Origin of the sequence: Rhizobium mulingense (genome assembly GCF_029194105.1) — a bacterium.
Taxonomy (GTDB): Bacteria; Pseudomonadota; Alphaproteobacteria; order Rhizobiales; family Rhizobiaceae; genus Rhizobium; species Rhizobium mulingense.
Genome location: NZ_JARFVE010000019.1, coordinates 1 through 43,560, shown reverse-complemented (window position 1 = coordinate 43,560; position 43,560 = coordinate 1). Strand labels below are relative to the sequence as shown.

42 protein-coding genes, 1 tRNA gene and 1 pseudogene are annotated in these 43,560 nt (G+C 61.5%); 24 read left to right on the top strand and 20 right to left on the bottom strand.

The genetic code is table 11. From position 1 onward, the window contains the following. From PYR71_RS28760 to PYR71_RS28740, 5 genes and pseudogenes are all read right to left on the bottom strand, one after another. Positions 1–77, bottom strand: a pseudogene (locus PYR71_RS28760) (electron transfer flavoprotein subunit beta/FixA family protein); the annotation flags it as partial. A 185-nt stretch (positions 78–262) separates the two neighbouring features. Further along, the gene (locus PYR71_RS28755; protein ID WP_275621708.1) at positions 263–1,051 is read right to left on the bottom strand and encodes a rhomboid family intramembrane serine protease; all 789 of its coding nucleotides are present in this window, start codon (positions 1,049–1,051) and stop codon (positions 263–265) included. A 32-nt stretch (positions 1,052–1,083) separates the two neighbouring features. Next, positions 1,084–1,662, bottom strand: coding sequence for a cob(I)yrinic acid a,c-diamide adenosyltransferase (locus tag PYR71_RS28750; protein WP_275621707.1), 579 nt, complete (start codon positions 1,660–1,662; stop codon positions 1,084–1,086). 413 nt (positions 1,663–2,075) lie between these two features. Then, the gene (locus PYR71_RS28745; protein ID WP_064686421.1) at positions 2,076–2,279 is read right to left on the bottom strand and encodes a twin transmembrane helix small protein; all 204 of its coding nucleotides are present in this window, start codon (positions 2,277–2,279) and stop codon (positions 2,076–2,078) included. A gap of 18 nt (positions 2,280–2,297) precedes the next feature. Beyond that, positions 2,298–3,131, bottom strand: a complete 834-nt coding sequence (locus PYR71_RS28740) for an SDR family oxidoreductase (protein WP_275621706.1) — start codon at positions 3,129–3,131, stop codon at positions 2,298–2,300. A gap of 76 nt (positions 3,132–3,207) precedes the next feature. On the opposite strand from PYR71_RS28740, the gene PYR71_RS28735 reads away from it, so the two are divergent. After that, positions 3,208–4,131 (top strand): YihY/virulence factor BrkB family protein, encoded by a 924-nt coding sequence (locus tag PYR71_RS28735; protein WP_183917109.1) that lies wholly within the window; start codon positions 3,208–3,210, stop codon positions 4,129–4,131. On the opposite strand, the gene gluQRS is transcribed toward PYR71_RS28735, so the two are convergent. Then, the gene (gluQRS, locus tag PYR71_RS28730; RefSeq protein ID WP_275621705.1) at positions 4,096–4,977 is read right to left on the bottom strand and encodes a tRNA glutamyl-Q(34) synthetase GluQRS; all 882 of its coding nucleotides are present in this window, start codon (positions 4,975–4,977) and stop codon (positions 4,096–4,098) included. The genes PYR71_RS28735 and gluQRS overlap by 36 nt on opposite strands. Before the next feature lie 47 nt (positions 4,978–5,024). On the opposite strand from gluQRS, the gene PYR71_RS28725 reads away from it, so the two are divergent. Both PYR71_RS28725 and PYR71_RS28720 read left to right on the top strand, forming a co-directional pair. Continuing rightward, positions 5,025–5,669 carry a DNA-3-methyladenine glycosylase family protein gene (locus tag PYR71_RS28725; RefSeq protein ID WP_323115758.1) on the top strand — a complete coding sequence of 215 codons (645 nt, stop codon included), beginning with the start codon at positions 5,025–5,027 and terminating at the stop codon, positions 5,667–5,669. Between the two features lie 111 nt (positions 5,670–5,780). Then, on the top strand, positions 5,781–6,338 hold the full coding sequence (locus tag PYR71_RS28720) for an HNH endonuclease (RefSeq protein WP_010031546.1): 558 nt from the start codon (positions 5,781–5,783) through the stop codon (positions 6,336–6,338). A gap of 111 nt (positions 6,339–6,449) precedes the next feature. On the opposite strand, the gene PYR71_RS28715 is transcribed toward PYR71_RS28720, so the two are convergent. Next, entirely contained in the window at positions 6,450–6,965 is a 516-nt protein-coding gene (locus PYR71_RS28715; protein ID WP_275621703.1) for a disulfide bond formation protein B, read from the bottom strand. Positions 6,966–7,091: 126 nt separating this feature from the next. Further along, a complete protein-coding gene (locus PYR71_RS28710; RefSeq protein WP_275621702.1) occupies positions 7,092–7,682 on the bottom strand; it encodes a YqaA family protein in 591 nt (196 codons plus the stop codon). 196 nt (positions 7,683–7,878) lie between these two features. On the opposite strand from PYR71_RS28710, the gene PYR71_RS28705 reads away from it, so the two are divergent. Next, complete coding sequence (locus PYR71_RS28705; protein WP_183917100.1) at positions 7,879–8,169, top strand: hypothetical protein; 291 nt, start codon at positions 7,879–7,881, stop codon at positions 8,167–8,169. Positions 8,170–8,227: 58 nt separating this feature from the next. On the opposite strand, the gene PYR71_RS28700 is transcribed toward PYR71_RS28705, so the two are convergent. After that, the gene (locus tag PYR71_RS28700; RefSeq protein ID WP_275621701.1) at positions 8,228–9,976 is read right to left on the bottom strand and encodes a cation:proton antiporter domain-containing protein; all 1,749 of its coding nucleotides are present in this window, start codon (positions 9,974–9,976) and stop codon (positions 8,228–8,230) included. 212 nt (positions 9,977–10,188) lie between these two features. On the opposite strand from PYR71_RS28700, the gene PYR71_RS28695 reads away from it, so the two are divergent. Both PYR71_RS28695 and PYR71_RS28690 read left to right on the top strand, forming a co-directional pair. Then, on the top strand, positions 10,189–10,473 hold the full coding sequence (locus PYR71_RS28695; protein ID WP_183917096.1) for a hypothetical protein: 285 nt from the start codon (positions 10,189–10,191) through the stop codon (positions 10,471–10,473). A 169-nt stretch (positions 10,474–10,642) separates the two neighbouring features. After that, positions 10,643–10,930, top strand: a complete 288-nt coding sequence (locus PYR71_RS28690) for a hypothetical protein (RefSeq protein ID WP_003589997.1) — start codon at positions 10,643–10,645, stop codon at positions 10,928–10,930. A gap of 172 nt (positions 10,931–11,102) precedes the next feature. On the opposite strand, the gene PYR71_RS28685 is transcribed toward PYR71_RS28690, so the two are convergent. Together PYR71_RS28685 and PYR71_RS28680 are read right to left on the bottom strand one after the other, a co-directional pair. Beyond that, a tRNA-Leu gene (locus PYR71_RS28685) sits at positions 11,103–11,187 on the bottom strand. A 126-nt stretch (positions 11,188–11,313) separates the two neighbouring features. Continuing rightward, entirely contained in the window at positions 11,314–12,609 is a 1,296-nt protein-coding gene (locus PYR71_RS28680) for an MFS transporter (RefSeq protein ID WP_183917094.1), read from the bottom strand. Positions 12,610–12,737: 128 nt separating this feature from the next. On the opposite strand from PYR71_RS28680, the gene PYR71_RS28675 reads away from it, so the two are divergent. After that, the gene (locus tag PYR71_RS28675) at positions 12,738–13,316 is read left to right on the top strand and encodes a TetR/AcrR family transcriptional regulator (RefSeq protein ID WP_010032760.1); all 579 of its coding nucleotides are present in this window, start codon (positions 12,738–12,740) and stop codon (positions 13,314–13,316) included. A 2-nt stretch (positions 13,317–13,318) separates the two neighbouring features. Here the strand turns inward: PYR71_RS28675 and PYR71_RS28670 are convergent, their stop codons facing one another. Together PYR71_RS28670 and PYR71_RS28665 are read right to left on the bottom strand one after the other, a co-directional pair. Continuing rightward, complete coding sequence (locus PYR71_RS28670; protein WP_275621700.1) at positions 13,319–14,116, bottom strand: class I SAM-dependent methyltransferase; 798 nt, start codon at positions 14,114–14,116, stop codon at positions 13,319–13,321. A 130-nt stretch (positions 14,117–14,246) separates the two neighbouring features. Beyond that, positions 14,247–15,227: an aldo/keto reductase gene (locus PYR71_RS28665; protein WP_275621699.1), complete on the bottom strand. Its 981-nt coding sequence runs from the start codon at positions 15,225–15,227 to the stop codon at positions 14,247–14,249. A gap of 200 nt (positions 15,228–15,427) precedes the next feature. On the opposite strand from PYR71_RS28665, the gene PYR71_RS28660 reads away from it, so the two are divergent. Continuing rightward, positions 15,428–17,056 (top strand): AMP-binding protein, encoded by a 1,629-nt coding sequence (locus PYR71_RS28660; RefSeq protein ID WP_275621698.1) that lies wholly within the window; start codon positions 15,428–15,430, stop codon positions 17,054–17,056. Here PYR71_RS28660 and PYR71_RS28655 read toward each other — a convergent pair. The 3 genes from PYR71_RS28655 to secA all read right to left on the bottom strand — a co-directional run bounded on the left by PYR71_RS28655 (position 17,053) and on the right by secA (position 22,639). After that, on the bottom strand, positions 17,053–18,330 hold the full coding sequence (locus PYR71_RS28655; protein WP_275621697.1) for a GNAT family N-acetyltransferase: 1,278 nt from the start codon (positions 18,328–18,330) through the stop codon (positions 17,053–17,055). The genes PYR71_RS28660 and PYR71_RS28655 overlap by 4 nt on opposite strands. Further along, positions 18,331–19,746: a lipopolysaccharide biosynthesis protein gene (locus tag PYR71_RS28650; protein WP_275621696.1), complete on the bottom strand. Its 1,416-nt coding sequence runs from the start codon at positions 19,744–19,746 to the stop codon at positions 18,331–18,333. It abuts the gene before it with no gap. A 178-nt stretch (positions 19,747–19,924) separates the two neighbouring features. Beyond that, complete coding sequence (gene secA / locus PYR71_RS28645) at positions 19,925–22,639, bottom strand: preprotein translocase subunit SecA (RefSeq protein ID WP_275621695.1); 2,715 nt, start codon at positions 22,637–22,639, stop codon at positions 19,925–19,927. A 246-nt stretch (positions 22,640–22,885) separates the two neighbouring features. Here secA and PYR71_RS28640 point away from each other — a divergent pair, with 246 nt between their 5' ends. From PYR71_RS28640 to PYR71_RS28615, 6 genes are all read left to right on the top strand, one after another. Then, positions 22,886–23,767, top strand: coding sequence for a peptidylprolyl isomerase (locus PYR71_RS28640; protein WP_275621694.1), 882 nt, complete (start codon positions 22,886–22,888; stop codon positions 23,765–23,767). Between the two features lie 113 nt (positions 23,768–23,880). After that, a complete protein-coding gene (gene argJ, locus PYR71_RS28635) occupies positions 23,881–25,122 on the top strand; it encodes a bifunctional glutamate N-acetyltransferase/amino-acid acetyltransferase ArgJ (RefSeq protein WP_275621709.1) in 1,242 nt (413 codons plus the stop codon). Beyond that, the gene (locus PYR71_RS28630) at positions 25,103–25,909 is read left to right on the top strand and encodes a GNAT family N-acetyltransferase (protein WP_275621693.1); all 807 of its coding nucleotides are present in this window, start codon (positions 25,103–25,105) and stop codon (positions 25,907–25,909) included. Before argJ ends, PYR71_RS28630 begins: the two co-directional genes overlap by 20 nt. After that, positions 25,906–26,319, top strand: coding sequence for an 8-oxo-dGTP diphosphatase MutT (mutT, locus tag PYR71_RS28625; protein WP_183917073.1), 414 nt, complete (start codon positions 25,906–25,908; stop codon positions 26,317–26,319). Before PYR71_RS28630 ends, mutT begins: the two co-directional genes overlap by 4 nt. Before the next feature lie 230 nt (positions 26,320–26,549). Further along, positions 26,550–26,867: a hypothetical protein gene (locus tag PYR71_RS28620; protein WP_275621692.1), complete on the top strand. Its 318-nt coding sequence runs from the start codon at positions 26,550–26,552 to the stop codon at positions 26,865–26,867. A 62-nt stretch (positions 26,868–26,929) separates the two neighbouring features. Further along, on the top strand, positions 26,930–27,097 hold the full coding sequence (locus tag PYR71_RS28615) for a Flp family type IVb pilin (protein WP_183917069.1): 168 nt from the start codon (positions 26,930–26,932) through the stop codon (positions 27,095–27,097). Positions 27,098–27,173: 76 nt separating this feature from the next. Here PYR71_RS28615 and PYR71_RS28610 read toward each other — a convergent pair whose 3' ends face one another. Next, positions 27,174–28,058, bottom strand: a complete 885-nt coding sequence (locus PYR71_RS28610; protein WP_183917688.1) for a methyltransferase domain-containing protein — start codon at positions 28,056–28,058, stop codon at positions 27,174–27,176. A gap of 77 nt (positions 28,059–28,135) precedes the next feature. Between PYR71_RS28610 and PYR71_RS28605 the strand changes: the two genes are divergently transcribed. From PYR71_RS28605 to PYR71_RS28590, 4 genes are read left to right on the top strand one after another with little or no spacing between them, the layout of a single operon-like run. Continuing rightward, positions 28,136–28,912 (top strand): ComF family protein, encoded by a 777-nt coding sequence (locus PYR71_RS28605; RefSeq protein WP_275621691.1) that lies wholly within the window; start codon positions 28,136–28,138, stop codon positions 28,910–28,912. A gap of 31 nt (positions 28,913–28,943) precedes the next feature. Then, on the top strand, positions 28,944–29,201 hold the full coding sequence (grxC, locus tag PYR71_RS28600) for a glutaredoxin 3 (protein WP_010002303.1): 258 nt from the start codon (positions 28,944–28,946) through the stop codon (positions 29,199–29,201). A 10-nt stretch (positions 29,202–29,211) separates the two neighbouring features. Beyond that, positions 29,212–30,069 (top strand): carbon-nitrogen hydrolase family protein, encoded by an 858-nt coding sequence (locus PYR71_RS28595; RefSeq protein WP_275621690.1) that lies wholly within the window; start codon positions 29,212–29,214, stop codon positions 30,067–30,069. Beyond that, positions 30,066–30,494, top strand: coding sequence for a DUF1178 family protein (locus tag PYR71_RS28590; protein WP_183917063.1), 429 nt, complete (start codon positions 30,066–30,068; stop codon positions 30,492–30,494). The genes PYR71_RS28595 and PYR71_RS28590 overlap by 4 nt, the downstream gene beginning before the upstream one ends. Positions 30,495–30,548: 54 nt before the next feature. Here the strand turns inward: PYR71_RS28590 and ubiG are convergent, their stop codons facing one another. Beyond that, positions 30,549–31,295 (bottom strand): bifunctional 2-polyprenyl-6-hydroxyphenol methylase/3-demethylubiquinol 3-O-methyltransferase UbiG, encoded by a 747-nt coding sequence (ubiG, locus tag PYR71_RS28585; RefSeq protein WP_183917061.1) that lies wholly within the window; start codon positions 31,293–31,295, stop codon positions 30,549–30,551. Between the two features lie 295 nt (positions 31,296–31,590). Here ubiG and PYR71_RS28580 point away from each other — a divergent pair, with 295 nt between their 5' ends. The 6 genes from PYR71_RS28580 to clpB all read left to right on the top strand — a co-directional run bounded on the left by PYR71_RS28580 (position 31,591) and on the right by clpB (position 41,094). After that, positions 31,591–32,865 carry an aspartate kinase gene (locus tag PYR71_RS28580; RefSeq protein WP_064686444.1) on the top strand — a complete coding sequence of 425 codons (1,275 nt, stop codon included), beginning with the start codon at positions 31,591–31,593 and terminating at the stop codon, positions 32,863–32,865. An 89-nt stretch (positions 32,866–32,954) separates the two neighbouring features. Further along, positions 32,955–35,222 (top strand): phosphoenolpyruvate--protein phosphotransferase, encoded by a 2,268-nt coding sequence (gene ptsP / locus PYR71_RS28575; RefSeq protein WP_275621689.1) that lies wholly within the window; start codon positions 32,955–32,957, stop codon positions 35,220–35,222. A gap of 28 nt (positions 35,223–35,250) precedes the next feature. Then, positions 35,251–36,330, top strand: coding sequence for a peptide chain release factor 1 (gene prfA / locus PYR71_RS28570; protein WP_275621688.1), 1,080 nt, complete (start codon positions 35,251–35,253; stop codon positions 36,328–36,330). Next, on the top strand, positions 36,327–37,187 hold the full coding sequence (prmC, locus tag PYR71_RS28565; RefSeq protein WP_275621687.1) for a peptide chain release factor N(5)-glutamine methyltransferase: 861 nt from the start codon (positions 36,327–36,329) through the stop codon (positions 37,185–37,187). Before prfA ends, prmC begins: the two co-directional genes overlap by 4 nt. A 342-nt stretch (positions 37,188–37,529) precedes the next feature. Beyond that, positions 37,530–38,240 (top strand): DUF4167 domain-containing protein, encoded by a 711-nt coding sequence (locus tag PYR71_RS28560; RefSeq protein ID WP_275621686.1) that lies wholly within the window; start codon positions 37,530–37,532, stop codon positions 38,238–38,240. Positions 38,241–38,493: 253 nt separating this feature from the next. Continuing rightward, entirely contained in the window at positions 38,494–41,094 is a 2,601-nt protein-coding gene (gene clpB, locus PYR71_RS28555) for an ATP-dependent chaperone ClpB (protein WP_275621685.1), read from the top strand. Between the two features lie 97 nt (positions 41,095–41,191). Here the strand turns inward: clpB and PYR71_RS28550 are convergent, their stop codons facing one another. Beyond that, positions 41,192–43,132: a M23 family metallopeptidase gene (locus tag PYR71_RS28550; protein ID WP_183917050.1), complete on the bottom strand. Its 1,941-nt coding sequence runs from the start codon at positions 43,130–43,132 to the stop codon at positions 41,192–41,194. Between the two features lie 230 nt (positions 43,133–43,362). After that, positions 43,363–43,560, bottom strand: a 198-nt coding sequence (locus PYR71_RS28545) for a hypothetical protein (RefSeq protein ID WP_275621684.1), incomplete at its 5' end; no start/stop codon positions are given.

Here is a 43,560-nt window from a genome sequence, read left to right as displayed (position 1 = left end):
ACACCCGTGCCATCCGGCTTCACCCGGATCTTCACGTTGTAGTCGACAACCCGTTTGACGGGCACGAGAATCTTCATGGGGTCTCCTTCAAGAAAAACTGGCTTCAGCGAGGCTTTTAAGGAAAATGCGCGCTCGAGCGCCGCTTCGATTGTCGAATGGCGACATGGATACGCGTTTTTCCCCCAAATACAACGCTTGCATGACGCAGGCAGGGGATTGCGTCGGCAATATATGGACGTTGACGTACACGTCAATATGTCTGTTAGCCTCGGCCACGGCCCCAAGGTAGACGCTCGATCCGTCCATCCGCGCCGGCGGCAACGGCCGTACCGACGCCGGCTTCGTTCCTCACGGCGCGCGGCGTCACTATTTCCCGATCGAAGAGCGGTACGCCGCGACGACGCAGCACCAGGATCAAAACAGCCCCGGCAAGAATGCCGCCGACATGGGCGCCCCAGGAGACGTCGCCATCGGGCGCCACCGCCAGCATGAAGAACTGCTGGCCGATCCACAAAAGCAGAGGCACGAAGGCCGGCAGGGGCAAGGGCACGCGGAAGAACACCAGCACCCAGACCTTGACACGCGGATGCAGCATGACATAGGCGGCAACGACCCCGGAGATCGCCCCCGAGGCGCCGACCAGCGGCGCTTCCGGCATTGTCGTCAGCAAACCGTGGCAAAGCGCGCCGGCGGCCGCGCAGAGGAGGTAGAAAAGCAGGAAGCGCATATGCCCCACCGCATCCTCGACATTGTCGCCGAAGACCCATAGGAAGACCATGTTGGAGGCCAGATGCCAGAAGCCCGAATGGACGAAGGCGTAGCTGAGATAGGTCAGCGGCTCCGGCACAATGTCCAATCCCTCAGCCAACTGCGCCTGCCCGAAGGCGATTGCCGGGATGAAGCCGAGGCCGACGGTTGTTGCCTGCGCAGCCTGTTCGCTCTCCAGGCTGATAAAGAGCCAGACCGCGACATTCAACGCGATCAAGGCCAACGTCACCCACTGAACCTTGATGTGTTTCAGCGTATTGGCGTCATGAAATGGTATGAACATAAAGGCCCCCGGCAATCGTGATCGCGGCAAGCCTATCTGTTTTTTCCCGGAACCCAAAGCACATCCGCACGACCTCGGTCATTTGCATGGCGGGCGGCGACGAAGAGGAAATCTGAAAGCCGATTGATATATTTCATCGCGGCCCCGCCGACGATTTCGCCCTCCATGCGCCCCAGCGTCACCATCAGTCGTTCGGCCCGGCGGGCCACCGTGCGGGCCAGATGCAGATGCGCGGCGGCCGGGCCGCCGCCCGGCAGAATGAAGGAGCTCAGCGGACTGAGGTCGGCGTTCAGCCGATCGATATCGCGCTCGATGCGCTCGACTTGCGTCTCGACAATCCGCAGCGGCTCATAGGCCGGTGGTTCGCCGGTGTCGGGCGTGGCAAGATCGGCGCCGAGGTCGAAGAGATCGTTCTGAATCGACATCAGCATGGTGTCGAGGTCGGCCAACTCTGTCGTGTAAAGCCGCGCCAGGCCGATCGCGGAATTGGCCTCGTCGATCGTGCCATACGCTTCGACGCGCAGATCGTCCTTCCGGCGGCGCGGGCCGGAAGCCAGCCCTGTCGTGCCATCGTCGCCGGTCTTTGTGTAAATCTTGTTGAGTTTCACCATGCTGCACCGCGTGTTGGGGGGAGGGCTGTCACGTCCGCCCATTTTGCCTCATCAAGTCGGTCCAGCCCGGCGCCGACATTATTGGTTGCGCTGGCGGACAGCGTCCCTGACACGGGTGTATACGCTGTGAGTGGTTCTTCGACTCACCCCACCCTCCGTCTTGCTGGGGCTTGACCCGAGCATCCACTCCGCATCCATCAGCAGCTACGGGGATGGATCCTCGGGTCAAGCCCGAGGATGACGGCGGGTGGGATTGGGCTTCTGCGCCCAAGTCCTTAGGCGCGGGAGAACGTCGGATTTTGTTAATCACCGCGCGGACGCGCGGTGGCTGGATTCCTGTGACGAGCACAGGAATGAGGGAGTTCGATGAGGCGATAGTACCCATATTTACCCCTCTATCGTTAGGTCATCCCTCAGGTCGGGCGGCCGCCGCCGGTGATCCAGAGCGTCAGCATGATCAGGATGACGGCGACAGCCTGCAGCAGGACGCGAAGCTGCATCAGCTTGTTGGAAAGGTTGGCGTCGCCGCCCTTCATCATGTTGAAGAGGCCGCGGATCAGCACAAGGGCGACGACGCCCATGACGATGACCGCGAGGATATAGGTGATTGTGGACATGGCATTCAGCTTTCTCAGTCAGTCCGTCCAGCGCATCAGGCGGTAGAAGAGGTCCGCCGGAAGCAGCCGCTTCAGGAACATGCCCTGTTTAGCCGGAGTCGTTACGGGATAATGTGGCCTTGGATTTTTTGAGTTCAATGCGTGTTTCAATACCGAATAGACAGCCTCGGGGCCAAGTTTATGACGATTGACCGGCCCCGAACCGTCGAGCCTCGCCAACTGCCTGATATAATTGGCCGCGTGCGGCGAGTTCTCGACGTCGATGTTTTCCTTGATCTTTGCGAGCGCATTGGCAGTGAAACGCGTGGCGATCGGTCCGGGCTCGATCAGGCTCACATGGATGCCGCTGCCGTGCAGCTCCATGCGCAGGGTGATGCTGAGGCCCTCGAGCGCGAATTTGGAGGCGGTGTAGGCGCCGCGATAGCGATAGGGGACGACGCCGAGAATGGACGAACATTGGACGATCCGGCCCTGCCCATGTTTGCGCATCGCCGGGATGACCTGCCGCGTCAATTCGTGCCAGCCGAAGAAATTCGCTTCGAACTGGGCGCGCAGCGCTGCCGTCGAAAGATCCTCAACGGCGCCCGGTTGGCCGTAGGCACCGTTGTTGAAGAGCGCGTCGATACGGCCGTCGCTGCGTTTCAAGACGGTGTCGACCAGCTCGGAAATCGTCTCGATCCTGGCGTAGTCCATCAACAAGGCTTCAATGCCGTCGGCTTCCAGACCCGTCAGATCATCCGTTTTGCGCACCGTCGCAAAGACGCGCCAGCCATCGGCTTTCAGCGCCCGGGCGCAATGCGCGCCAATGCCGGAGGAGCAGCCGGTGACGACGATTGTGCGCTCTCCCGCCATGGAATGATTCCTGTACAAAATGAGACTCGTTTCCCATATTCGGCCAGAGGATACAACGTGGAAAGCCGGAGACGGAATGCGGAAGGTGCTGCGCACGATCTACGACGTGGTCTATGACGCGATCTGTCACATGGTCGAGGATGACGGATTTGCGATGGCAAGCCACGTGGCGCTGTCGAGCCTGCTTGCGGTTTTCCCTTTCCTGATCTTCGGTACTGCGCTTGCAAGCTTCCTCGGCGCCGATCAGTTTTCCTCGACCGCCATCCATCTGATCTTCGACACCTGGCCCGAAGCGATCGCCAAGCCGCTGGCCGACCAGGTGCTGCAGGTCCTGACCATTCAGCGCGGCGGGCTGCTGACGATCTCGGTGCTGGCGGCCGCCTATTTCGCTTCGAACGGCGTCGAAGCGCTGCGTATTTCGCTCAATCGTGCCTACCGCGTGCAGGAAAGCCGGCCGTGGTATTTCACCCGCCTGGCCAGCCTCGGCTACGTGCTGATCGCGGTCATCATCTTCGCGGCGATCAGTATCCTGCTGGTGGCGGTACCACTGGCGCTCGACTATGCCCGGAAATGGTTGCCGCTGTTTGCCGATACGCTCGACATCGTCTTCAGCTGGCGCATTTACGGCACACTTGTCGTGCTGACCGTCGGCCTGCTGGTCATGCATCTCTGGCTGCCGGCCGGCAAGCGGCGGGTGTTCGACGTTATTCCGGGGGTCTTGCTGACGCTGTTGCTCTGGCTCGCCGGCGCGTTGATCTTTGCCTATTATCTCGCCACCTTCGCCAATTATACGGCGACCTATGCCGGTCTCGCCTCGGTGATGATCGTCCTGATCTTCCTCTACATGGTCGGCGTCATTTTCATCGTCGGAGCGGAGATCAACGCGGCGCTCATCAAGTTCCGCGTCTTCCGGATGTTCTCGCATACGCTTTCGATCGTCGGCAGAGAGCGTGTCGAACGGCCATCAGAGCCCGACAAGGCGGCGAATGTCGGTCCCTGACATGCCTCGGGCACGCAATTCGGCGAGCCCGCTGTCACCTTCGCTTTTCGAAAGCTTGCGGCCATCGGCGTCGAGAATGAGACGGTGATGGTGGTAGAGGGGCTGCGGCAGGCCGAGCAGAACCTGCAGCAGCCGGTGCACCGATGTGGCGTCGAAAAGGTCGAGACCGCGCACGACATGGGTGACGCCCTGCAGGGCGTCGTCGACGACCACCGACAGATGGTAGCTCGAAGGAGCATCCGAGCGCGACAGGATGACATCTCCCCAGACGCCAGGTTCGGCGGCGATCTCGCCTGTCCTGCCGTCGCCGGTTTCCGTCCAGAACAGCAGTTCGCCGATCAGGTCGAGTGCCTTGCGCATGTCGAGCCGCCAGGCATGTTTTTTCCCGGAGGAAAGGATCTCCCGCCATTCGGTTTCGGGCCGCTCGCGATCAATCGGCGGATAATGCGGCGTGCCATCGGGATCGCGCGGCCAGGATTGGCCCGCTGCCTCATAGACGGCGACACGCGCCTTCACTTCGCCGCGCGTCAGAAAAGCCGGATAGACCAGGCCACGTTCGATCAGTGCATGCAGCGCCGCCTGGTACTCCGGAAAATGCTCCGACTGGCGCCGCACCGGACTTTCCCAGTCGATCTCAAGCCAGTCGAGGTCTCTCAGGATGCCGGCCTCGAATTCGGCGGTGCAGCGGGCCTGGTCGATATCCTCGATGCGCAGCAGCAGGCGGCCATGCAATGCTTCGGCCATGTCGCGGTTCAAAAAGGCCGAAAGGGCATGGCCGAGATGCAGCGATCCGTTGGGGCTCGGCGCAAAACGAAAGACAGGTTTTTGACGCTCGCTCGTGGTCATGCTTTCTTCTGCCACGGATTTTGGTTTTGAACCACTGGGAGGACGCGGTGCAGATCATCCGCAACGACGATGACGTCAGGCTGGGGCTCGAAGCGCTGCTTCGCCTCGATCCGCGCCTTGCACCGATCGCCGCGGATGTAGGTCCCCTTCCGCTGCGGCTGCGCGAAGCCGGTTTTGCCGGCCTTGCCCATATCATCGTATCGCAAATGGTTTCGCGCGCCAGCGCCGAGGCGATCTGGCGGCGCATGCTGCCGGCGGATGGCCCGCTGACGGCGGACGCTTACCTGCTGCTTCACCCCGAGGCATGGCGAGAATTCGGCCTGTCGCGCGCCAAGGCCGATACGCTGACGCGGATCGCTGAAGCGGTTGCCTCCGGCCGCCTCGATCTTTCCGGGCTCTGCCTGAAGCCGCCGGGCGAAGCGCTCGGCGAACTGACGGGGCTGAAGGGCGTCGGCCCCTGGACGGCGGAGGTCTATCTGATGTTCTGCGGCGGCCATGCCGATGTCTTTCCGGCCGGCGATGTCGCGTTGCAGAATGCCGTCGGAGCCGCGCTCGGACTTGCGGCGCGGCCGCAAGCGAAGGCGCTTGCCAAGGTTTCGCAGGTCTGGTCGCCGTGGCGCTCGGTGGCAGCCCGGCTTTTCTGGGCTTACTACGCCACGAAAATGCGACGTGACATGGTGCCGGTCGGCTGATCGGCAACACTCTTTAAATTGCCTTTATCCTCTGAATTTATTGGACTTCACAATCCTGTAACAACCGGCCTAATATACAGGTGCAGATGCCGAATCGATCAGGAGAGTCCCTTGACGATTGCAGTCTCCCCGCAGGCCCTGCCAGCGCTCGTCCTGAACGCTGACTACCGGCCGCTGAGTTATTACCCCTTGTCGCTGTGGTCCTGGCAGGACGCGATCAAGGCGGTATTTCTCGACCGTGTGAACATCATCGCAGAGTATGAACATTCGGTTTCCTCGCCGAGTTTTTCGATGCGGCTTCCGAGTGTCGTATGCCTTAAGACCTATGTGCAGCCATCGCGCAATCCAGCCTTCACCCGGTTCAACGTCTTCCTGCGCGATCGGTTCGAGTGCCAATATTGCGGCTCGCATGACGACCTGACCTTCGACCACGTCATTCCGCGCGCCCACGGAGGCGAGACGACCTGGGAGAATGTCGTGGCGGCCTGCTCGCCCTGCAATCTGCGCAAGGGCAGCAAGCTTCCGAAGCAGGCAGGCATGTTCCCCGCGCAGAAGCCCTACCAGCCGACGGTGCAGGACCTGCACAATAACGGCCGGCTGTTTCCGCCGAACTATCTGCATGACAGCTGGCTCGATTATCTCTACTGGGATACCGAACTGCAGCCCTGATCGCAGCCGTCTGCAGCGCGTCGCATCGACCGTGGTCAGCAAGCCGCGCTTTGGCTCTTTGCTTCCGCGTCGTTGTCAGCGGCCCCCCGGCCACGTCCGCAGCGACTTGTCTCAGGCGGCCTTGCGCACGCCGACGAAGGCGAAGGCCGCAAGCAGGATCCCCGCAATCACGTTCCAGCCGGCGAAAGACAGGCCGAGCACCCGGAGCGCCGCATCGGTGCAGGATGGACCCTTGATCGTATTGAGTTCGCCGAGCAGATCGCCGGCATTGGTCGTCATGCTGCTTGCGGTGGTCGAGCAGGTGGCGGGGCCGGGCCAGAAATGCCATTCGACGCCGGCGTGATAGACGCCCATGCCTGCGGTGACCACCATCAGGATGCCGGCTGCGAGAATCATTGCGCGGGAAATCCAGTTCGGCAGACCCGCGAGCTCGCAGATCGCAGCGAGAATGGCGATCGGAATCGCGTAGTAATAGGGCTGGCGCTGCAGCAGGCACAGTGCGCAGGGAATATAGCCGCCGATATACTGGAAGCCGATAGCGGCGCCGACCACCGCCGCCATGCCGATGGCGAGCAGTATGGAATAGATGAAGCCGGGACGGGCTAGGGGTGAGGCGGTGGCAGTCATGGCGGAGCTCCGCGAGAGTTTGGCTTGAAGCAATTCCAGCAAAAGTGTGAAGCGGTTTTGCGTCCGGAATTGCGTAAAATTAAAAGAGATAGAGCATCTTCGTTATTCGAAGAAAAAGGAAATGCTCTAGTGAGCGAAAGAGCGGTAGCCGAAATATAGCACGATTGCCGCAGTGGCACCGATGCCGACGAGCTGGCCGAGGCGCTTCTCGATGAATTCACGGATCGGCTCGCCGTAGCGGCGCAGCAGCCAGGCGAGGAAGAGGAAACGGGCGCCGCGGGCAATAATCGCCGAAACAATGAAAAGGCCCAGATTGACGTGAATGACGCCGGACAGGATGGTGACGATCTTGATCGGCGGCAGATGCGCAAGGCCCGACGTGACGAGCAGCAGCAGGATCCACTCATAGGTGACATAGGCCTTCATCTGCTCGAAGGCATCGAGTTTGCCGTAGAATTCGAGAACTGGCCGCGCCACCGTCTCATAGGCGTAAAAGCCGAGCGCCCAGCCGGCGATGCCGCCGAGCACGGAGGCGACAGTCGCAATCAGCGCATAGCGATAGGAGCGTTCCGGTTTGGCGAGCGCCATCGGCAGGAAAAGCACATCGGCGGGGACGAGAAAGACGGAGCTTTCGACGAAGGCGATGACGGCAAGCCAGACTTCAGCCGATTTGCGCGCGGCCAGAGACATGGTCCAGTCGTAAAGTCTGCGGAGCATTCCGTTCCCTTCCTGTTGCGGTGCAAAAGAGCTTTAGGGGCCGTGCGCGGCCCTGTAAATGCTTGGCCGTGTCCTTCGTGCCACCCGCCGCCTAAAAATTTCGTGATGCGGACATTGATGCCGCTCCCAAGATTTCATGAGATGGCGAATCGGCCATTGTGAGGCAGGCTGGTTTGAGGGCGACGTGCAGGGTGTCATGAGAATGTTCAAAGTGATCGAGGGCGGCCGCGCTCAGGCCGTGGAACTGGATGACGGGCTCGGAGCGGGACGGGGACCGAACAGGGACGATGTGCGTCGAGAAGCTGCCCGGAGGCTGAACGAAAGCGGTTATCATCTGTCCCGCGTTCGGGAATTCGCGACCGGCGTGCCGATGCTGGCGTCTCTGAAATACTTGTCGCTGCAGATCGATTTCGCGGCCGAGACACTGTCGCGGCTCGATCCAATCCCGGAGGATTTCCGTTCCGACGGCTATTGGCCGGCAGGCTGACAGCATCGCACAACGGGTTTGCAGGTGGTCTGGCCCCTGAACTCCGGGTGTCTGCGCGTCAGGACAGATCCATCGACTTTTCCCATTGCTGACGCAGCACGTTCATTTCCGTGCGCTTCTGGGCCATTTCGCTGACGATCGCCCGCAGGTTGGGATGGTGCGACATGAACATGTTGAAGTCGCGTCGCTCAAGGACTTCGAACTGGCAGAAGTCGACGGCGATGACATCGGCCGTTCGCCGTCCGCCGCTCAACAGCGCCATCTCGCCGAAGAAGGCACCCGGTTCGAGGCGGATCGCGCCGCTGGCGAGCCGCACTTCCACGGCACCCGAGGAGATGAAATACATGCTGTCGCCGCGGTCGCCGCGGCGGATGACGCGTTCGCCGGGCGGGGCTGACTTTGCCTTGAAGAGCAACAGCAACTCCTCCTGTGCGTCCTCGCCGACCTGGGAAAACAGCGGGAAGGTTTCGATCAGCTGCTGCATCTTCAACTGGTGCTGACGTTCGCGCTCCTCACCGAGCGCCCTGATCTTTTCCAGTTCCTTGCCGAGTGTCTTCTGCCTCTTCCTGCCGTAGCTTTCGAAGAGTGGGGGCCATTTCGAATGGATATATTTTTTCAGGCCCTCGCTGGCAAAGATCACGATCGGATTGAGGGTAATCGACAGGATCGCGGCGGCAAGGATCAAATCCTGGCCCTCATGCGGCAGCAGCCCGAGCGAGACTCCGAGGCCGGCAAGAATGAAGGAAAATTCGCCGATCTGGGCGAGGCCGCCGGCCAGCGTCAGCCCTATGCCGATCGGATAGCGCAGCAGCATGACTATCATGAAGGTGATGAGGGCCTTGCCGAGAATGACGAGCGCCAAGGCACCGATCACGGCGAGCGGCTGGCGCACCAGGATCGAGGGATCGAAGAGCATGCCGACGGAGACAAAGAACAGCACGGAGAAGGCATTCTGCAACGGCAGCGAATCGGCGGCCGCCCTGTGGCTGAGCTGGGATTCGCTCATGACGACGCCGGCGAAGAAGGCGCCGAGCGCAAAAGAGACGCCGAAGATCGCCGCCGAGCCGAAAGCAATGCCGAGCGCGATTGCCAGCACGGTCAGCGTGAAGAGTTCGCGTGAGCCTGTGCGGGCGATCATCGTCAGCAGCCAGGGCACGATACGAGGGCCGAGAAAGATCGCCATGGCGGTGAAGGCCGCCACCTTCAACAGGGTCAGCCCGATTGTCAGCGCCAGCGGCAGTTCACCGAGGCCGTGATTGGTCGTATCGACCGAGTGGCCGCCGAGAAGCTCGGCCAGCGCCGGCAGCATCACCAGCGCCAGCACCATCACCAGATCCTCGACGATCAGCCAGCCGACTGCGACGCGCCCGCTCGGCGCGTTGACGAGATTGCGCTCCTCCAGCGCTTTCAGAAGAACCACGGTACTCGCAACCGACAGGCTGAGGCCGAAGACCAGGCCGGCGCCAAGGCTCCAGCCCCAGAGTTTGCAGAGACCAATACCCAGAAGGGTGGCGAGGATGATGCGCCCGATCGCGCCGGGCACGGCGAGCCCGCGCACGGCGAGCAGATCGGAGGCGGAAAAATGCAGGCCGACGCCAAACATCAGGAGGATGACGCCCATTTCGGCAAGCTGGCCGGCAAGCGCGGTGTCTGCAACGAAGCCGGGCGTGAACGGCCCCATCAGGATGCCGGCGAGGAGATAGCCGACGAGCGGTGGCAGCCGGAGCCGGTCAGCGCAATAACCGAGGATCGCCGCGAAAACGAAACTGACGGCGACCGTTGCGATAAGCCCTACTTCCTGATGCACGTCCGACCCTTCCTGTGATGGCGGCGGCCACTCTGTACGAAGTACACGCAAAATTAAACAGTTGATTTGGCGGGTGGCGGCCCTTGTTCTCAATGCTTGCGATCAGGTGTGGAACTGGTCTGCTGTCGTTTGCGGCGGGCCCGGGCGATCGGCGATGTTGGAACCAGTTGCGTCTTGTCTCGTTGCCCCTTCATCAAGAATGGAGAAACGACATGCGGAAAATCATCCTGAATTGTACTGTAGCGGCCCTTGCCGCCTGCTCGTTTGCAGCGCCTGTTCTCGCCGACAGCGTATACGTGAGGGAACGTACCTATGATGACGGTTATCGTCATGAACGGGTCAGACCCGGCATCACCATCAGCGAGCGTGGCGTCACTTTCGGTGCGGTGCGCGAACGTGAGCACCGCCGCTATCGCGACAATGGCTGCGAAACCAGAAGTGTCACCCGCCAGACCGATGACGGCGAAGTGACCAAAACCGTCCGGCGTTGCAATTAACCGGAAATCCGCGACAATGACTTGAAACCCGGTTCAAAGAGCCGGGTTTTCGCCTTTCGTGGCGCGCATACTCTCAATGCAGTGGTGAAACTCGTCCGTCGGTGTTATGAGCACGCCTTTGGTACAAGCGCACTCCCAGCGCAAACAACTCCTGCCCAGGATCTTTAGTATGATTGAGCTTACGCCGTCCCAGATCGCCGCACTGAAACTGGCCAGGGATGGAGACCTTTACCCTCAACCTGCCAATAAATGGACGCATCAGAACGCGACGGTAACTTACGCGAAAAACGACCGTTGGAAAGAGCGGCCTCAGAAAATCAAATCGGTTACCGCCAAGACGCTGGGCGAGCTCAAGGAACCGGGTTTCCTCGAGCGGCGGCACCTGGATGACGATGTCTCGAAAGACGTCTACGGCATCACCATGGCCGGCAAGATGTGGCTGCTGAAAAACAAGTAGTTTTATTCGGATAGGAGTTCGTTTGATGCTCCCGCGTCAGCTCTTTGAAGCATGGGCTACGCGGCGCATCGTAATGATGGTGCTGCCAACCGGAGCGCTATCGAACCAGTCCGCCTTCGTTCCTGATGGAACTGCCGCGCGACAGCCGAGCCGAAGCTCACAGAGCGGAGGCTGGTGCCCCATGCCGGGGTCGAACCAGCACTTCTTTCGAAACTCGATTTTGAGTCGAGCGCGTCTACCAATTCCGCCAATGGGGCAACGGATACCGACGAGGCGGGTGTCTAACATGTGTGCGCCTGCGCATGCAAGACGGACGAACGAAGTTATCGCGGCAATCCGGTGGAGAGACCCGGCCTTGTTTCGAGGCCGGGTCCTCTCCGAGATCAGTGGGCCGCGGCAGGGGCGGCACTCGGCAGGCCTGACTTCTTCAGCGTGATCGCCAGGATCGAGGCCAGCAGGCAGAAGGCGCCGGCGACGAAGAAGGCGGGCAGATAGCTCGACAGTTCCGTGCGCGAGAGGCCGGCGCCATAGGCGGCGGTGGCGGCGCCCAGCTGATGGCCAGCAAAGACCCAGCCGAAGACGAGGCCGGCCTTTTCACGGCCGAAGCGGTCGGCGGCGATCTTGACGGTCGGCGGCACGGTGGCGATCCAGTCGAGGCCATAGAAGATGGCAAAGATCGAAAGGCCGTAGAAGCTGAAATCGCTGAAGGGCAGATAGAGTAGCGACAGGCCGCGCAGGCCGTAGTACCAGAAAAGCAGCCAGCGATTGTCGAACCGGTCGGACAGCCAGCCGGAGCCGATGGTGCCGAAGAAATCGAAGATGCCCATGACGGCAAGCACGCTGGCGGCGGCCACCGGCACGATGCCGAAATCGCCGCAGAGGGTGACGAAATGGGTCTGAATCAGGCCATTGGTGCTGAGGCCGCAGATGAAGAAGGTGGCAAAGAGGATCCAGAAGGTCGAGGTCGTCGAAATCTCGCGCAGCGTGGTGATCGGCGTCATCAGGGCGGCACCGAGCGTCGGCCTGGCCGGTGCCGGCGTCACATGCGCCTCACCCAAGGAGGGCAAATTGACGTCAGCCGGCCGGTCGCGCATGAAGGCGAGAACGGCAAGGGCCGCGACCATGATCATGGCGCAGACAAAAAACACCGTCGAGCGCCAGCCGTAACGCTCCGTCAGCTCCGCCATCAGCGGCAGGAAAACGAGCTGGCCGGTGGCAGAACTCGCCGAAAGCATGCCGACGACGAGACCGCGATGCTTGGTAAACCAGCGCGTTGACACCGTCGCGGCGAGCACCATGGCGGTCAATCCGGTGCCGAAGCCGACGACGATGCCCCAGAGCAGCAGGAGCTGCCACAACGTCGTCATGAACAGCGAGCCGACGAAGCCTATGCCGATCAGCGTCAATGCAAAGACGATGACCTTGCGCACACCGAAATAATTCATGAAGGCGGCGGCAAACGGCCCCATGAAGCCGAAAAGGATCAGGCGGATCGCAAGTGCGGAGGAAATCTGCGAGGTTTCCCAGCCAAATTCGTCCTGCAGCGGCTTGATGAGCACGCCGGGCGCGCCCATGGCGCCCGCCGTCACCAGCATGGTGAGGAAGGTGGCGGCAACGACGACCCAACCGTAATGAATGTTGCGCCGGGCAAGGGTGGAGGCAAGGGCTGTGGAAACCATGTGCGCGATTCCGTTGGGATTCAGATTGGCGGAGATACTGGACCGATTTACATGATGGTCATCATATTTCTTGCGTATTGATGATGGACATCATATAATTTGTCAAGCCGCTATTTCTGGAGACGACGATGCGGGTCAGCCGCGAGAAATTTGCCGAAAACCGCGAGAAGATTCTGAGTGTTGCCGGTGTGCTCTTCCGGGAAAACGGTTTTGACGGCGTCGGCGTTGCCGACATCATGAAGGCGGCGGGACTGACGCATGGCGGCTTTTACGGTCACTTCAGCTCCAAGGATGAGCTGGCGCTGGAGGTCAGCCGCAAACTGATCGATCGGGTAGAAGAGCGCTGGAAGGAACATATCGCCAGTTCGCCGGATCGGCCGCTCGAAACGCTTCTCGACCATTATATTCACTGGCGCACGGTTGATGATCCCGGTGGCAGCTGCGTCTTCGCAACACTGATCCAGGAGGTGAGCCGCAGCCGCGGCGCGGTTCGCGCCGTTTTCAGCGATGGGCTATCCGTGCTGGTCGATACGCTCGCCGATATTGTTCCCGGCGAGAGCGAAGAGGAACGCCGGGCCAATGCCGCAACGACGCTGTCATCGATGATGGGCGCGGTCATCCTTGCCCGGGCAGTCGAGGACCGCGGGCTTGCCGAGCAGTTTCTGGTGACGATGCGCCGGCAGCTCGATCCTGCCAACCGGACATAGGCTCAGTCGCGGGAGGCGATGAGGGCGTTGGCCTCGATGATCTCGGTGAATTTTCCGTCCGGCGAGAGAGCGGCGAGCTCGTTTCGTAAGGCCTGTTCGAATTCGGCCGTGCTCTCGCCGAGCGCCTGCGGCGAAGTGACCGACATGGAGAAGGCACGGCCGATGATCTCGTCAGCGTCGAGCAGCCGCTCGGTGACGATGCCGATCCGTTCGAGATTGCGGAAGGCGGAGCGCAGCAGAAATTCCTCGTGCTTTATCCAGTCCGGCCCGCGGCGAAGCTGTCGTTCTGTTCTGATCGGTTCCGGCGAAAAGCGTTCCGAGATCTTTTCCAAAACGTCGCGCCAGGCGGGCGAGGCGGAGATGTGGCGGTCGCCGAAAAGGATGACGGCGCCCTCCGGCTTAGTCAGCCTGTCCAGCGTCGCAAGCGTTGCGGCGCGGTCCATCCAGTGGAACGAGCGGCCCATGGTCGTGATCTTCAACGGTCCGAAGGCGGGGCCGAGATCGTAGGAGGAGCCGAGGACGAATTCGGCGTGAATACCGGCTGCCGCCGCGCCCTCGCGGGCCGCGTCCAGCATTTCCGGCTCCGGATCGAGACCGGTGACGTCGGCACCGGCAAGGCGGGCGAAGGCGATGCCGATCTGGCCCGGTCCGCAGCCGAGATCGAGCAGGCGGTCGCCTGGCCGAAGGCCGGTTCTGGCGGTCACGCGTTCGATCAGCGCGTCGGGATAGGGAATGCGGAAACGGCTGTAATAGGCGGCGGTGGTGCGGAAGCGGCGGGGCTCGAAAGGAACGGTGGTCATGATGGACGATTCCTCGATATTTCAGGCAAGTGCCAGGACGGAACTGTAACCGGCGTGTGTCGTATCCCGATCCTCTACCGCGGTCGGGAGAGGATCTGCCTTTATGAGGGCGCTGAGAAGAGGGATGCGGCTATTTGAAGCCGGCGACGGCATGCGGAATATAGGGTACTTCCAATACGGCGATTTCCTCGGCAGTGAGCTTGACCGTGAGCGAAGCGACAGCGTCCGTCAGGTGGTTCGGTTTGGACGCGCCGATGATCGGGGCGGACACCACGCTCTTCTGCAGGATCCAGGCGGTGGCGATCTGGGCGCGGGAAATGCCGCGGGCGCTGGCGATGTCGGCCACCGCCTCGACGATCCTGCGGTCGGCATCGATCGATTGCGTGTAGAGCGTCTTGCCGAATTCGTCGGTCTCGCTGCGCGCCGTCGTCTCGTCCCAGTCACGGGTCAGACGGCCGCGGGCCAGCGGGCTCCAGGGAATGACGGCGATCTTCTGGTCTTCGCAGAGCGGCAACATTTCGCGCTCCTCCTCGCGGTAGAGCAGGTTCAGATGGTTCTGCATGCTGACGAATTCCGTCCAGCCGTTCAGCCGGGAGACGTAAAGCGCCTTGGCGAATTGCCAAGCATACATCGACGAGGCGCCGATATAACGCGCCTTGCCCGCTTTGACGACGTCATGCAGCGCTTCCAACGTTTCCTCGATCGGCGTCGTGTAGTCGAAACGGTGGATCTGGTAGAGGTCGACATAGTCGGTGCCGAGACGGCGAAGACTATTGTCGATCTCGTCGAGGATCGCCTTGCGTGACAGGCCGGCGCCGTTCGGACCCGGCCGCATGCGGTTGAACACCTTGGTCGCCAGCACGATATCTTCGCGCTTGGCGAAGTCCTTGATGGCGCGCCCGACGATCTCCTCTGAAGAACCGTTGGAATAGGTGTTGGCGGTGTCGAGAAAATTGATGCCGAGGTCGATCGCCTGCCTGATCATCGTCCGGCTTTCCTCTTCGCGCAGGCTCCAGGCATGATTGCCACGGCCCGGATCGCCGAAGGTCATGCAGCCCAGACAGATTTTCGACACTTCGAGACCGGTCTTTCCAAATTTGACGTATTCCATGAAACGACTCCGTGAATTGAGACACCCCGTACGGCGTTTCATGATCTAGTGCGAAACCCTCAAAGTCGCAGGGAGGCGCACGCGGAATCGGCGCGGCGATGCGTACAATGTTACGTGATAGGGCCGCCGGTTCCGTCGTCGGCTTGCACATCCGCGCCGCAAGGTGTTAGCTGCTGCAGCATTTCACCGGAAGCCAGACTATGCGACTGCCCTCCCATGATCGTTACGACGATCTCTATCGTGATTTCTCCTGGCGGATTCCGGAAGACTTCAATATCGGCCGCGCCGTCAGCGACGATTGGGCGGCGAGAGATCCGGAGCGTGTCTGTCTCGAACATTTCAGTCCGGACGGCGACCATCTTTCGCTGACCTATGGCGAGCTTTCCGGCGGCTCTTCCATGTTCGCCAATGCGCTGGCATCGCTCGGTATCAATCGCGGCGATCGCGTTGCTTTGCTGATGCCCCAGTCCTTCGAGACCGTGGTTGCGCATGTCGCGATCTATAAGATGGGCGCGATCGCCTTGCCGCTGGCGTTGTTGTTCGGCGTCGAGGCGCTGGAGTATCGGCTGCGGATATCGGGTGCGGCGGCAATCGTCACCAATGATTTCGGCCTCGATCGTATCCGGCAAATCCGCGATCGTCTGCCGGAACTGCGGCATGTGATCAGCGTCGATGGCGCTCCCGACGCTCTCTCCTTTGCCGATCTCATCGTATCGTATGCGCCGGTCTTCGAAGGAGAAAAGACAACGCCCGACGATCCGGCGCTGATGATCTTCACCTCGGGCACAACGGGGCCGCCGAAAGGCGCGTTGCATGGTCACCGTGTTCTGCCCGGCCATATTCCCGGCATGCAGTTCGCCCATGAGGGTTTTCCAAAGGTGGGCGACAAGGTCTGGACGCCGTCCGACTGGGCCTGGGCGGGTGGTCTGCTCAATGCACTGCTGCCGAGCCTTTTGCTCGGGGTTCCCGTCGTCTCGTCGCCGGCGCAGAAATTCGATGCTGATATGGCCTATCGGATCATGGCGGAGATGGATGTGCGCAATGCCTTCATCCCGCCGACGGCGCTGAGGCTGATGCGATCCGTTTCCGATCCCCGCTCGAAATATGATCTGGTGCTGCGCACAATCGGCTCGGCCGGGGAGGCGCTCGGCCGCGAGACCTATGAGTGGGCGCGGCGCACGCTCGGCATCACCGTCAATGAATTCTACGGCCAGACGGAATGCAATTTCGTGCTCTCGTCGGGTGCTGCCTATGATGTCAGCAAGGCCGGTTCTATCGGCCGGGCGGTGCCCGGACACCGCGTTGCGATCGTCAATGAGGCCGGCGATGAATTGCCGGCGGGCGAGCCGGGCCAGATCGCCATCGCCAGTCCCGATCCCGTCATGTTCCTCGGCTATTGGAACGATACGGAGGCGACGACACGAAAATTCGCCAAGGGCTGGCTGCTCACCGGCGATATCGGCCGGCAGGACGCAGACGGCTACGTCACCTTCGAGGGCCGCGACGACGACGTCATCACCTCATCCGGATATCGCATCGGCCCGGCGGAAATCGAGGATTGCCTGATCGGCCATCCCGCCGTGCAGCTTGCCGCTGCCGTCGGCAAACCCGATGCCATGCGCACCGAGATCGTCAAAGCCTATATAGTGCTGGCGCCGGGCCATTCGCCAAGCGAGGCGCTGGCCGTCGATATCAGGGACTGGGTGAAGATGCGGCTTTCGATGCACGAATATCCGCGCGAGGTGGAATTCGTCGAATCATTGCCGCTGACGACGACCGGCAAGGTGATCCGCCGGCTGCTGCGAGAGAAAGCTGCGAGGGAAGGTTAGCCCCGGCCGGCGAGCGACATGATCTTTTCGCGCAGCACCTTCGCCATGTTGCGGGTGCTGCGGTACATGTGGAGCTGGGCGGCCACCTGGCGCATGTCCCGGTCGCCGTTCTGCTTCAGGCCGACCACCAGGGTTCCCATCTCCTCGCGCTCCTGCCAGAACCGGCTCATGATCGGATGGTCGGAAACGGCGCAGGAATCGGAGCGGACGATATTGGCATCGTCGAGATGCCATTCGGTGAGTTCGCTCATCAAAAGCTTGCCCGGAGAATAGCGGGCATAGTTTTCGTCATAGGCTGTCTTCCAGGTATAAGCATCGCCGCCCATCATCAACACGACGATCGCGGCGATCGCCTTGCCGTTGAGGTCGATCGTATGAATGCGCACGGCGTCGACGGCGGCAAGGTTCGACACGGCCTCGCGGGCGAAGGCGGTATGATAGCGGTCGGTGACGAGAGCGCTCCGCCGCTTGCCCTTCCAGCCGCCGGCCTCCATCGCCAGGAATTCTTCGAAGCGGACGTGGATTTCGCGCGGCTGGCGGGCGACGGCATAGGCCGCCGTTCCGAGTTCCTCCAGCAGACGCCACTGGCGGCGCATCTCGCGCATATGCGAGGAGGAGATGGTCTTGTTCAGATAGGCAGGCGCCTCTTCTTCGCTCTGCAGCATCGGGCGCAGATAGGGATTGGTCACGGTGAGCGGCAAATTGCGACCGAGCGCCACGGCCTTTAGCATGCGCACGAAAATTCCGTTCAATCTCAGATCCGGCAGGACCAGGGTACTGGGCAGGTTGAGATCGCGGATGGTCAGCCCCTCGAAGAAATTGCCGAGGGTTTCGGCCGCATCCTCGCTGTCGACAAGCGGCGTGCCGAGCGGGCCGAAGCTGTTCGACCAGCCGCGGATGATCGAGGGACCGACGGCAAAGCCCGGCTTGTCGACAGAAAACGGCAGCAGGAAACGCATGCGGCTCCGGCCGGCATTGTGGTCGCGGATCAGGGCGAAATTCACCTGCCTGTCTTCGAGCCGCGGCATGGCGGGCGCAAGGAAGCGGCCGGAGAAAAAGACGTTCGGCTCCATCGCCCGGTTGGAGAGGAAGTCGAGCTCGTCCTGAAGGTCGTAGCCGAGCTTGCCGGGATAGAGGCAAAGTTCGCGTCCGGGCCGGCCGATCTCGGCACGGGCCTCGGCCTGCGGTGCCTCGAAATGCAGCGACGCGAGATCATGGATCATGCGGTTGGTGATGCTGTCGGTGCTTTCGGTGACGGGGGGCGGACGCACCATCTATCGAACTCTCATTTCTGGCGTTGCGGCGGAGGGGCTGGCAAAGGCGAAGAGGACGATGCCGAGCGTGCGGCGCACGGCGACATGCAGAAGAATAGCCTCGACCGCCATGGCGGAGGCGGTGGCAATCGCGGTGCCTTCGATGCCGTAATGCGGGATCAAAGCGAGGTTGAGACCCACATTGGCGGCCAATGCCCCGGCATAGAGCGTGACGCAGAGATTCTGCTTGCCGGCCATCATCAGCAGCGTTTCGGCCGGGCCGACCAGCGATTTGGCGAGGATGCCGGCAAGCAGGATCGCCATGACCAGATAACCCGCAGTGAAGGCGCCGCCGAACAGCGACAGCAGCAGATGGCCAGTCCCGAGAACGGCAAGACCGACGCCGAGCGCCGGCCAGAAGGTCCAGCGGGCGGCATCGGCAGCGGCGCTCGCTAGCTGGGCATGGTCGCCCTCAGCGATGATCGAGGAAAAACGCGGGCCGGAAGCGGCCTTGACCGAGAAGTTGATGAAATGCACCAGCGCCATGGTCTTGGCGGCGGCGAAATAGATGGCGACGTCATGCGGCTCGAGGAAAATGCCGACAACGACGACGTCGGAATTGGTCAGCAGGAAGCTGACGCCCTCGATCAAGAAGATCGGGAAGGCGACACTGAGCCAGGCAAGGAAATCGACCTTGCGCGGACCGTCGTCATAATGCCGGCGGAGGCGGTAAAGAGTCGCGCCATATTGGCCGAGTGCGGTGACGAAGGTGGCCACGAGCGCCGCCTGCATGGCGGTGACGGCCGTATGCTCCGCGCCCATGACAATCGCAATCAGCATGCAGGCGATGATGAGGATCGGCCGGATAATATAGACCGGACTCAGCGCCATCACCGGCCAGTGGTTCGCCCGCGAGGTGCCCTCCAGAATATCTCCAAGCGCGATCATCGGCATGGCAAACAGGCCGAGGAAGATCGGGACGAGATAATAGGGCTCGATCAGATCACCGAAGAAATGCAGCCCGAGCATGCCGGCGGCAAGCATCGCCGTGCCGGACAGCAGCGCGAAGATCCGTGCCATACCTGTGAGGCCGCGGATTTCCTCGAAGGCGCCCGCCGCCTTGTACTGCGGCAGAAAGCGGATGATCGCGGTGTGGAAGCCAAGGCAGGAGAGATCGCCGAAGACGACGACCAGCACCCAGACGAAAACGAAGATGCCGTATTCATATTCGCCCATCAGCCGGGCGAGCACGATCTGGGAGACGAAGGCGAGTGCGGCGCTGAGGATGCGGATCGAAAAGGCCGTCAGCGCCATGCGCTGGGCGGCGGCCTTCTCGCCGCCCTCGGTCAGCACGGCCGCGAGCATGCGCAGCGTTCGACCGCCGATCGGGCGCAGTCCCGCCGGCAGCATTTTCTCCGCTGTTTCTATGACCGCCATGATGAACACGCATAACTCTGAGGTCAGGCAAATCGTCCCCGAAGTCTTGACAGAGCAGGGTTAAGAAACGGTTCCGGAACAGCCGCGGTCCGCGGGCCTGGAACTCCAGTTGCCCGGCGTTGCCGCACAAAAGCAAATGCCGCCCGAAGGCGGCATTTTCAGATTTGTCGTGTTTGCCTCAGACCTGTTCGAAGGCGCCGTGGCAATGTTTGTATTTTTTGCCGGAGCCGCAGGGGCAGGCCTCATTGCGGCCGACCTTGCCCCAGGTGGCGGGGTCCTCGGGATTGCGGTTCTCGGGCGCGACCATCACTTCGGAGGCTTGGTAGATCGGAGCGAAATTGTCTTCGCCGGTCATCGGATCGAGATGATGGGCCTGCATCAGCGGCGGTTCGGGTTCGGCCGGCGCCTGCTGCACCAGCTCGACGCGCATCAGCTGGGCGGTAACGGCCTCGCGCAGATTGTTGAGCAGGCCGGTGAAGAGTTCGAAGGCTTCCGACTTGTATTCCTGCAGCGGATCGCGCTGGGCATAGCCGCGGAAACCGATGACCGAGCGCAGATGGTCGAGGTTGACGATATGCTCGCGCCAGAGATGGTCGAGCGTCTGCATAACGATCGAGCGCTCGACATAATGCATGATGTCGGCGCCAAAACGCTCGGCCTTCTCTGTAAAGGCGGCATTGGCGGCTTCCGTCAGGCGCTCGCGGATATCGTCCTCGCCGATGCCTTCCTCCTTGAACCAATCCTCGATCGGCAGATCGAGATTGAGGATATTGGTGACGCCGGCCTTCAGGCCAACGGCATCCCATTGTTCGGCATAGGCGCGTTCGGGGATATGCTTTTCGACCAGATCCTCAATCACTTCGCGGCGCATGTCGGAGACGGTCTCCGAAATGTTGGTCGATTCCATCAGTTCGAGACGCTGCTCGAAGATCACCTTGCGCTGATCGTTCAGAACGTCGTCATACTTCAGCAGGTTCTTGCGAATGTCGAAGTTGCGAGCTTCGACCTTCTTCTGCGCGCGCTCCAGCGCCTTGTTGATCCAGGGATGGACGATCGCCTCGCCCTCCTTGAGGCCCAGCTTGGTCAGCATGCTGTCCATGCGGTCGGAGCCGAAGATGCGCATCAGGTCGTCCTGAAGCGAAAGGTAGAATTTCGAACGGCCGGGGTCACCCTGGCGGCCGGAGCGGCCGCGCAGCTGGTTGTCGATGCGGCGGCTTTCATGGCGTTCGGTGGCGATGACATAGAGGCCGCCGGCGGCGAGCGCCTTCTGCTTGAGTTCCTTGATCTCTTCGACAATCGCCTGGATGCGGGCATCACGCTCCGGACCGGCTTCGATCTCGCCAAGTTCGCGCTCGATACGCATTTCCAGGTTGCCGCCAAGCTGGATGTCGGTGCCGCGGCCGGCCATGTTGGTGGCGATCGTGACGGCGCCCGGCACGCCGGCTTGCGCGACGATATAGGCCTCCTGCTCGTGGTAGCGGGCGTTCAGCACCTGGAAGTCATTGAAGCCCTGCTTGCGCATGCGCTCGGCGAGCAGTTCCGATTTCTCGATCGAGGTTGTGCCGACGAGCACCGGCTGGCCGCGCTTGTGGGCGTCAAGGATCTCCTCGATGATCGCCTTGAATTTTTCGTCGAAGGTCCGGTAGACCTCGTCGTCCTCGTCGATACGCTTGATCGGCAGGTTGGTCGGGACCTCGATGACATCGAGATTGTAGATATTGCCGAATTCTTCTGCTTCCGTCTGCGCCGTGCCGGTCATGCCGGCGAGCTTGTCGTACATGCGGAAATAATTCTGGAAGGTGATCGAGGCCAGCGTCTGGTTTTCCGGCTGGATCTGCACCTTTTCCTTGGCTTCGAGCGCCTGGTGCTGGCCTTCCGAATAACGCCGGCCCGGCATCATGCGGCCGGTGAACTCGTCGATGATGACGACTTCGTCGTTGCGGACGATATAGTCCTTGTCGCGCTGGAAGAGCTTGTGGGCCTTCAGTGCATTGTTGATGTGATGGACGATCGCAACATTCTCGATGTCGTAGAGCGCGTTGCCCTTCAAGAGGCCGGCCTGGCGGAGCAGGTTCTCCAGCTTCTCGGTGCCCTCTTCGGAGAAGTTGGCGGAGCGCTGCTTTTCGTCGATCTCATAATCGCTGGGGGCGAGCAGCGGAATGAAGGCGTCGATCGTATTGTAGAGTTCGGAACGGTCGTCGAGCGGGCCGGAGATGATCAGCGGCGTACGCGCCTCGTCGACGAGGATCGAGTCCACTTCGTCGACGATCGCGAAGTTGTGGCCGCGCTGGACCATCTGGTTCTTCTCGTACTTCATATTGTCGCGCAGATAATCGAAGCCGAGCTCGTTGTTGGTGGCATAGGTGATGTCGCAGGCGTAGGCGGCGCGGCGCTCCTCGTCGGAGAGACCGTGGACAATGACACCCGTGGTCATGCCGAGGAAGCCATAGACACGGCCCATGGTCGCGGCGTCGCGCTGCGCGAGATAATCGTTGACGGTGACGACGTGCACGCCCTTGCCAGAAAGCGCGTTCAGATAGACCGGCAGGGTGGCGACGAGGGTCTTGCCTTCGCCGGTCTTCATCTCGGCGATCGCATTCGAGTGCAGGATCATGCCGCCGATCAGCTGTACGTCAAAAGGTCGCAGGCCGAGAACGCGGCGCGAAGCCTCGCGCACGACGGCAAAGGCGGGGATCAGAATGTCGTCGAGCGTCTTGCCTTCGGCCAGAAGAGCGCGGAATTCCGCGGTCTTTGCCGCGAGCTGCTCGTCCGTCAGGGCTTTCGTCTTCTCTTCGATGGAATTGATCGCGGTGACGTTCGGCTGGAAGGACCGCACGCGGCGATCATTGGACGACCCAAATAACTTGCGGGCTATACCGCCAAAGCTGACCATGTGACTGGTCCTTTCTCAATATTCATCCGCGACGTTTCTTGTCCGCGGCCCAGCCGAAAATCAGGCGCACGCCTTGAAACGCCCGGAAACTGTTCTGGACGCGAGGTTGCGTGACAGATAAGAGGGGGGTCGAATGATGTCAACGGATTTGGCGGATACAGAAAGGCCACAATCCGGTGTTGATGGCTATTTTGAGCTGGAATAGGCGATGCTGACGCCGGCGATGAAACTGTGAAGGGTTATTTGATGTTGAGCACCAATAAATTCGCCCTGCTGGCGTTTGCAACTTTCGTTGCATTCCAGGCTCCGGCCCATGCAGAGGACGCTGTCGTCGCCAAAGTCGGCAATCTGGAGATCCACCAGTCGGAACTCGATCTTGCCGTCGCCAATCTCGATCCGCAGCTGGCGCAGCTTCCCGACGACCAGAAGAAGGTCGCAGCTCTCTCCGCCGCCATCGACGTGAAGCTCCTTGCTGCCGACGCCATCACCGAAAAGCTCGACCAGACCGAAGAATTCAAGAAGCGCATGCAGTATCTCTCCGATCGCGAGCTGCATAACGCTTATTTCAAGAAGCATGTCGTCGACACTGTGACGCCCGAAGAAATCAAGGCGCGCTACGACAAGGAAGTCGCGGCCCTGCCGAAGCAGGAGGAAGTCCACGCCCGCCATATCCTCGTCAAGACCGAGGACGAAGCCAAGGAGATCATCAAGCAGCTCGACGCCGGCAAGGATTTCGCCGAACTCGCCAAGGAAAAATCCACCGATCCGAACAAGTCGGAAGGCGGCGATCTCGGCTTTTTCTCGCGTGGTCGCATGGTCAAGGAATTCGAGGACGCAGCCTTCGCGCTCGAGAAGGGCGCCTATTCCAAGACCCCGGTGAAGACCGACTTCGGCTATCACGTCATCAAGGTCGAGGACAAGCGCGACGCTCCGCCGCCGCCTTTCGATCAGGTGCAGGATCAGGTTCGTCAGCTCGTCATGCGCGACAAGTATCTCGCCCTCCTGAACCAGGCCAAGACGTCCGCCAAGATCGAGATCTCGGACGAGACGCTGCGCAAGGGTTATGATCAGGCCAACAAGCAGCCGGAGCCGGGCAGCGAGCCTGCCCAACCGGCGCCGAAGCAGTAATATCGCATCAGGGCCCGGTTCTTCCGGGCCCTTCCTTATCGTTGTTGTTGTCGCATTTCCGACGGCGAGCCGGTTTCCATTTCGCCCGGAAATGCTCATTGGCAGGTTTCATCATGTCCGGTTCCGTTTCTCCGCTCGCACCGAAATCCTTCGTCCAGATGCCTTCGCTGCGCGGCGTGCGCATGGCGACGGCTTCCGCCGGCATCAAGTACAAGAACCGTACCGACGTGCTGATGATGGTCTTCGACAAGCCGGCCGCCGTCGCGGGGGTGTTTACCCGCTCCAAGTGCCCGTCGGCGCCGGTCGATTTTTGCCGCGCCAACCTGCCCCATGGCAGCGCCCGGGCCGTCGTCGTCAATTCCGGCAATGCCAATGCTTTTACCGGCATGAAGGGCCGCCAGGCGACCGCGCTGACGGCGAAATCGGCAGCCGCCGCCGTCGGCTGCGGCGAGAACGAGGTCTACCTGGCATCGACCGGCGTCATCGGCGAACCGCTCGATGCCACCAAATTCTCAGGCGTCCTGGATAAGATGCAGGCTGAGGCCACCAGCGATTTCTGGTTCGAAGCCGCCAAGGCGATCATGACGACCGACACCTATCCGAAGGTTTCGACCCGCAGCGCCGAAATCGGCGGGGTTGCCGTCACGATCAACGGTATCGCCAAGGGTGCCGGCATGATTGCGCCCGATATGGCGACGATGCTCTCTTTCGTCGTCACCGATGCCGATATCGCGCCGGCCGCGCTGCAGGTGCTGCTGTCGGATGGCGTCGGCCCGACCTTCAATTCCATGACCGTCGACAGCGACACCTCCACGTCCGACACGCTGATGCTGTTTGCGACGGGTGCGGCGGCCGAAGACGGCCAGGCCCGCATCGAACGCGCCGACGATCCCCGGCTTGCCGCCTTCCGCGCCGCTCTCAACGAAGTGCTGAAGGATCTGTCGCTGCAGGTGGTGCGTGACGGCGAGGGCGCCACGAAGATGCTCGAAATCACGGTGACCGGTGCCGAGAGCGACGCCGCCGCCAAGCGTATCGCGCTGTCGATTGCCAATTCGCCGCTGGTCAAGACGGCGGCTGCCGGCGAAGACGCCAATTGGGGCCGGATCGTCATGGCCGTGGGCAAGTCAGGCGAGATGGCCGACCGCGACCGGCTGGCCATCTGGTTCGGCGACGTCAGGGTCGCGGTCAATGGCGAGCGTGATCCCGATTATTCCGAGGAAGCCGCCTCGAATGTGATGAAGGCGCAGGATATCCTCGTCAAAGTCGATATCGGCCTCGGCTCTGGTTCGGCAACCGTCTGGACCTGCGACCTCACCAAGGAATATGTTGCGATCAATGGCGACTATCGGAGCTGATCGTTCGTTGGAGCAGGCATCTATTTCCTCGCAGAATTTGCCGCTGGTCCGCAGGCTGGAGGCTGTCGGTTTTCGCGCCTGGCCGGCGGCATCCGTGCAATATGACGGCAGTTGGCAGGTCCGGTTGACAGCCGGCCACCCGTCCAATCGGCTGAACTCCATCGTGCCGCTCGATCCCTCGGACCATCGCGACGTCCAGATCCGCCTGGAAAAGGCGAGCCGCAAGTTCGAGGCCTATGGCCGCGCCGCCGTCGTCCGGCAGACTCCGCTGGCGTCGCCGGTGCTGATCGAGCTTCTGCGCGCCCAGAACTGGACGCGATTTGACGAGACAGTGGTAATGACCTGCGATCTCGCCGAGGCTGCGCTGCCGGATACGCTCGATCATCTGCCGACCCATGACGTCGGCCGTTTCGTCGATGCCAATCTGACGGTCGAGAGGGCGCCGCTGAGCTTGAAGCCGGCGCTCGCCGAAATCATTTCCGCGATCAAGCCGCCATCGGGCCTCTTCATGATCGAAAGTGCGGCAGAGGGACCGCTCGCGACCGTGCTCTGCGTCCAGGACAACGATCTTGCCGGCATCATGTCGCTTTCGGTCTGCGAAACGCGGCGGCGCGAAGGACTGGGCACCGAAATCCTGACTTCGGCGCTGCGCTGGGCCCGCATGCGCAGCGCCCGATCGGCCTGGCTGCAGGTAAAGCTTTCCAACCGCCCGGCGATCGCACTTTATGAGCGCCTCGGGTTTCGCGACGCCTATCATTATTGTTATTGGCAGCGGGAGACGCGATGAGCGAGGCAGGCCGGAAGATATTGCTGGTCGCCGCCTGCGCGCTGATCGATGCCGATCGGCGTATTCTATTGGCACAGCGTCCCGAGGGAAAATCGCTTGCCGGGCTCTGGGAGTTTCCCGGCGGCAAGGTCGAGCCCGGCGAGACGCCGGAGGAGACGCTGGTGCGCGAGCTCGAGGAAGAACTCGGCATCAAGACGAAGATCGCCTGCCTCGCGCCGCTGACTTTCGCCAGCCATTCCTACGAGACGTTCCATCTCCTGATGCCGCTTTATATTTGCCGGCGCTATGAAGGCATTGCACAGGGCCGCGAGGGGCAGGCGCTGAAATGGGTGCGTGCGGGGGCTCTTCGGGATTACCCGATGCCGCCGGCCGACGAGCCGCTCATCCCGATGCTGCAGGATTTGCTTTAAAGCGGCTCTCGTTGAGCTTGGTCCGTGCGACCCGCCCGCGATTTTGTTTTGTCGATGTGTCATTATTCTGCAGTCGCCGGACATTTCCAGGTGCTATGCATTAGCGTTTGCTGATTATTATTGCGCCGTGCTGCTTTCGGCTGTGGATATTAATGGATCGTTTAACACCTTCTGCCAAAGATCGGCCTCAATCAAGCATCTGGCGTGCGTGTATTAAAAGGCTTGACCTCATGGACGATGATTTCTGGAAAGCGGTCCGGGAGAAGGAACGGGCTTCGTCTGCCTCGCGCAGGACGGGTGCGCTCAATATCGCCCTTCTCTTTGGCACGGCGGTGGTCGCCCTGACGCTGATCCTGACGCCGATGCTTGCCGATTCTTCGAAGAAAAGCGTCTTTGCCAGCGCGCCGGTGGATTTCGACACGATCACCACCGGATCGATCCCGAACAACGAAGGCGGTAAGCGTTATACGATCCGCCGCAGCGTCCTCCAGCAGACGCCCGGGTCGGTTTGCGTCGTTCAGGGATATGGCGTCGGCGCCGGTTGTTGAAAATGCCGGCCATCGCCTGATGGCTTGCAACTGGTCATTGCAGTCAATTCAGAGAGTTGGTAATGCGTCTTTTGAAAGCATTTCTTGCGGACGGCACAGGTGCAACGGCGGTCGAATACGGCCTGATCGCCGCCGTCATCTGCACAGCGCTTGTCTCGGGTCTCGGCATCTTTACCGGCAGCCTGCAGAACGTCTTCAGCGTTGTCAGCAACAATATCACCGTCAATTGAACTGGCGGCCGACTGTTTTTGACGGGCTGCAGCATGACGAGCTGCACTAGCCGCTGACACTTTTCGATATCATTCACTATTGCCTGAGCTTGTGCTCGTCCACTTTCAGCGCATCGGCAAGGCGTACCTTGGCCGAACCTGGCTGGAGCGGCTTCTGCTGGCTCTCGTGAGCCGCCCATCCGGAGACATAGATGATTGAAAAGGTCGCGCGAATGCGTCCGTCCGGGTCGGAATAGCGATCGGCATAAATCTCTGCCGCACGCAGGAAGAAGGCGCGGGTCAGGGGCATGCGGTCGCGGGCTGCGAGCGGATTGCTCATGCCCATGGCTCGGAGATCGCGCATCAGCGGAAAGAGAGAATCATATCGTACCGTATAGGTCTCAGCGTCGATCACCGGCAGGGTGAAGCCGGCGCGCTGCATGAGACTGCCGACATCGCGCACATCGGCGAAGGGAATGACGCGCGGGCTGGCGCCGCCGGTCATTTCGACCTCAGCGGTCAAGAGGGCGTCGCGCAGTTCCTGCAGCGTGCCGGCGCCGGGAATGGCTGCCAGGAACAGGCCGTCCGGCTTCAAAGCACGCCGGATCTGGATGAAAACACCCGGTGTGTCGTTGGTCAAATGCAGGCTGAGCGGCGCAAGGACGAGATTGGTCGATTGCGGCTCGAGCGGGACGTCTTCGAAAGGCGCTTCGATCAGGGTATCGCCTGGGGCCGCATAGGCCTTCTCGCTCTCGATGCGGATCATTGTGCTGATCTTGCCCGTCGCCATTGCCGCGCGGGCCGCGGCACCTGTCGTGCCGTGCAATTCGACGGCGGTTTCAAAACGCCGCTCGACGACATCAAGCCTCTCGGCCATTTCCTCTGCCGCGATGTCCAGCAGAAAGGCGGCTTTCGGGTCGTTGTTGACAAGCGCGCGATGGCGATGTGCGGCGATCAGGTCTCTGTCGAAGATCGTTTCCATGGCGATGTCCATAGTCCCGCCCCGCTGAAGCAGCAAGGCGATTTTCCTTTGGATGAGAACAGGCTAGTCTCGTCGGCATGGGACCAATCGATTTCGAGAGACCGGCGGAGTTTTTGCGGACGCAGCTCTTGCGGCCGTTTTCGGCGCTCGCCGACTTTCTTTATCCGCCCGCCTGTTCTGTCTGCGGTATTTCGACCGGTGGCCATCGCGGACTGTGCGCGAAATGCTGGGCCGGCATCCGCTTCATCGAACGGCCCTATTGCGAGGTCCTCGGCATTCCGTTCTCGCACGATCTCGGCGCCGGCATCCTCAGCGCCGAGGCGATCGCCAATCCGCCGCCTTTCGACCGGCTGCGGTCGGCGGCGACCCACGACCATGCGGTTCGCGACCTCGTGCACGGGCTCAAATATCGGGATCGCACCGATCTGGCGCCGATGATGGCCGGCTGGATGCTGCGCGCCTCTGACGGGACGGTCGAAAGCTGCGATGCGCTGATTCCGGTGCCGCTGCACCGCACCCGCATGCTGACCCGCAAGTTCAATCAGGCTGCCGAGCTTGCCCGCCATATGGCAAGGCTTTCGGGAAAACCGCTGCTTGCCGCCACCCTTGTGCGCGTCAAGCGCACCAGCCAGCAGGTTGGCCTCGGCGCCAAGGCACGCGAGGACAATGTCAGAGGCGCTTTCGCGATTACGAAGGGGCGCGAAAACGACATTTTCGGCAAGCGCGTCGTCCTTATCGACGACGTCTACACGACAGGGGCGACGGTTGCCGCCGCAAGCCGGACGCTGCGCAAGGCGGGTGCGGCCGAGATCACGGTTTTGACCTTTGCAAGGGCTCTCTCCGAGCCTATATGACAGACATACCCGGCATCCGTCTGGAGATATTATGGTACCCGTCACGATCTATACACGACAGTTCTGCGGCTATTGCAGCCGCGCCAAGTCCCTTCTTGAAGAAAAGGGCGTCGACTACGTCGAGCACGATGCGACCTATTCCCCGGACCTTCGTCAGGAGATGATCGGCAAGTCGAACGGGCGGACCACCTTCCCGCAGATCTTCATCGGCGCCGAACATGTCGGCGGCTGCGACGATCTCTTTGCGCTCGACCGAGCCGGCAAGCTCGATCCGATGCTGGCGGCCTGAGGAGGAACCGATGAGTTTCAAGGCTGCCGCCATCCAGATGTGCTCCGGGGTCGATCCGGTCAAGAATGCCGCCGCCATGGCGCGACTGGTGCGCGAGGCTGCCGCCCAGGGCGCGACCTATGTGCAGACGCCCGAGATGACCGGCATGCTGCAGCGCGACCGCGCCGCGGCGCTTGCCGTGCTCGCCGACGAGACGCATGACATTATCGTCAAGACCGGCTCCGAGCTTGCTCGGGAATTTGGCATCTACATGCATGTCGGCTCGACGGCGATCGCGCTTTCCGACGGCAAGCTCGCCAATCGCGGTTTCCTGTTCGGTCCGGACGGCAGGATCCTCAATCGCTACGACAAGATCCACATGTTTGATGTCGATCTCGACAATGGAGAGAGCTGGCGTGAAAGTGCGGCCTATAAGGCCGGTTCGGAGGCGCGTGTCCTGTCGCTGCCCTTTGCCGAAATGGGTTTTGCGATCTGCTATGACGTGCGCTTTCCCGCCCTTTTCCGTGCCCAGGCGATTGCCGGCGCCGAAGTGATGACGGTTCCCGCCGCCTTCACCCGGCAGACGGGCGAAGCGCATTGGGAGATCCTTCTGCGCGCCCGCGCAATCGAGAATGGTGTCTTCGTCATCGCCGCGGCGCAGGCCGGCCGGCACGAGGATGGGCGCGAGACTTTCGGCCACTCGATGATCATCGACCCCTGGGGCACGGTGCTGGCCTCGGCCGGTGCCATCGGCGAGGCCGTCATCCTCGCCGAGATCGATCCCGGCGCGGTCAAGGCTGCGCATGACAAGATCCCGAACCTGAGGAACGGCCGGGAATTCTCGGTCGAAAAGATTGCGGGGGCAGTCGAAGGAGGCGTCGCCGCTTGATCCGCTATTCTCTCACCTGCGACAATGCCCATGAATTCGAAGGCTGGTTTTCGGAAAGCGCCGACTTCGACCGTCAGGTCGCGACCGGTTTCCTGACCTGCCCGGTCTGCCATTCCGCCGCCGTCTCCAAGCTTCTGATGGCGCCTTCCGTTTCGACGGCGCGCAAGAAGGAAGAGAGGCAGACCCTGGCGATGGACGCGATGCGGCAGGAGGCCCTGCAAAAACTGAAAGAGGCCGTCGCCGCTGTCAAAGCCAATTCCGAGGATGTCGGCACGAAGTTTCCCGAGGAGGCCCGCAAGATCCATTATGGCGAGGCCGATGCCCGCGGCATCATCGGCCAGGCGACGTTGGACGAAGCGCAGGCGCTGGTGGAAGAAGGCATCGAGATCGCTGCTATTCCGGTTCTGCCGGAGGATGTACACTGAAATTCAGCCGGCGCATTGGCCCAATGACGAAACGTAGCCGGCTTGAATGCCGCATCAAGCCGGCCGTTTTGCCAGGAGCATATAGTTCACGTCCATATCTCTCGACAGATTCCACTGGTTCGACAGCAGATTGAAGAAGACGCCGGTGCGGTCGGTGATTTCGAGGCCGCTTGCGGCAAGCGGTTTCTCCAGCTCTTCCGGACGCACCAGCTTTTCATACTGGTGGGTGCCGCGCGGCAGCCAGCGCAGGATGTTCTCGGCGGCGAAGATGGCAAGCGCTGCCGCCTTCATCGTGCGGTTGATGGTGGCAACGAAGATCAGGCCGCCGGGGCGGACCATTTTTGCGCAGGTCGTCATGAAGAACTCGACGTCGGCGACGTGTTCGACCACTTCCATGTTCAGCACGATATCGAAGGTCTCACCGGCCTCGGCGAGCTCCTCGGCGGTGACGGCGCGGTAGTCGACCGGAACGCCGGACGCTTTCGCATGGGTCGAGGCGATGCCGATATTTTTCTCGGAAGGGTCCGCGCCGGTGACGGTGGCACCCATGCGGGCGACCGGTTCCGACAAAAGGCCGCCGCCGCAGCCGATATCGAGGACGCGCAGACCCTCGAGCGGGCGAGGGCTTTTCGGATCGCGGCCGAAATTCTCGCAGGCCTTGTCTCTGATATAGGCGAGGCGGACGGGATTGAATTTGTGCAGCGGTTTGAACTTGCCGGTCGGGCTCCACCATTCCGCCGCCATCGCCGAGAAGCGGTCCACTTCGCCCTGGTCGATCGTGCTTCTGGCGCCTTCCGTCATCGTCCACTCCTTCGTTCGTCAGATGTGAAGTCGGATGATCACAGGCATAAGTCAAGGGGCGCGAAGCAGGAGACCGACAGGCGTGGAACCGCCCGGCAATTGCTTTTATCGCGCGCGCTTGCCTCCCCCCGCCAAACTCGCTAAGAGACGCCGCAACTTGGGGCCTTACAGGCCTGGGCTTTTAGAGCGGTTCCAGAAATTGTAACTCGGCTCTTTCGCCGAGCGGTCCGCCCCAGAGCTTTCGTGATGCCGGGTTCGGGTTTCCGTTTTCCGGCGCCAGTCGTGGTAGAGGCATATGGCACGCATCGTAATGAAATTCGGCGGCACGTCCGTCGCTGACCTGGACCGCATCAAGAACGTTGCCCGCCATGTGAAACGTGAAGTCGATGCCGGCCACGAGGTGGCGGTGGTCGTTTCGGCCATGTCCGGCAAGACCAACGAGCTGGTTGGCTGGGTGCAGGGCATGCCGAAGGTGATCGGCGCCAACTCTCCGTTTTACGATGCGCGCGAATATGATGCGGTCGTCGCCTCCGGCGAGCAGGTGACCTCGGGGCTGCTGGCGATCGCATTACAAGCGATGGATATCAATGCGCGATCCTGGCAGGGGTGGCAGATCCCGATCCGCACGGACAATGCCCATGGCGCGGCGCGCATCCTGGAGATCGACGGCTCCGACATCATCAAGCGCATGGGCGAGGGGCAGGTCGCCGTCATCGCCGGCTTCCAGGGGCTGGGACCGGACAACCGCCTCGCCACGCTCGGACGCGGCGGATCGGATACGTCGGCCGTCGCCATCGCGGCCGCTGTCAAAGCGGATCGCTGCGATATCTATACCGATGTCGACGGCGTTTACACGACCGATCCGCGCATCGTGCCGCAGGCGCGAAGGCTGAAGAAGATCGCTTTCGAAGAAATGCTCGAGATGGCTTCGCTCGGCGCCAAGGTGCTGCAGGTGCGCTCGGTCGAGCTCGCCATGGTGCACAAGGTGCGTACCTTCGTGCGCTCGTCTTTCGAAGATCCCGATGCTCCGGGCATGGGCGATCTGTTGAACCCGCCCGGAACGCTGATTTGTGACGAGGATGAAATCGTGGAACAGGAAGTAGTCACCGGCATCGCCTATGCCAAGGATGAGGCTCAGATCTCGCTTCGCCGTCTTGCCGACCGGCCGGGCGTCTCCGCCGCGATCTTCGGGCCGCTTGCCGAATCCCATATCAATGTCGACATGATCGTCCAGAATATTTCCGAGGACGGATCGAAGACCGATATGACCTTCACCGTGCCGTCTGGCGACGTCGAGAAAGCGATCAAGGTGCTCGGCGACCATAAGGAGAAGATCGGCTATGACGTCGTGCAGAACGAATCGGGACTGGTGAAAGTCTCGGTCATCGGCATCGGCATGCGCAGCCATGCCGGCGTTGCTGCTACCGCATTTCGTGCACTTGCCGAAAAAGGCATCAACATCAAGGCGATCACCACCTCCGAGATCAAGATTTCCATCCTGATCGACGGTCCCTATGCAGAACTCGCTGTCAGGACTTTGCATTCCTGCTACGGTCTGGATAAGAATTGATTCCCAGCGGGTGGCCTGCTCCTTCAGGTTGAGGAGACGACGGCAGGCCGGCCGGGACAGAGTGCGTTGTTTCGGGAGCTTGAGACGTCATGAGAGACCTTTCCGGCGGTCCGCGCGTGCTGCTCAGGCGGCTGCGCGAGTTGATGGCAGAGCCGCTGGAGCCGCAGGATCGTCTTGACCGGATCGTCCGCCAGATTGCCAGCAACATGGTGGCGGAAGTCTGCTCCGTCTATGTGCTGCGCGCCGACGGTGTGCTTGAACTCTACGCCACCGAAGGCCTCAACCGCGAGGCCGTGCACCTGGCACAGCTGAAGATGGGGCAGGGCCTCGTCGGCACGATCGCGGCTTCAGCGCAGCCGCTCAACCTTTCCGACGCGCAGTCGCATCCGGCGTTCCGCTACCTGCCGGAGACGGGTGAAGAGATCTACCATTCCTTCCTCGGCGTGCCGATCTTGAGGACCGGGCGCTCGCTCGGCGTTCTCGTCGTGCAGAACAAGGCGAGCCGCACCTATCGCGAGGAAGAGGTGGAAGCGCTCGAGACGACGGCAATGGTGCTTGCCGAGATGATCGCAACCGGCGAACTGAAGAAGATCACCAAGCCGGGCCTTGAACTCGACCTGACGCGCTCGGTGACCGTCGACGGCGACACGTATAATGACGGCATCGGCCTCGGCTACGTCGTGCTGCACGAGCCGCGCATCGTCGTTACCAACCTGCTCAACGAGGATGCCGAGAAGGAAATCCGGCGGCTGGCTGAAGCCATGGGGTCGCTCAGGATCTCAATCGACGACATGCTGTCGCGTCGCGACGTGTCGATGGAGGGCGAGCATCGTGAGGTGCTCGAAACCTACCGGATGTTCGCGCATGACCAGGGCTGGGTGCGCAAGCTCGAGGAGGCGATCCGCAACGGCCTGACGGCGGAAGCGGCGGTCGAGAAGGTGCAGAGCGACACCAAGGCGCGGATGATGCGGTTGACCGACCCCTATCTGCGCGAACGCATGCATGATTTCGAGGATCTGGCGAACCGTCTGCTTCGGCAGTTGACCGGTTATACCGGTCGGACGACCGCGGAAGGTTTCCCCAACGACGCGGTCATCCTGGCGCGTGCCATGGGGGCGGCGGAACTGCTCGATTATCCGCGCGCCAATGTCCGCGGGCTAGTGCTGGAGGAAGGGGCGGTGACGAGCCATGTGGTGATCGTCGCGCGTGCCATGGGCATTCCTGTTATCGGCCAGGCGGCGGGTGTCGTGGCGCTCGCCGAGAACGGCGATGCCGTGATCATCGACGCCGATGAGGGGCATGTGCACCTGCGGCCAATGGCCGATCATCGCCGTTCCTACGAGGAAAAGGTCCGCTTCCGCGCCAGACGGCAGGAGCAGTTCCGGGCACTGCGCGCCATCGAGCCGGTCACCAAAGACGGCCAGCGGATCTCGCTGATGATGAATGCCGGCCTGCTGGTCGATCTGCCGCAGCTGTCGGAATCGGGTGCAGAGGGCATCGGTCTCTTCCGCACCGAGCTGCAATTCATGATCGCCTCCACCATGCCGAAGGCGGACGAGCAGGAGCAGTTCTACCGCAATGTGATCAAACAGGCGGCCGGCCGCGTCGTCACCTTCCGCACGCTCGATATCGGTGGCGACAAGGTGGTGCCCTATTTCCGCGGCCACGAGGAGGAAAACCCCGCACTCGGCTGGCGCGCCATCCGGCTGTCGCTCGACCGGCCGGGACTGTTGCGCACTCAGCTGCGCGCCCTGCTGAAAGCGTCGGCCGATACCGAGCTGAAGCTGATGGTGCCGATGGTGACCGAGGTTTCCGAGCTGAGGATGGTCCGCGAGCTCCTGCAGAAGGAAGTGCAGCATCTCTCGCGCTTCGGCCACGGGCTGCCGCGCAAGCTGCAATTCGGTGCGATGCTGGAGGTGCCGGCGCTGCTCTGGCAGCTCGACGAGCTGATGGAGGCGGTCGATTTCGTTTCGGTCGGTTCGAACGATCTCTTCCAGTTCTCGATGGCCGTCGACCGCGGCAATGCGCGTGTGTCGGACCGCTTCGATCCGCTGGGCAAGCCGTTCTTGCGGATCCTGCGCGACATCGTGCGTGGGGCGGACCGGAACAAGACGCCGGTGACGCTTTGCGGCGAACTTGCCGGCAAGCCGCTCTCGGCAATGGCGCTGCTCGGCATCGGATTCCGCGCGATTTCGATGTCACCGGCCTCGATCGGGCCGGTGAAAGCAATGCTGCTCGGGCTTGATGTCGAAGCGTTGGCAAAGGTGATGGACGAAGTGCTGGACGATCATCGCAGCACGGTGACGATGCGCGAGGTGCTTGCCCGCTTCGCCGAGAGCCACAATATTCCCCTTTAGAGAAATATAAGAAGAATCGGAGTGAAGGGTGGCGAAGCTTCCCGTTGAAAAGATGCGCGAGCTGGAACGCCGCTTCGGCGAGATCGAGGCGCGCATGTCGACCGGCCCGGCCGCCGATGTGTATGTGAAGCTCGCATCCGAATATTCCGAGCTGCAGCCTGTCGTCACGAAGATCCGCGCCTACGAGAAGGCGGTCGCTGAGCTTGCCGATCTCGAAACGCTGCTCGAGGACAAATCGGTCGATCGCGAGATGCGCGATCTAGCCGAACTCGAATTGCCCGAAGTGAGAGCGCGGATCGAGGTGCTGGAGCAGGAAATGCAGATCCTGCTTCTGCCGAAGGATGCGGCGGATGAAAAGAGCGCGATCCTGGAAATCCGCGCCGGTACCGGCGGCTCGGAAGCTGCCCTTTTTGCTGGCGATCTCTTCCGCATGTATGAGCGTTTCGCCGCCGAAAAGGGCTGGAAGGTGGAGGTGCTCTCTGCAAGTGAGGGTGAAGCCGGCGGCTACAAGGAAATCATTGCGACGATCACCGGGCGAGGCGTCTTTGCCAAGCTGAAATTCGAATCCGGCGTACACCGCGTGCAGCGTGTGCCGGAAACCGAGGCGGGCGGGCGCATCCATACCTCGGCCGCGACGGTGGCGGTGCTGCCGGAGGCAGAGGAGATCGACATCGAAATCCGACCGGAAGATATCCGCATCGACACGATGCGTTCCTCCGGTGCCGGCGGCCAGCACGTTAATACGACTGACTCGGCGGTGCGCATCACGCACCTGCCGAGCGGCATCGTCGTCACCAGCTCGGAAAAATCGCAGCATCAGAACCGCGCCAAAGCGATGCAGGTTCTGCGTTCCAGGCTCTACGATGCCGAGCGGCAGCGGGCCGACAGCGAACGCTCGGCCGACCGCAAGAGCCAGGTCGGCTCCGGCGATCGCTCGGAACGCATCCGCACCTATAACTTCCCGCAGGGACGCGTGACGGACCATCGCATCAATCTGACGCTCTATAAGCTCGACCGGATGATGGAGGGGGAGATCGAGGAGGTCGTCGATGCGTTGATGGCCGACTATCAGGCAAGCCAGCTTGCGCAGCTCGGCGAGCAGCTATGAGCCAGACGGTCGCCGATATGCTTGCCGAAGCGCGCCGTCGCTTCACGGAGGCAGGCATCGCCGATCCGGCAACCGATGCGCGTCTGCTTGTCGCGGGCCTTCTGAAACAGTCATCGACCGAACTGTTGACGCGATCGGCCGAGAAGCTTTCTGCTGATCAGATCGCGATGATTTCCAAGGCGCTGGAGCGGCGACTCGGCCATGAGCCGGTGCATCGCATTCTTGGCGAACGGGAATTTTACGGCCTGGCGCTCCAGCTATCGGCGGAAACCCTGGAGCCGCGGCCGGATACGGAAATTCTGGTCGATACGGTGCTTCCCTATCTCAAGGACCTTGCAAAGGTCCACGGGCGTCTCCATATTCTTGACATCGGAACAGGGACCGGGGCGATATGCCTTGCGCTGTTGAGCGAGTGTCTCGAGGCGTCAGGCATCGGCAGCGACATATCGGCGGATGCCCTCGGAACGGCAAGATCAAACGCAGAAAGAAACGGGTTGCAGGATCGCTTTCAGGCTGTACGGTCGAAATGGTTCGAGAAGATCCAGGGCTCATTTCACGCGATTGTCTCAAATCCGCCCTATATTGCCTCCAATGTCATTCACGATCTTGCTCCCGAAGTGACGAAATTTGATCCGGTTGCGGCTCTGGATGGCGGCCCGGATGGGCTTGACGCCTACAGAGCCATAGCCAAGGATGCGGCAAGGTTCATGAGGCCCGATGGGGTTCTCGCACTGGAAATCGGCTACGATCAGCGAAACGATGTGACGGCGATCTTCGAAGCGAAGGGCTTCAACTGCCTCAAATCCGTGAAAGATTATGGTCAGAACGACAGGGCGCTCATGTTCGCGCTCGCCTAAAAGGCGATTATGGCGGCATTGAACGGGACATTATTGTTATTGCGAAGAAAAGGCTTGGATTTCCCCGGGAAGCAATATAGGTTGCGGACACGTGTTGGGCAGAGAGGAATGAACGAGATTCGTTCGGTACTTGGTTTGCCTCGGGGGTCCGCTCTTTTAAACGAGAGTTTCAACGGTTGAACACGACCCAACGCGTGAATCAGTCAAACTGACTTGAGAACCAAGCGGCAGGTCGGCGCAGAGGCGCAGTATGCTCGCGGCACAAAGGTCCTGACCCGGTTTTCCGGTCATGGCGGTTGGTGCCATGTATCCATCACAAACAGAGAATTCAGGGAACGATCTATGAGGCCAGGACAGCAAAACAAGCGCGGTCGAGGGCGTGGTAACAATAATAACAATGGCGGCGGCGGAAATAACAACAACAACAATTTTAACCGCAAGGGCGGCAATCCGCTGACCCGGACCTATGACAGCTCCGGCCCCGACGTGAAAATTCGCGGCACTGCCCAGCATATTGCCGAGAAATATGCGCAACTTGCCCGTGACGCCCAGAGCTCCGGCGACCGCGTGATGGCCGAGAACTATCTTCAGCACGCCGAACATTACAATCGGATCATCGCCAGCGCCCAGGCGCAGATGCAGGAGCGTTTCCAGCGCGACGACCGCGGCGACTACAATGACCGCGACGCGGCGGATCGCGACGGCGACGATATTGATAACAACGACAATGACGGCGATGATGCCGTTATCGTTCAGCCGCCGCAGAGCAGGCAGCACCAGCCGCAGGCACAGCCGCAGCCGGCTCCCGCTCCGGCACCTCAGCCCGAGGTCATCGATGGAACCGGTCCGCAGCCGGAGATCGAAGGCATTCCTGCCGAGGTCGCCATGGACGAGGAAGGTTCCGCCGGCCAGCCGCGCGAACGCCAGCCGCGCCGCCGCAGCGCCGGCAATCGTCCCCGTCGCCCGCGTCGTGGCGCAGAAGGCGACGCAGCCCCGGAAGGCGAGGGCGCTTCCGCCGAGGCGCCTGTTCTGGCGGACGCCACATCGGAGTGAAGGATTTCGCCTTTCCTTCGGGAAAAGGCGGGACGTTCATACCATCTGCCCGGATTTGCTTGAAAATCCCCGGCCCTGTGCCGGGGATTTTCATTTTACGGGCTCTTTAAACTCCTGGAAAAGGCTACCATATTCTCCTCGAACTGCTTCGCCCAAATCGAGAGACGGGCAAGCGCGGCCTGCCTTTTCAGGGGGCCGATCTCAATCATCGGTTTGCGCCTCGTAAGGGCAGGGCGATCCATGGAGGTGGAATATGAATATCGAGAAATATTCGGAGCGGGTGCGCGGCTTCATCCAGTCGGCGCAGACCTATGCGCTAGCGCAGGGTCATCAGCAATTTTCGCCTGAGCACGTGCTGAAAGTCCTGCTCGATGACGATCAGGGGATGGCGGCGTCGCTGATCGAGCGCGCTGGCGGCGATCCCAAGGCTGCCCGGCTTGCCAATGACGCGGCCCTTGCCAAATTGCCGAAGATCTCAGGCGGCAACGGCAACATCTATCTGGCGCAGCCGCTGGCCAAGGTGCTTTCGACCGCCGAAGAGGCGGCGAAGAAGGCCGGCGACAGCTTCGTCACCGTTGAGCGCCTGCTGCAGGCGCTGGCAATCGAATCCTCGGCGTCGACCTTTTCGACACTGAAGAATGCCGGCGTCACGGCTCAGGGCCTCAACCAGGTCATCAACGATATCCGCAAGGGTCGGACGGCCGATTCCTCCAACGCCGAGCAGGGCTTCGATTCTCTGAAGAAATTCGCGCGTGATCTGACCGGCGAAGCTCGCGAAGGCAAGCTCGATCCGGTGATCGGGCGCGACGATGAGATTCGCCGCACCATCCAGGTCCTGTCCCGCCGCACCAAGAACAACCCGGTGCTGATCGGCGAGCCAGGCGTCGGTAAGACGGCGATCGTCGAAGGGCTGGCGCTGCGTATCGTCAACGGCGACGTGCCGGAATCGCTCAAGGACAAGAAGCTGATGGCGCTCGACATGGGCGCGCTGATTGCCGGCGCGAAATATCGCGGCGAATTCGAAGAGCGGCTGAAGGCCGTGCTCAACGAAGTGCAGGCGGAAAACGGCGAGATCATCCTGTTCATCGACGAGATGCACACGCTGGTCGGCGCCGGCAAGGCCGATGGGGCGATGGATGCCTCCAACCTGCTGAAGCCTGCTCTTGCCCGCGGCGAGCTGCATTGCGTCGGCGCGACCACGCTCGACGAATATCGCAAGCATGTCGAAAAGGATCCGGCGCTTGCCCGTCGCTTCCAGCCCGTCGTCGTCGACGAGCCGACGGTCGAAGACACGATCTCGATCCTGCGCGGCCTCAAGGAGAAATACGAGCAGCATCACAAGGTGCGCATCGCCGATGCGGCGCTTGTCGCCGCCGCGACACTGTCCAACCGTTACATCACCGACCGTTTCCTGCCCGACAAGGCGATCGATCTAATGGATGAGGCGGCAGCGCGGTTGCGCATGCAGGTGGATTCCAAGCCGGAGGAGCTCGACGAGCTCGACCGCCGCATCATCCAGCTGAAGATCGAACGCGAGGCGTTGAAGAAGGAAACCGACGTCGCCTCCGCTGATCGGCTGAAGCGGCTGGAGGCCGAACTGACCACGCTTGAAGAGGAGGCCGATGCGCTGACGGCCCGCTGGCAGGCGGAAAAGCAGAAGCTCGGCCTTGCCGCCGATCTCAAGAAGCAGCTCGACGATGCCCGCAACGAACTGGCGATCGCCCAGCGCAAGGGTGAGTTCCAGCGCGCCGGCGAGCTGACCTATGGCGTCATTCCGGATCTCGAAAAGCAGCTCGTCGAAGCCGAGAAGCAGGATGGCGAGCGCGGCGCGATGGTCCAGGAGGTGGTGATCCCCGACAACATCGCCCATGTCGTTTCCCGCTGGACCGGCATCCCGGTCGACAAGATGCTGGAGGGCGAACGCGACAAGCTGCTTCGGATGGAAGACGAGCTCGGGAAATCGGTGATCGGTCAGGGCGATGCTGTTCAGGCCGTGTCGCGAGCGGTCCGCCGCGCCCGCGCCGGTCTGCAGGATCCGAACCGGCCGATCGGCTCGTTCATCTTCCTCGGCCCGACCGGCGTCGGCAAGACGGAGCTCACCAAGGCGCTCGCCCGCTTCCTGTTCGACGACGAAACGGCGATGGTTCGCATGGACATGTCGGAATATATGGAGAAGCACTCCGTTGCCCGGCTGATCGGCGCCCCTCCCGGCTATGTCGGTTATGACGAAGGCGGAGCGCTGACGGAAGCCGTGCGCCGCAGGCCTTATCAGGTCGTGCTGTTCGACGAGATCGAGAAGGCGCATCCGGACGTCTTCAACATCCTTCTGCAGGTACTGGACGATGGACGTCTCACCGACGGCCAGGGCCGGACGGTGGATTTCCGCAACACGATGATCATCATGACCTCGAACCTCGGCGCCGAATATCTGACGCAGCTCAGGGACGGCGACGACAGCGATACGGTTCGCGAACAGGTGATGGAGGTCGTGCGCGGGCATTTCCGGCCGGAATTCCTGAACCGCATCGACGAGATCATCCTCTTCCACCGCCTGAAGCGCGAGGAGATGGGCGCGATCGTCGATATCCAGCTGAAGCGGCTGGTGGCTCTGCTGTCGGAGCGCAAGATCGTCATCGATCTCGATGAGGACGCCCGCCACTGGCTGGCGAATAAAGGGTATGATCCGGTCTACGGCGCAAGGCCGCTGAAGCGGGTAATCCAGAAATTCGTGCAGGATCCACTCGCCGAGCAGATTCTGTCCGGCCAGGTGCCGGATGGATCGACGGTGAAGGTGACAAGCGGTTCGGACCGGCTGCAGTTCCGGACCCGGCAGTCGGTCAGCGAAGCGGCATAGGGCGAGCCGTCGGTTGAATGAGAAATGGCGGCCTCGGCCGCCATTTTTTGGGCCGAGACGCCCCAGCAGTTCATCAGCCTGCCGGCTGTGGCGACGATTACTTGCTCGCCACCTGATCCGGTGTCTGGTTGTTCAGCAGGGTATCGATGCGCTTGCGCTCATCCTCGAATTTTGCCAATGCCTCGCCCTGCAAGGATTTGCCGCCCGGCAGGCGAATGCGCAGGGGGTCGACCTTGGTGCCGTTGACGATCAGCTCGTAATGCAGATGCGGTCCGGTGGATTCGCCCGTCGTGCCGACCCAGCCGATCACTTGGCCCTGGCGGATCTTGGCGCCGGGCACGACGCCCTTGGCGATGGCGCTTTGGTGATTGTAGGAGGATTCGTAACCGTTCGCATGGCGAATGATCGTCTGGTTTCCATAGCCACCGGAATCCCACCCGGCTTTCTCGACCGTGCCGTTGCCGGCAGCGATGATCGCCGTGCCGCGGGGGGCCGCCCAATCGACGCCGGTATGCATGCGGGCAAAACCGAGGATTGGGTGCCGGCGCATGCCGAAGCCGGATTTGAAGATGCCGTTCGGAACCGGGTTGCGCAGCAGGAACTGGCGGATGCTCTTGCCGTTCTCGTCGAAATAATCGACCGTGCCGTCCTCGGGATCCTGGAAGCGGTAGAAGCGCGTCTGCGTATCGCCGAAACGGGCGTTGACGTATAGCAGTTCGGAATCCTCGGTTGCCTGGCCGGCACTGTCGGCGACGGAGAAGAAGGCCTCGAGCGTATCCGTCGGTCTCAGCTGCGCCTGGAAATCGACATTGCTGGCGAGCAGCTTGATGATCAGCGCGGTCATATCCTTGGTCATGCCGTAGGAAAGGGCAGCGCGAAAGATGCCGTCATAAACGCGTGGCAGGTTCTGGCCGGGCGGCGGGGCGAAGGAATTGTCATCAAAAGCTGTGGCGATGGCGTCCAGCATCGGCGGCTCGCTCCCTGGCACATATTTGCCCTTGTCGTCGAGAGCCACGGTGACCAGATGGCGCGTTCCGCGATAGACGCTGGCCCGGATGATCTTTGCCTGTTCGCCCTTCTGGATGATGCCGATCCGCAGCACGTCGCCTTTTTCGAGGTCGCTGGCTCCCAACTGCTGGGCGATGATGCCGGCAATGCCATCGGCATATTGCTGCGGATAGCCGGAATCTGTCAGCGCCTTGGCGATGGGTGCGTCGACGCGCACCGGCAGGATGTCGTCTGCGAATTCTTCGGTCTGCGGCGTGATCGATTCCGGTGCGGAGACGGTCATGTTCTGCTCGAGAACGCGGGCGGAGAGACCCGCAGTCAAATCGACATCGGCATCCTCGTTGGAGAAACGACGCGGATCGACGTAATAAAGCGCTGCGAGCTGCGTATTGCCGTCGGTCAGCACGGAACCGTTGGAGCGCACATTTTCTTCGACCTCCTCGAGTGACAGGCCGGAGGCCATCTTCATACCGGTTTTGCCGGTCGGGAAGGCGATGGTTTTCAGGCTGACTTCGGATTCAACGTCGGAGCCGTAAAGCGCCCCGGTGCGGCTTTGCGGGGCAGGCTGCGGCTCGTCGGCGGAGAAGATCGCCAGGGGATCGAAATCGGGATAGTCCTCGGTCGCGACATGGTTGGCGGCCAGCGTCATCTTCACATGCGCGAAGGGCTGGCGGCGCACGACCTCTTTTTCGCCGTCATGGACGACGGTGGAAACTTCCATGATCGCCCGGTCGGACGGTTTTGCGGCGATGGCGGGCGCGATCAGCCGGCCGCCGCGGACGACGGTCGTATCCTCATGCGCTTCTGTGGCAGCACTCGCATAGGCTTCGGCGGGGATCGCCAGCTGTTGGCGGCCATCAAGGGCGGCAAACAGGGCGACGCCCATCAGGACGGAAGAGGTAATGCCGGTGAGGAACGTGCCCGAGAGCCAGCGCAGGGAAACCTCGCGACGGTCGGGAGCGCGCCTGCCGTCGGCCAGAAGCGGAGGCTCGTTGCCCAACGAGCGGATCATCATTTTCTCCGTCATCATGGCAGTCGGGTCCGCATCCTTACATTTGAAGTCTCTTGGAGCATTTCCTGGCCATCCTGGCTGGGGCGAAAGATGTGCATATTTTAAGCATGGAAGTCAAATCGCTCACTGGAAGCAATCTGCCTGCATTTGCCTGTGTGAATCATGTGTCCCTTAAGACCAGCAGATTGTGATCATGTCGGGGCGTGAGAGACGAAAGGGCGCCCTTTCCACGAAAAGTCGAAGAATATTCACATCTCCGAACCCGTCCGCTCGAGGTCGGAGTCCGGAAAACGACCGGCTTTCAGCGGGTTCCGAAATTTCGCGTGTTGAAACAATGATTTGAAAGAAAAATGATTTTTTTCAGAATGCGCTGTTGACTTGGAAAAGGGGTTGGTTCTATAAGCCCACTCACTGAACGAGGGCGGCGGCGCTGCTGGCGACGAAGT

Bases quoted from the DNA above. Each gene is read 5' to 3' on its own strand.
- PYR71_RS28755 (WP_275621708.1), bottom strand. From the start codon at position 1,051: ATGTTCATACCATTTCATGACGCCAATACGCTGAAACACATCAAGGTT.
- PYR71_RS28750 (WP_275621707.1), bottom strand. From the start codon at position 1,662: ATGGTGAAACTCAACAAGATTTACACAAAGACCGGCGACGATGGCACG.
- PYR71_RS28745 (WP_064686421.1), bottom strand. From the start codon at position 2,279: ATGTCCACAATCACCTATATCCTCGCGGTCATCGTCATGGGCGTCGTC.
- PYR71_RS28740 (WP_275621706.1), bottom strand. From the start codon at position 3,131: ATGGCGGGAGAGCGCACAATCGTCGTCACCGGCTGCTCCTCCGGCATT.
- PYR71_RS28735 (WP_183917109.1), top strand. From the start codon at position 3,208: ATGCGGAAGGTGCTGCGCACGATCTACGACGTGGTCTATGACGCGATC.
- gluQRS (WP_275621705.1), bottom strand. From the start codon at position 4,977: ATGACCACGAGCGAGCGTCAAAAACCTGTCTTTCGTTTTGCGCCGAGC.
- PYR71_RS28715 (WP_275621703.1), bottom strand. From the start codon at position 6,965: ATGACTGCCACCGCCTCACCCCTAGCCCGTCCCGGCTTCATCTATTCC.
- PYR71_RS28710 (WP_275621702.1), bottom strand. From the start codon at position 7,682: ATGCTCCGCAGACTTTACGACTGGACCATGTCTCTGGCCGCGCGCAAA.
- PYR71_RS28705 (WP_183917100.1), top strand. From the start codon at position 7,879: ATGAGAATGTTCAAAGTGATCGAGGGCGGCCGCGCTCAGGCCGTGGAA.
- PYR71_RS28695 (WP_183917096.1), top strand. From the start codon at position 10,189: ATGCGGAAAATCATCCTGAATTGTACTGTAGCGGCCCTTGCCGCCTGC.
- PYR71_RS28690 (WP_003589997.1), top strand. From the start codon at position 10,643: ATGATTGAGCTTACGCCGTCCCAGATCGCCGCACTGAAACTGGCCAGG.
- PYR71_RS28680 (WP_183917094.1), bottom strand. From the start codon at position 12,609: ATGGTTTCCACAGCCCTTGCCTCCACCCTTGCCCGGCGCAACATTCAT.
- PYR71_RS28675 (WP_010032760.1), top strand. From the start codon at position 12,738: ATGCGGGTCAGCCGCGAGAAATTTGCCGAAAACCGCGAGAAGATTCTG.
- PYR71_RS28670 (WP_275621700.1), bottom strand. From the start codon at position 14,116: ATGACCACCGTTCCTTTCGAGCCCCGCCGCTTCCGCACCACCGCCGCC.
- PYR71_RS28665 (WP_275621699.1), bottom strand. From the start codon at position 15,227: ATGGAATACGTCAAATTTGGAAAGACCGGTCTCGAAGTGTCGAAAATC.
- PYR71_RS28660 (WP_275621698.1), top strand. From the start codon at position 15,428: ATGCGACTGCCCTCCCATGATCGTTACGACGATCTCTATCGTGATTTC.
- PYR71_RS28655 (WP_275621697.1), bottom strand. From the start codon at position 18,330: ATGGTGCGTCCGCCCCCCGTCACCGAAAGCACCGACAGCATCACCAAC.
- PYR71_RS28650 (WP_275621696.1), bottom strand. From the start codon at position 19,746: ATGGCGGTCATAGAAACAGCGGAGAAAATGCTGCCGGCGGGACTGCGC.
- secA (WP_275621695.1), bottom strand. From the start codon at position 22,639: ATGGTCAGCTTTGGCGGTATAGCCCGCAAGTTATTTGGGTCGTCCAAT.
- PYR71_RS28640 (WP_275621694.1), top strand. From the start codon at position 22,886: ATGTTGAGCACCAATAAATTCGCCCTGCTGGCGTTTGCAACTTTCGTT.
- argJ (WP_275621709.1), top strand. From the start codon at position 23,881: ATGTCCGGTTCCGTTTCTCCGCTCGCACCGAAATCCTTCGTCCAGATG.
- PYR71_RS28630 (WP_275621693.1), top strand. From the start codon at position 25,103: ATGGCGACTATCGGAGCTGATCGTTCGTTGGAGCAGGCATCTATTTCC.
- mutT (WP_183917073.1), top strand. From the start codon at position 25,906: ATGAGCGAGGCAGGCCGGAAGATATTGCTGGTCGCCGCCTGCGCGCTG.
- PYR71_RS28620 (WP_275621692.1), top strand. From the start codon at position 26,550: ATGGACGATGATTTCTGGAAAGCGGTCCGGGAGAAGGAACGGGCTTCG.
- PYR71_RS28615 (WP_183917069.1), top strand. From the start codon at position 26,930: ATGCGTCTTTTGAAAGCATTTCTTGCGGACGGCACAGGTGCAACGGCG.
- PYR71_RS28610 (WP_183917688.1), bottom strand. From the start codon at position 28,058: ATGGAAACGATCTTCGACAGAGACCTGATCGCCGCACATCGCCATCGC.
- PYR71_RS28605 (WP_275621691.1), top strand. From the start codon at position 28,136: ATGGGACCAATCGATTTCGAGAGACCGGCGGAGTTTTTGCGGACGCAG.
- grxC (WP_010002303.1), top strand. From the start codon at position 28,944: ATGGTACCCGTCACGATCTATACACGACAGTTCTGCGGCTATTGCAGC.
- PYR71_RS28595 (WP_275621690.1), top strand. From the start codon at position 29,212: ATGAGTTTCAAGGCTGCCGCCATCCAGATGTGCTCCGGGGTCGATCCG.
- ubiG (WP_183917061.1), bottom strand. From the start codon at position 31,295: ATGACGGAAGGCGCCAGAAGCACGATCGACCAGGGCGAAGTGGACCGC.
- PYR71_RS28580 (WP_064686444.1), top strand. From the start codon at position 31,591: ATGGCACGCATCGTAATGAAATTCGGCGGCACGTCCGTCGCTGACCTG.
- ptsP (WP_275621689.1), top strand. From the start codon at position 32,955: ATGAGAGACCTTTCCGGCGGTCCGCGCGTGCTGCTCAGGCGGCTGCGC.
- prmC (WP_275621687.1), top strand. From the start codon at position 36,327: ATGAGCCAGACGGTCGCCGATATGCTTGCCGAAGCGCGCCGTCGCTTC.
- PYR71_RS28560 (WP_275621686.1), top strand. From the start codon at position 37,530: ATGAGGCCAGGACAGCAAAACAAGCGCGGTCGAGGGCGTGGTAACAAT.
- clpB (WP_275621685.1), top strand. From the start codon at position 38,494: ATGAATATCGAGAAATATTCGGAGCGGGTGCGCGGCTTCATCCAGTCG.
- PYR71_RS28550 (WP_183917050.1), bottom strand. From the start codon at position 43,132: ATGATGACGGAGAAAATGATGATCCGCTCGTTGGGCAACGAGCCTCCG.